Below are 56,319 nucleotides of genomic sequence, written 5' to 3'. Positions count from 1 at the left end.
AGCAGACCCGCATAAAAGCCGCCCTCGCGCCCCGCCAGTTCGTCATGGCTACCGGACTCGATGATCTGGCCGTGCTCCATGGCAATGATGCGATCGCTACGGCGTACCGCGCTCAACCGGTGCGCAATAATGATGACCGTGCGCCCGCGCGCAATGTGCTGCATGTTCTGCTGAATGAGCCGCTCCGACTCGTAGTCCAGCGCGCTCGTGGCCTCGTCGAAGATCAGGATGCGGGGATCGTTCATCAGCGCCCGGGCGATCGCAATGCGCTGGCGCTGCCCGCCGGAGAGGCTGGAGCCGTGCTCACCCACGGTTGTGTCATATCCCTCGGGCGTTTCCAGGATGAAGTCATGCGCGCCCGCCTGGCGGGCGGCGGTCATCACCTGCTCCAGCGATGCGCCCGGACTGGCCAGGGCGATGTTCTCGCGAATCGACCGGTTGAAGAGCATGTTCTCCTGTTGCACGACCCCGATCTGGCGGCGCAGCGAGCTGATCTCGGCCACCGCCAGGTCGGTCCCGTCCACCAGCACGCGCCCGCGTTCGGGGACGTACATCCGCGCCATCAGTTTGGCGAGCGTGCTCTTGCCCGAGCCCGAGCGACCCACCACGCCCAGCACTTGGCCGGGCGGGATCTCCAGGCTGAGCCCGCGCAGCACCTCGGGGCCGTCGGGCCGGTAACGGAAATGCACCTGATCGAACTCGATGCGCCCCTCCAGACGCGGCAGGTTGCTGCGGTTGGCGAACGAGGACTCGGTCGGCGCGTTGAGGATGTCGCCAAGACGCTGCATGGAGATCCCCACCTGCTGGAAGTCGGTCCACATATTGGCTAGCCGCATGATGGGTTGTGCCACGCGGGCCGCCAGCATGTTGAAGGCGATCAGCTGGCCGACGGTCAGGTCCCCCTCGATGACCAGGCGGGCCCCGAGCCACAACGTACCCACCGTGACCAGCTTGCCCACCAGCGAGATCAACTCGCGGGCGATGGTCGACAGACGTGTGGTGTGCAGCCCGGCCGAGACATAGCCCGCCAGCTGCTCGTCCCATTTCTTGGTGGTCTGCGGCTCCACCGCCATGGTCTTGAGGGTGTCGATGCCGTTGATGCTCTCGACCAGGAAGGCCTGGTTCTCGGCCCCGCGGTTGAACTTCTCGTGCAGGCGCGCCCGCAGCGGTGGCGTGATCAGCACCGAGATCAGTACGTACAGCGGGAGCGAGGCGATCACGATCAGCGTCAGCCACCCGCTGTAGAGCAGCATCACGGCGATGAAGACGACCGAAAACAACAGGTCCAGCACCAGCGTCAGCGCATTGCCGGTCAGGAATTCGCGGATGTTTTCAAGCTCCCGCACGCGGGCCACCGAGTCCCCGACTCGACGTGACTCGAAATAGCCCATGGGCAGGTGGATCAGGTGGCGAAACAGGCTCGCCCCGAGCTCGACATCGATGCGGCTGGCGGTGTGCGCCAGGATATAACTGCGCAACCCGGACAGCACCACCTCGAAGACCATCACCGCCAGCAGGCCGATCGCCAACACATCCAGCGTGGTCAGGCTGCGATGGACCAGCACCTTGTCCATCACCACCTGGAAGAACAGCGGCGTGACCAGGGCAAAGATCTGGAGGAAAAACGAGGCGAGCATCACCTCGCCCAGCAGCTTGCGGTGCTTGACCAGCGCCGGGACGAACCAGGTGAAGTCGAACTTGCCCAGTTCCGCCCTGAGCAAGGCCCGGGAGGTGAGCAGGACCAGCTCGCCGGACCACAGCTCTTCTAGCGCCTCCCAGGACATTCGCTCCGCCTGTCCCCGGCCAGGGTGCTGCACCAATACGCCCTGCTCGCCGACGCGCGCCAACACGAAAAAGCGCCCGTCGGTAGCCTGAGCGATCGCGGGCAGGGGCGTGTGCTCGAGCCGCGCTAGTTTCGTCCGGACCCGCTTGGCCTTGAGCCCCAGATGCCGTGCACCGTGCAGGATGCGATCGAAATCGAATGGCTGACCATCCGGGGCAAACTCATGGCGCAGCTGCGCCGGGTTGGCCGGCACCCCGTGATACTGCGCCAGCATCGCCAGCGCGGTCAGTCCTGTGTCGAGGGCCCCGTTCTCGTCGTGCGGGTCCGGGGCGGCCTTCCCTGGCGAATCCATGCTGCCTCGCTTGATCCGTCACCGGCATCCGTGCCGGGGACATGCAAAAGCCGGCGGCCCGCTTAATCGGGCCGCCGGAGTTGAACTGGAAAAGCGGGGCGGCCGCGAAGAACCGGCCCCGCGGGTGGCTACCGCTTCATTGCCACGCGGAAGCGACCACGGGCTGGAGCTGCTCCCGGTACGCCTCGGGGATGCGGGTCTCGTCCGCACTCGGCGGGTCGAACGCGGCCATAGCCTGCACCAGCTTGTTGACCTCGGACGCCGCCAATACCTCACCGCTTGAGAGTTCCACCTGATCCAGGGTCTCGCCCTGCGGACCAAACCACGCATCCACCGTGACGCGGTCATCCGTGCCGATCACCTCCACGGCCAGGTCGCGACCGTCCTGGCGGAACCAGAGCTGGTCCGCCGCGATATCCTCGCCCAGGAGCAGGGTGTCCTCTCCCGGGTCGCGGGCGCGCTCGACGATCCGGTCGTGCCCGTCTCCGCGCTCGAAGAAATAGGTATCGCTGCCCGCGCCACCGTACAGGACATTGCTACCGCGACCGCCGTGGATGAAGTTGTCACCACCCTCGCCGCGCAGGACATTGTCGCCGTCGTTGCCGATCAGGGTGTTGTCGAGCTCGTTGCCCCGGCCCCAATAGTCACCGTCCCCGGTCAGGGTAAGGTTCTCCACGTGATCGGGCAGCCGGAAGTGGGTCTCCGCCTTCACGGTATCCGTGCCACCACCTTCCTGCGCGATCACCTTCGTGCCCGGGTTGCTGACCACGTACGTGTTGTCCCCGTCACCCCCGTACAGGAAGTTGGCGGAGCGGCTGCCGCCCACCAGCACGTTGTTGCCGCTGACGCCGTAGAGGTGATTGGGGCGTTCCGTGCCGATGATGATGTTGTCCTCGTCGTTGCCGCGCCCGACCCGGGCATCGCCCACTAGCGTCAGGTTCTCCACGTTGTCCGGCAGGGTGTAGTCGAAGGGGCTGATCACCGTGTCGTTGCCCTGGTTCGGCTTTTCGATGACCACGTCCTCCTCGCTGTTGAGGATGTAGGTGTTGTCGCCCCGGCCACCGGCCATCACGTTCGCGCCGGCCACGCCGTTGAGAACGTTGTCGCCATTGTTGCCCTGGATGTAGTTGTCCAGCTCGTTGCCGGTCCCGTCGATATCGGCCCAACCGGTGAGGATCAGATCCTCCACATTGTCGGGAAGGGCGTAGGTCACCGAGGACCGGATGGTGTCGTGGCCCTCGCCGGACTGTTCGATCACCACGTCGTCCTCGCTGTTGACCACGTAGATGTCGTCGCCCGCGCCGCCGATCATGATATTGGCACCGGCGCGGCCGTCGATGTAGTTGTCGCCCTCCACGCCATTCAGCACGTTGTCGCCGGTGTTGCCGGTGATCACGTTGTCCAGCGTGTTGCCCGTGCCATCCAGATCCGCGCCGCCCATCAGTGTCAGGTTGTTCACGCTGTCCGGCAGGACATAATCGATGTACGAGTGCACGGTGTCGTTGCCCTCGCCGGGCTGTTCGATCACCAGGTCGTCGTCGCTGCGCACCACATAGGTGTCGTCGCCGGCACCGCCAATCATGACGTTGGCGCCGCCACGACCATCGATGTAGTTGTTGCCCGCCACGCCGTGCAGCACGTTGTCGCCGGTGTTGCCGATGAGCTCGTTGTTCAGCTCGTTGCCCGTGCCATTAAGATCCTCGCTGCCCAGCAGGTGCAGGTTCTCCACGTTGTCGGGCAGGACGTAGTCGATGTGGGACTGGACGGTGTCGTTCCCCTCGCCCGGCTGCTCGATCACCACGTCGTCGGTGCTGTGCACCACGTAGGTGTTGTTGCCGCGGCCACCGATCATGGTGTTGGCACCCGCGACCCCGTCGAGCCGGTTGCTGCCGGAGTTCCCGATCAGGACGTTGTCCAGTTCGTTGCCGGTGGCGTTGACCCCGCTACGGCCCAGCAGCGTCAGGTTGTGGAGGTTGTCGGACAGGGTGAACGACACGTGCGACTGCACGGTGTTGATGCCATCCGCCGATTCCGCGATCACCTGATCATCCCGGTGCCGGACCACGAACAGGTTGTCGCCTTCGCCACCCACCAGCACGTCAGCATCCCGACCGCCGTGCAACCAGTTGTCGCCGGAGCCACCGGTCAGGGTGTTTTCGCCTTCATTGCCCACCAGGATGGCGTTCTCCGTCCCGCCGGTCAGCTCGTCGCCCTGGGTCGAGCCGAGCTGTAGCAGGGACAGGTCGAAGCTGTGGCCATCCGCGAAGCGCAGGGTGTTGATACGGTGGCGCTCGGCATCGGCACTGCCGAACCAGTTTTCGATGGTGATGCTGTCACGACCGTTGCTGTGCGCCAGCACCAGCGAACTGCCCTCGGCGCGGATGTCCAGATCGCCGGCGCGAATCTCCGGGCCGAACTCCAGCACGCTGTGGCCGCTGTCGCCGTGCATCTCGATAATCGTGTTGTGGCCCTGGCCGACATCGAAACGGTAGGTGTTGTTGCCGGCACCGCCATACAGGATGTCGTTGCCCGAGCCGGCCTGCAGCACGTCATCGCCATCACCGCCCAGCAGCCAGTCGCCGCCGGAACCGGCGGTAAGCTCCGCACCGTCGTTGCCCCCAAACACGATCTCGGAGGCGGCCGTACCTTCACCGTCGGCGCGCACCCCGTCCCAGCCGAAGTCGGCCAGGGCATCCTGCACCGCCGGATCATCACCTGCCTGCGCGAGCCAGTCGCGCAGCACGCCATGGCTGTCGAAGCCCATGGGCGAGAGCTGTTCGCCGGTCGCGCGCTGCAGTTCCAGAAGGTCCGCCACGCCACGGGCCGGGTCCGCATCGAACTGCTGCTGCAGGGCCTCCGTGGTGCCCGCGAAGTCGATGCGGATACCGTCTTCATCGAAGACCAGGTCCATCCCTTCCAGATAGGGCGCCAGATGGGTCTGGCGCATCATCTGCCCGTACATGGTCGTCTGCAGAATGTCGAAGCCGGCGCGCAGCTCACCCGAAGCCATGACCCTCGGGTCGGGGCTGCCATGCTGGCGGAACTCCCGCCCCAGAAACGCCTCCAGGGTGGCGACCTTGCGCCCGTCGATATGGGAGCCCCGGCCCTCCGGGTCCACGTCACTGACGCCCGCCCACTCGTACAGCAGGTTCTCCATGCGGGCTTCACGAGCCTTCACGTCCGTCTCGGCCATAAAGGCCTCGACCTGCTCGCGGAGCTGGCCGCTGTCGTCCCGCACCAGCGCCTGATGCAGATCATGCACCTCGCCGTAGCCCATTAGGTCGGGCAGGGTGGCGATGTCTTCCGGCACGTCCAGGCGCTCGCGCGCCTCGGTCTGCGCGGTGTCCTGGATGAACCACACGTCCGTGGCCTCGCCTTCGCGGCCGTCCGCCCACTCGAACCGGCCGATCTGGCGATGTTCGTTGCCATGCTCATCCACGTAGGTGGAGTTGGTGTAGCCCAGATCGATGGAACCGATGCCGACTTCGTCCAGGGTCAACAGTTCACCGTCGTCGACCTCGCCGTTGCCGTTGGTGTCCTGCCACAGGCGCAGGTCGCCCCAGGCCTCGTCGCCCGGGTCGATGCGGCCATTGCCGTTGGTGTCGTGGATCGCCAGCGCCTCGAAGCCGTTCATGGCGGTCACGCCTTCCTCAATCTCGCTGGCATTGCCGAACAACTCGCTGCCGGTCTCGATCTCTTCGTTCCCGGTCAGGTCCATCGCCAGCAGCGCATCCGCAGGCCCCACCCAGCCGGTCGCCTGCGCAAACCCGTCGCCGTTGTGATCGAACTGCACCCCGGCCTCCAGACCGAGCGTGGAGATACCGTTGCCGTCCAGGTCCAGGATGATGGGGGAGGCGTGGGATTCGCCGCGGTTGAAGAAGTCTCGCACGTCATTGATGAAGTTATTGGTCCAGAAGCCCCAAGCAGACCGCACCATATCCCGAACCGCATCGGCCGCTGCCTGGGCCCAATCCACCGAATCGTCCCACGTATCCGCCACCGCCTCTTTGGTCCTCTCAAAGACGTCTGCAACGCCTTCCGTCACGCGATCCCATTGATCCCCGAACCATTCGGTCGCAGCATCAATCTTATCATTGATCGAATTCAGATTATCTCGCAGCCAATCGGTAACCCGCTCATCTTTCAACCATTCCGCTGCAAAATGCCCAGCAACGGCACCTACCGTAGCCGCGATGGCAGCTGTAGCAGCCACAGGGAATACCCCGGCTAACACAACACCCGTCCCGGCGGAGACAGCCACCCCAACCGCAATGCTCGTCGCAACCTTAGCGACTTTTGACGAGTCGCCTTCCGCTGCAGCTATGCCAAGATGTATAATGTTCAAAACACCGGCCCGCGTGTACGAAAACGCTCTGAATGATTTCAGATCGTCGTTTGACATCCCCCCAAATTTCTTCCCAACGTCCTGAAGGGAACTAAGAAATATATCGCTTGCCGAGGATATAACACTAACGACGTCGGTTCCGCTTGGCGAAGAATCATCAGACTCATCAGGTGGATTCGGGGTAACAACAATGTTCAACACCCCCTCATCGTCATAATACCAAAGCCTATCATCATGATCGGACATGCTCTTTACCTCCCTGTAAAGTATGTAGCCTAGCCACGCAGCGTGCGGACCAGGACGTCACGAAAAAACACCAGATGCTGACCCAGTATTGCACCAATTAAACCGTACATTGGGACCCAATAAATCATCACCGCAAAAGACCACTCCTGCATACTCGATAGGCCAATCTTTTCAGCGGAATGAGTCACGTCAGAAGAAAACGCATATAGCCCGAAATAGACGATCAATACCATCGGAACCCATCCAAAAAGCAAACCAAATGCTATCTTAGGAGAGACACCCTCACCAATAATCCTTACTACTCCTAAAACCACCATGCGGCGGCGGTTGAAGAATAAAAAAGACGCCGCAACCAAGATCGAATAAAAAAATGCGATCGCGAATATGTAAGGCATCTGATCTCTGAGATTATAAGCGAAATTGGTACGTCCCTGAGCGGCCGGCACGTTGGCGAGTAACCACTCGGTCGGGACACTCAGCCAAGTGGGTGGGTTATTCACGTCCATGTAATACAGGACGTACCACAACAAAACCTTCGCCAACACAGCGACACCCACCAACCCCCATCGCACCCGACGCCAGCGTCGATCTTGGTCTTCAGTAGGGCCGGGCACGCCCTCAAACCAGTCGATTACGCCTTGCTTCATGCCCATCTCACACTCAGTGTGGCCGAAGACGCCGCGACGAAACCTTGCCAAAGGTTCAGGGGGATGCCGGACGTGTAGCGCGGGCCATCGCGGCACGGTCTTACCTTTCGCGCTACGGGCAGCATTTGTGAAGAATGCAGAACCTCGCCCCTTGCGCTTGGCCGAACAGTCCGGCGATAGCTTCCGGCGCCCCCAAGTGTTGGGGGATCTGCGAGCAAATCAGGCAGCATCGGTCTGATAGAAACTGTGCGGCTGGTATGTTGCGACACGCTATTCACGGTTACGGTCTTACGGCGGAAAATGCCTCGGGGAGATCGATGATCTCTCCGTCGGCGAGGCGAACGGCGTACAGACGGTGGCGTTCCGGGTTGATGGAGCCGAACCAGTTCTGGATGCGGACGCTGTCCTTGGCATTTCGGTGGGCGATCACCAGCTCGTGGTCCTCGACGTGAACATCGACATCTTCGGGGCGGATGTCCGGGCCCAGCTCGAGTACGCTACGGCCGCGGTCTCCGTGCATCTCCACCAGGATGTTATGGCCGGTACCGACGTCAAAGCGGTAGGTATTGTCGCCAGCGCCGCCATACAACAGATCGTCACTGGGCCCGGGCTGCAGGACATTGTCGCCATCGCCCCCGAGCAGCCAGTCACCGCCGGATCCGGCCTTCAGCGTTGCGGCATCATTGCGGGCCACGACAATCTCGCGCTCCACCGTGCCTTGGCCACCCATGCGCACGCCGTCCCAGCCCAGGGCCGATAGCGCCGCCTGCACACTCGGGTCGCCCCCAGCCTCGACCAGCCAGTCGCGCATCAGGCGGTAGGGATCGAAGCCCATTGCGCGCAGGCGCTCGCCACCCGCCCGCTCGAATTCGAACAAATCGGTCAGCCCTCGGGCCGGGTCGCGCTCGAAGCTCTCCTTCAGGGCGCTCGTGGTATCGGAGAAATCGAAGCCGGGACCGGATTCGTTCAGGGCAAAGCTGATCGCATCGAAGTAGGGCGCCAGGTGCGTCTGCCGCATGAGCTCGCCGTACATCGCCGTTTTCAAGATCGCGAAGGCCTTGTGCAACTCCGATGCTCCTCCCGGGCGAGGGTCGGGGCTGCCCTGCTGGCGGAAATCCCTGTCCAGGAAGGCCTCCAGGGTGACAAGCTTGCGGCCATCGATGTTCGGCCCCCGGTCTTCCGGATCGACGTCGGCGGCTCCGGCCCATTCAAACAGCAACGCTTTCATGCGGGCGGCACGCGCCTGCACGTCGGTCTCGTTTCGAAAGGCCTCGACATGCTCGCGCAAACGGCCGCTGTCGTCGCGCTCCAGGGCCACGCGCAGGTTCGGCACGTTGCCGTAGCCCTTCAGGTCAACGTCAGCGCCAGAACCAGCCGGAATACTCGGGTCCCGGATATCGCCCAGGGAACGCGGCTCCGAACCACCCCGCCCGGTCGAAACCTCGGATGAAAGCTCTGACGAGTGATCCGGAGACCACCCCGGAAGAGGGACGCCACCTGCGGTCGAGGAAAACCCTTGCTTGAACCCCCGAGCGAACTCGGCCGCGAAGAGGTTCACGCCATGCCGGACCTCGGGTAGCAACGTATACACCGCACCCAGGCAGGCCAGCACGAATACAACGGTGACCAGGGCAGACCTCATGAGGCCACCCTCCCGAACGGCCGGAAAGAAGCGGCCTCGGCGATGCGAGCAGGAGACCCTGGGGCTGAACACCAGGCAAAACGGCGGTCCTGCGACTCTGCGCGGCGATCGTCCGCAAGGCGCGGGAGAGCACGACGGCCTATCCAGGCACCTGGCGCAAGGAATTCGTCGTCCGACTCTTGTCGAGATGGGGGCACGCCAATCCGTGGCGAAGTCATGGACATTCCCTTTCCATGAATAAGGCTGCGGACTCTGACGCGCCACCCAAAGGGTGTCAAGATCCGCAGACCTGCGGTGCGCGGGGAGATGCCACGCTGGCCCGCAGGGCTGGTATCCTCGCAGTCCATTGATGGCCGCCGTTTGGCGGTCCGCTGATTCGGTTCGGGCGGCGCCCGGACTGTGGATTCTGGAGGCCGCATGAGCAGTACCCACCGACCCACCGATATCCAGCTGCATCAGAAGTCGCGCATCCTGGAGCTGACATATTCGGACGGCTCGCATTTCGAGTTGCCCTGCGAGTTCCTGCGCGTGTATTCGCCCTCGGCCGAGGTGCGCGGGCACGGCAAGGGCCAGGAGGTGCTGCAGGTCGGCAAGGAAGACGTGAACATCACCGGGATCGAGCCGGTCGGAAACTATGCGGTGAAGCTCGTGTTCTCCGACGGGCACGACACCGGCATCTATGACTGGGACTACCTGCACGAACTCGGCACGAACCAGGAGCGACTGTGGCAGGATTACCTGGATCGGCTGAAAGAGGCCGGACACGAGCGCAAGACGCACTGACAACGGCACTTTGATGAAAGAAGAATCCGGCAAGACCCACTTCGGCTACCAGAGCGTCCCCGAGTCCGAGAAGGCCTCGCGGGTCGGCGAGGTGTTCCATTCGGTCGCCTCGCGCTACGACGTCATGAACGACCTGATGTCCATGGGCGTCCATCGCATCTGGAAGCGCTACACCCTGGAGCGCACGGGCGTGCGCCCAGGCATGAAGATCCTGGACCTGGCCGGCGGCACCGGGGACCTCGCCGGGGCCTTTGCCCCACGGGTCGGACCGAAGGGTCAGATCGTGGTCTGCGACATCAATGCCTCGATGCTGGAGGCCGGGCGCGACCGCATGCTGGACGAGGGCCATGTGGGTAACCTCGACTTCGTGCAGGCGGACGCCGAACAGCTCCCCTATCCGGACGACTACTTCGACCGCGTGACCATCGCCTTCGGCCTGCGCAACGTGACCCGCAAGGAGCGCGCGCTGGCCGAGATGCGCCGGGTGATCAAGCCGGGCGGGCGCGTGCTGGTGCTGGAGTTCTCGCAACCGATGGCGCCGCTGCGCCCGATCTACGATGTCTATTCGTTCAAGATGCTCCCCCTGATGGGCAAGCTGGTCGCGAACGACGCTGACAGCTACCGCTATCTGGCCGAATCCATCCGCATGCACCCGGACCAGGAAACCCTGGCCGGCATGATGCGCGACGCCGGACTGGAACGGGTCGAATACGACAACCTGACCGGCGGCATCGTCGCCCTGCACCGCGGCACCAAGCTCTAGCATTTTCATGGCCGAACCCTTCGCCCTGCCCAGTCCGTTCGCGGCCCTGATCGAGGCCACACTGAACGAACACCTGGCCAGCGCTCCGGAGAAGGACCGGGCGCGGCTGGCCGGGCGTGCGATCGCCATCGTGATCGAGCCACCGGGGCTCGCGCTGTCGCTGGTCGGGGCCGCCGACCGGCTGCAGGTTACAGGCGGCGTCGAGGAGCCAGTGGACGTGCAGCTGAAGGGCTCGCCGCTGTCGCTGGCCGCGGCGATGGCACGTGACGACCGCTCCGGGTTGAGCATTACCGGGGATGCGACCGTGCTCTCCGACCTGCAACATGCACTGCGCGATGCCGGTATCGACTGGGAAGATCTGTTCGAACGCTTTGCCGGCGCCGGAGCGGCCGGGCCGCTGCGGCATCTGCTGGACCAGGCGCGCGACAGCCTGCGGCACCTGGGCCGGCGCTCCGCCGAGGACACGGCCGACTACCTGCGCGACGAGCTCGAGTGGCTACCGGCCGGCGGCGCGTTCGAGGCCTTCGCCGAAGACGTAGCCACGCTGCGCGACGACGTCGCCCGGCTGGATGCGCGGCTGCGTCGTCTGGAGGCATCGGCCTCCGCACCTGACGACCGGCAGGCCTGATGCGCCGCGCGCTGTACCGGGGCCTGCGGCTGTGGACCATTGCGCGGGTCCTGGTGCGCTATCGCCTGGACGTCATCCTGTTCACGCTGAAGCCGCTGCGCCCGCTCAGCTTCCTGCTCTATCTCGCCCCCTGGAACTGGTTCCGCCGCACCGAGGGCACGCGCGGCGAGCGCATCCGCCGCGCACTGGAGGACCTGGGCCCGATCTTCATCAAGTTCGGGCAGATGCTCTCCACCCGGCGCGACCTGCTGCCGGACGACATCGCGATCGAGCTTGCGCGCCTGCAGGACCGGGTGCCGCCGTTCCCCAGTGACCAGGCGCGCGCCGTGATCGAGGCCGAGCTGGAACGCCCGATCGAGATCGCCTTCGCCGCCTTCGAGGACACGCCGATCGCCTCGGCCTCCATCGCCCAGGTGCACGCGGCCACGCTGCAGGACGGGCGCGAGGTGGTCGTGAAGGTGGTGCGCCCCGGCATCCTCAAGACCATCCGTGCGGATCTCGAGGTCATGCACCTGATCGCGGACCTGGCGGACCGCTACTGGTCCGAGGCCAAGCGCCTGCGCCCGCGCGAGGTGGTGGACGAATACGAAAAGACCATCACCGACGAACTGGACCTGATCCGCGAGGGCGCGAACGCCGCCGCGATCCACCGCAACTTCGAGGACAGCCACCTCCTCTACATCCCGGAGATCATCTGGGATTACACCCGCCGCAGCGTACTGGTGATGGAGCGCATCGGCGGCCTCCCGGTGGCCGATGTGGCCGCCCTGCGCGAACGCAACGTGGACCTGAAGCTGCTGGCCGAACGCGGGGTGGAGATCTTCTTCACCCAGGTGTTCCAGCACAACTTCTTCCACGCCGACATGCACCCGGGCAACATCTTCGTCGATGCCACCCACCCGGACGACCCGACCTACCTGGCCGTGGACTTCGGCATCGTCGGCTCGCTGCTGGACTCCGACCAGCGCTATCTGGCCGAGAACTTCCACGCCTTCTTCAACCGCGATTACCGCCGCGTGGCCGAACTGCACGTGGAATCCGGCTGGGTCCCGAAGGACACCCGCGTCGACGAGTTCGAGGCGGCGATCCGCACCGTGTGCGAACCGATCTTCCAGCGTCCGCTGGACGAGATCTCCTTCGGTCAGGTCCTGTTGCGCCTGTTCCAGACCGCTCGGCGGTTCAACATGGAGGTCCAGCCGCAGCTGGTGCTGCTGCAGAAGACCCTGCTGAACATCGAGGGCCTGGGCCGCCAGCTCTACCCCCAGTTGGACCTGTGGACCACCGCCAAGCCGTTCATCGAAAAATGGATGCACGAACGCATGGGCGTGCGCGCATTCATCCGCAACGCGCAGCAACACCTGCCGCGCCTGCTGGCGCACCTGCCGGAACTGCCGATGCACCTGGAGAAGGCCCTGACCGTGGAGGAACAGCGGGCCGAGCGCGACGCCGCGCTACGCCGCCAGATCCTCGAGCTGGAAAACGGGCTGAGGCGCCAGTCCCGCCGCCGCAACGAGGGCTGGGCGGGTGTGGCCCTGCTGGCCCTCGCGGGGCTGGCCACGCAGCTGGAGGTCACCGCCTGGCAGGGGCTTGCCTGGCCGGCCTGGCCGCTCGCGCTGATCGGCGCCGGCGTGCTGCTGTTCAGCCTGCGCCCCGGCCCCCGGCGCCGTCCCGTCACGGACGACTGAGCCAGCCGTCACGTGGGATGCGGCTTGAGTCGCAGCCCTGACGCCACCACTCCACCTCACAGGGTCAAACGTCGAGCAGCAACCGTGCCGGGTCCTCGATGGCTTCCTTGATGGCGACCAGGAACTGCACCGCCTCGGCACCGTCGACCAGGCGGTGGTCGTAGGACAGGGCGACGTACATCATCGGCCGGACGACGACCTCGCCGTCCACCGCGACCGGGCGTTCCTTGATCGCGTGCATGCCGAGGATCGCGCTCTGCGGCGGATTCAGGATCGGCGTGGAGAACAACGAACCGAACACGCCCCCGTTGGTGATGGTGAAGGTGCCACCGCGCAGCTCGTCGATATCCAGCTTGCCGTCGCGGGCACGCTCGGCGTAGTCGCGGATACGCCGCTCGATCTCGGCGATGGAGGCGTTTCCGGTATCGCGCAGGACCGGCACCACCAGTCCGCGCGAGGAGGAGACTGCAATGCCGATGTCGCTGTAGTGGTGATAAACGATCTCTTCGCCATCCAGTGCGGCATTGACGACCGGGAAGCGCTCGAGCGCGCGGCTGGCCGCGGCCACGAACAGGCCCATGAAGCCGAGCTTGATGGAATGGCGCTTCTCGAAGGGCTCCTTGTAGCGGCTACGCAGGGCCATCGCCGCGGACATGTCGACCTCGTTGAAGGTGGTCAGCATCGCGGTGGTCTGCTTCGCCTCCAGCAGCCGTTCCGCGATGCGCGCCCGCAGGCGGGTCATCGGCACACGCTCGATGCGCTCGGCGCGGTCTCCGGGGTCGGCCGCATGCCCCTGGGGTCGCGCCGCCCCGACGGAACCCGATGGCTTCGAAGAAGCCGCGGGCGCGCTGCGATCGCTGCACGCACGCTCCACATCGGCACGCTGGATGCGCCCGTCGTCGCCGGTGCCCTCGACATCCTCCGGACGCAGGCCGGCTTCCTGCAGCAGGCGCCGCACGGCCGGCGTGGGCGGCGGCGGGCTACCGGCCGCTCCGTTCTCGGCCCCGGACGGCGCGGGCTCGGGTGAGGAGGCAGCGACCGGTTTCCCTTCCCGATCCCCCGTTGCAACAGACGCTGGCTTGCCGCCCTCCGTGGCTGTCGATGCCCTGGAAGGCGCTGCCTCATCCTCGGTCTCTTCGTCCGGGTCCTCCGGGACGGCTTCGGCGGGACCCAGATAACCCAGGATCGCGTCGGCCTTGACCACATCACCCTCGTTGGCGGAGAGCTCGACCAGGGTGCCCGCACTGGGGGCCGACACCTCGAGGACCACCTTGTCGGTCTCCAGCTCGGCGATCAGCTCGTCGCGCTTGACGGCGTCACCAGCCTTTTTGTGCAGGGCGATCACAGTCGCATCGGCGACCGACTCGGGGAGTTCCGGGACCTGGATCGGGGTGCGATCGGATGCCATCTCGCTTCCTTGTTCTGTGCGTCTTTATCGAATGTTCAGGGCGTGGGGTGCGGCGTGTCACGCGAGCTGATCGGCCCGAACGCGCGCTCGAGCAGATCTTTCAGCTGCGCCTTGTGCACCTCGGGGTAACCGACGGCGGGCGCGGCGGCCGGGGGTCTCGCGACGGCGTGCAGGGTCTGGCCACGCACCGCCAGCAGCGGGTTGATACGCGGGGCGACAAACTCCAGGTAACCCTGGTTCTCCGGTTCATCCTGGACCCAGACGAATTCATCCGCCTCCGGATAACGCCCCAGCAATTCGGTCAGGCGCGCCTCGGGGAAGGGGTAACACTGCTCCAGGCGCAGGATCGCCGTATCCGCGTGCTCGCCCTCGGCCTGGCGCGCGGCCAGATCGTAGAAGATGCGCCCACTGGTCATCAGCACGCGCTTCACCTTGCCGGGATCCTCGATACGGGCGTCGTCGATGACCGTCTGGTACTGGCCCGTCGCCAGCGCATCGAGGTCGGAGACCGCGTCCTTGTGGCGCAAAAGGCTCTTCGGGGTCATCACGATCAGTGGCTTGCGATAGGGCCGCAGCATCTGCCGGCGCAGCAGGTGAAACATCTGCGCCGGCGTAGTGGGCACGCAGACCTGCATGTTCTCCTGCGCCGCCAGTTGCAGGAAGCGCTCCGGGCGGGCCGAGGAGTGCTCCGGCCCCTGCCCCTCGTAGCCGTGGGGCAGCAACAGGGTCAGGCCGGACAGGCGCCCCCACTTCTGCTCGCCGGAGGAGATGAACTGGTCGATCACCACCTGAGCGCCGTTCACGAAGTCGCCGAACTGCGCCTCCCAGACCACCAGAGCCTCGGGCGCGGCAGTGGCATAGCCGTATTCGAAGGCGAGCACGCCCTCCTCGGACAACAGCGAATCGATCACCAGGAAACGCGGGTGGTCCGGATCCAGGCGCCGCAGCGGGACGATGGCCTTGCCGGTCTCCTGGTCGTGCAGGACCGCATGGCGGTGGAAGAAGGTGCCCCGGCTGGAGTCCTGCCCGGACAGGCGAATGCGGTAGCCGTCCTGGATCAGCGCGCCGTAGGCCAGGGTCTCGGCCGCACCCCAGTCCAGCGGCTGCTCGCCGCGCGCCATGGCCACGCGGGCATCCAGGATCTTCTGCACGCGGTCGTTCAGTCGGAAACCCTCCGGCGGGGTGGAAAGCTGCTCGAGGGTGCGCGCCAGACGGTCGGCGGGGGCGCCGGTGTCCACATCCTGGTCCCAGGTCTGGTTCAGATAGGGGCCCCAGTTGGTCGAGGATCCGGCATGGCTGTTGCGCTCGCGCAGCAACGACAGCGCCACCGGCTGGCCGGCATCCAGTCGGCCGCGATAGTCCTCCAGCGCTTGCTCCTGTGCGTCTTCGGTCGTCAGGCCCTCGCGGATCAGGCGTCTGGCGTAACGCTCGCGGGTCGTCGGCAGGTCGCGGATACGACGATACATATGCGGCTGCGTCGCGGCCGGCTCGTCGGCCTCGTTGTGGCCCTGGCGGCGGTAGCAGACGAGATCGATGACCACGTCCTTGCCGAAGCGCATGCGGTAGTCCAGCGCGATCTGGGTGATGAACACCACGGCCTCGGGATCATCGCCATTCACATGCAGGATGGGCGCGTTCACCATCTTGGCGACATCCGTGGCGTAATGCGTCGAACGAGCGTCCTTCAGGGTCGAAGTCGTGAAACCGATCTGGTTGTTCACCACCACATGCACGGTGCCCTTGGTGGAGAAGCCCCGGGTCTGGGACATGTTCAGGGTCTCCATGACCACGCCCTGCCCGGCAAAGGCGGCATCGCCATGGATCACCACCGGCATCACCCGGTTGCCCTTGCGATCGCCGATACGCACCTGGCGCGCCCGCACCGAACCCTCCACCACCGGGGTGACGATCTCCAGGTGCGAGGGATTGAAGGCCAGCGCCAGATGCACCCGACCGCCCGGGGTATCCAGGTCCGAGGAGAAACCCATGTGGTATTTCACGTCGCCGGTGCCACGGTCGTCGCGCGGACGCCCCTCGAACTCGTTGGCCAGCTCCTCCGGGGACTTGCCGAACAGGTTGACCAGCACGTTGAGGCGTCCGCGGTGTGCCATGCCGACCACGAACTCCTGCAGCCCGCGCGCGCCGCCCCGCTGGATCAGGGCATTCAGCAGCGGGATCAGGCTCTCCGCGCCTTCCAGCGAGAAGCGCTTCTGCCCGACATAGCGCCGATGCAGATAGCGCTCCAGACCCTCGGCCGCGGTCAGACGCTCGAGGATCGCCAGGCGGGTGTCGTCATCGAAACCGAAGTGGCCATGGGCCGATTCCAGACGCTCCTGCAGCCAGCGCTTCTCGTCGGTGGCCATCAGGTGCATGTATTCCGCGCCGATGCCGGCGCAGTAGGTCTCCTTCAGCACCCGTTCGATCGTATCCAGCGAAACCCGCCCGTCGATGAACAGCGAGCCCGGATCAAAGGTGACATCGGGGCCGACCTGGTCGAGGCCGTGATGCTCGCGGCTCAGCTCGCGCGGTGGCTCCGGCGGTTCGCGCTCCAGAGGATCCAGACGGGCGCCAAAGTGACCGAGGTAGCGGTAGGCATTGATGAACTGCAGCACGCGGATCTGCAGCTGTTCATGGGCCAGATCCGGACGATCGGTGGAGCGCCGGCGGCGTTCCGGGCGCGGCGCCCCTTCCAGCGAGCGGAAGTAATCGGCCCAGGCCGGCGGGACGGAATCGGGCTCGTCCTGGTAGCGCTCCAGCAGATCCTCGGCGAAAGCGAGGTTATCCGGGTGCAGCTCCTGCCCGGATACGGGGCTGTCCAGCCGGTGCCGGGATGGCATCTCGTTCATTCGCGGTCTCTTCCCATTCCTGATGCGTCGGCCTTTGGGACCTGATCGGCGCGCGAGGTTCCCGCGCGGAGTCGATGAATCAGCGTCTTCTTGAAGGCTGCCTCCGAGGGTAGCGCGTTTGCGCGGGCGAAGGCACACGGCCCGCATGCGGAACGTGCGATTCCGGCCGGGTTTCCCTACCATTCGCGCATGGATGTCTCCCCCCTGCTCGATTCCCTCAACCCGGCCCAGCGCGAGGCCGTGGCCGCCCCGCCGCATCCGGTGCTGGTCCTGGCCGGCGCCGGCTCCGGCAAGACCCGCGTGCTGGTGCACCGCATCGCCTGGCTGATTGGCGTCGAGGGCGTGGCCCCGCACAGCCTGCTGGCGGTCACTTTCACCAACAAGGCGGCGGCCGAGATGCGCGGGCGCATCGAGTCGCTGCTGGGGCACCCGGCCACCGGGCTGTGGGTCGGGACCTTCCATGGCCTCGCCCACCGCCTGCTGCGCCAGCACTGGCAGGAGGCGAAGCTGCCGCAGGCCTTCCAGATCCTCGACTCCGATGACCAGCTGCGCATGGTCAAGCGCGTGCTGCGCGCCCTGGAGCTGGACGAGTCGCGCTGGCCGCCCAAGCAGGCGCAGTGGTACATCAACGCGCGCAAGGACGAGGGCTCGCGCCCGGAACACCTGCCGGATACCGGCGACCCGGTCGCCCGCCAGTGGGTACGCGTCTACACCACCTACCAGCAGGCCTGCGAGCGCGCCGGTGTGGTGGACTTCGCCGAGCTGATGCTGCGCTCGCTGGAATTGCTGCGCGACAACAAGGCCCTGCTGGAGCACTACCGCACGCGCTTTCGCCACGTGCTGGTCGACGAATTCCAGGACACCAACGACATCCAGTACGGCTGGCTGCGCCTGCTCGCCGGGGACAGCCCGGTATTCGCCGTGGGCGACGACGACCAGTCGATCTACGGCTGGCGCGGCGCGAAGATCGAGAACATCCAGCACTTCCAGAAGGACTACCCGGGCACCCAGGTCGTGCGCCTGGAGCAGAACTACCGCTCCAGCGCCAACATCCTGAACGCGGCCAACGCCCTGATCCGGCACAACTCGGGCCGTCTGGGCAAGGAGCTGTGGACCGAGGGCCACGAAGGCGCACCGGTCCGCCTGTACACCGCGCTGAACGAGCAGGAAGAGGCGCGCTTCATCGCCGAGACCATCGCCCGCCACGTGGACCAGGGCGGGCTGTACCGCGAGTGCGCGGTGCTGTATCGCTCCAATGCCCAGTCACGCGTGCTGGAAGAGACCTTCATCGGCCGGCGCATGCCCTACCGGGTCTACGGCGGCCTGCGCTTCTTCGAGCGCCAGGAGATCCGCGATGCCCTGGCCTACCTGCGCCTGGCCGGCAACGGCGATGACGATGCCGCCTTCCTGCGCGTGGTCAACCAGCCCCCGCGCGGGATCGGCGAGAAGACCCTGGAGGGCCTGCGCCAGGCCGCCCAGGCAGCCGACACCAGCCTGCTGCAGGCCGCCACTCACGCGGTGGACGCCGACGCCCTGCCCGGACGCGCGCGCACCGCGGTCGCCGGGTTCGTGCAGCTGGTCCGCACCCTGCAGCAGGAGCTCCCGCGCCAGCCGCTGGCCGATCAGGTGGAACAGGCAATCGAGCGCGCGCAATTGCGCGAGCACTACAAAAAGGAAAAGGGCGAGCGTGGCGAGGCACGGCTGGAAAACCTGGACGAGCTGGTAGGGGCCGCGCGCGCCTTCGACATGAGCAGCACCGCCGAGAGCGAGGAAGGCGAGGGCAATCGCCTGACCGAATTCCTCGCCCACGCGGCACTGGAGGCCGGCGAGGGTGCGGCCGACCCGCACGAGGACGCGGTGCAGATGATGACCCTGCACTCGGCCAAGGGCCTGGAGTTTCCGCTGGTCTTCCTGACCGGCATGGAAGAGGGGCTGTTCCCCAACGCCCGCTCGCTGGAGGAGCCGGGGCGACTGGAGGAGGAGCGCCGCCTGGCCTATGTCGGCATGACCCGCGCCGAACAGGAGCTGTACCTGATCCATGCCGAGACGCGGCGGCTGTATGGACGCGAGTCCTACAACGTCGCCTCGCGCTTCATCAACGAGATCCCCGAGGGCGCGCTGGAAGTGCTGCGCCCGCAGGCCTCGCCGTATGGCGCGGGCCGCTTTGCCGCGGCCCGGAACAAGACGGCGGGCTTCGGGGCCATGGATGCGCAGGCCGCCGAGGCCTCCGCGGCGGGCCTGGCGATCGGCGCACGGGTGCACCACGCGAAGTTCGGCGAGGGGCTGATCACCCAGTTCGAGGGTTCCGGCAACTCGGCCCGGGTCCAGGTGAACTTCGCCCACGCCGGCTCCAAGTGGCTGGTGCTGAGCTTCGCCAAGCTCGAAGTCCTGTAATCCACGACTGAACGGGCACGCCCGACACGGCCTGCTTGCACCACGAAGGGCACGGAGAAAAAGGACTCGAGGGGGTATTGCGCAAGGCCGGCGCACCCTGTCCGCGATGCCCCAGTATCGCACCCACCCCTGGCCGTCTCCGGACCTTCGTGGAGACACGAAAAAGCCCCGCCGAGGCGGGGCTTCGGGTCAAGCATGCGGAAGACCCTTACTCGATCTTGATGTAGGCGAAGCCTTCCTCGTTCTGCAGCTCGGCCACGCGCACCACACCCGAGGGCACGAAGGTGACGTGGTCATAGATCAGGTCCTCGTCCAGTCCGATCTGCGAACGGGTGATCTCGCACAGCTCGAGCTTCACGCCGTGGGTGCTGGCGAGGCTCATCAGGCGCCCACGCAGGGTGTCGCGCTCTTCCTTGAGCTCCTCGTCGGCCTCGAACGGGGTATCAGCCAGGTCGTCATCGGTCAGGAAGCGGATGCCGTGCGCCACGAACACGATGCGCACGTCGGCATCGATAAACTCGTTCTGGTAATGCGTCATCATATTGTTGATGCTGGTCAGCATCGCGGAGAAGCGGCGCGGGTCGGCAAAGTCGGCGTGATAGACGACCTTGGCCTCCGGCTCGAAGGCCTTGGCCTGCGGCATGAAGGCAATGCTGGCCAGCAGGAGCGCCACGAACAGCAGGGCCATGCCCGATGCTGTCGCCGGTGCGGCCCGAAGGGTCTGGTTGAATCGATTCATCCTGTTCTCCTTTGAATGGCTTTCTTTCTTCTACAGTAGACGCATGGACGGCCCCAGGCCATCCCCATCACGCGCACGACCCGGTTGACGCTGGAGTGCTCCGGGGGTATGCTCTGCCGCCTTTCCAGAACCTAGCGATTTAACGCGAGGGAAGTACTTTGGCAAATATTGCTTCTGCCCGTAAGCGGGCCCGTCAGGCGGTCAAGAACCGCGCCCACAACATGGGGCTGCGCTCCCGTTTCCGCACGGCCATGAAGGCCGTGCTGAAGCCGCTGCACAAGGGCGATGCCCAGGCGGCCGCCGAGGCCTACAAAGAGGCCGTTCCGGTGATCGACAAGACCGTGAGCAAGGGCCTGATTCACCGCAACAAGGCGGCTCGCCACAAGAGCCGCCTGAACGCCCGCATCCGCGATCTGGCCCAGGGCTAAGCCCCCGGGTTCCGGGCCGGTACTGCCGGCCCGGCGGTTGCAGTGAATCGAAAAAGCCGCTCCCCGATCTCGGGGTGCGGCTTTTTGTGTGGGCGCAATTCGTGAAGGCCAGGGATACGCTGATTCATTCGCGCGCCCCCTGTGCGCGCGTCCACCAGCGCGTCTTCAGGGCTGGAACACCCGCGCCTCGCCCTCGCCGCGCGGATCGGAAGCCGCCTCCAGGCGACCCGCCCCGCGCTCCCACAGGATGGCGTTCATGTCACCGAACGGACGCACCTGCGGCACCAGCTGATGCCCTCGCGAGACCAGCTGGCCACGCAGTTCGGCATCGAACGCCCCGGTTTCGTGTTCCACCCGATCGGGCAAATACTGGTGGTGATAGCGAGGCGCCGCGACGACCTCCTCGATGGATTGCCCCTCGAGCACGCCGAACACGCCGTGCAGGACCATGGTAATGATGCGGCTGCCACCCGGCGTGCCCAGGATCGCCACGCGATCCTGGGTCTCGACGAAGGTCGGGCTCATGCTCGACAACGGGCGGCGCTGCGGCGCGATGGCATTGGCCTCGAAACCGACCAGGCCATAGGCGTTGGGCTCGCCCGGCTTGGCCGAGAAGTCGTCCATCTCGTTGTTCAGCAGCACGCCCGTCCCGGGCACCACGTAGCCGGACCCAAACGGGTAGTTCAGCGTCAGCGTGGCCGCGACCCGGTTGCCCTCGGCGTCGATCACGGAAAAGTGCGTCGTCTCGCGACTCTCGGCCGCGGCCGAGCCCGGAACCTCGGGCTGCGGCTCCACTGACAGCGGCAGGTAGCGGCTGGGGGTGGCCGTGTCGGGATGGATGGTAGCGCGCAGACCGGCCGCGTATTCGCGCGACAGCAGCCGCTTCAGCGGCATATCCACATGGTCCGGATCGCCCAGGTACTCGGCGCGATCACGATAGGCGCGGCGCATCGCCTCGATGGTCAGGTGGACGCGCATGTCCGGCGCCAGTGCCTCGAGGTCGTAGAACGCCAGGATGTTCAGGATCTGGCCGAGCGCGACCCCGCCGGAAGATGGCGGCGAGGCGGTGGTGATCGTGGCGCCAAGATAGTCCAGACGCACGGGGTCGCGCTCGACGACCGCGTACCCCGCCAGGTCGTCCAGAGTCCAGATACCGCCGGCCTCGCGCACGCCGGCGACCAGGCGCTCGGCCAGATCACCGGTATAGAAACCATCACGGCCTTCGTCCGCCAGGCGCCGAAGGGTCACGGCCAAGTCCGGCTGGCGCAGAATCGCGCCTTCGTCCGGCAGGCGACCCGCCTCAAGGTAAATGTCTCGTGCGTCAGCCCCGTCGCGCAGGGCCTGATGACGAAAGCCCGCCATCTGCAGGTAGCGGCCGCTGACCGGAACACCGTCCTCGGCCAGACGGATCGCCGGGGCCAGGCTGTCGGCCAGCGAAAGGCGTCCGTATTCCCGCGCCAGGTGATCCATGCCAGCGGGCATGCCGGGGATGCCGGCGCCAAGCACGCCATCCAGCGACAAGCCGTCGATCACCTCGCCGTCGGCATCCAGATACATGTCGCGGTCGGCCGCGGCCGGGGCGGTCTCGCGGGCATCGAGCATCACGCTGCGGTCGGAGGATGCCTCGTACAGCAGGAAGAACCCGCCGCCCCCGAGCCCGGAGCCGTAGGGCTCGGCTACACCCAGGGCGGCGGTAATCGCGACGGCGGCATCGAAGGCGTTGCCGCCGTCGCGCAGCACGGCCTCGCCCGCCTCGGTGGCGGCCGGATGCGCGCTCGCCACTGCGTGCTGCCCCGGCCCGGCCAGCGCCAGCGGCGCCGCCAGCGACAGGGTGACGAGGACCGTGCAGTGCAGGAGCGGGCGACGCCAATCCATGTCGCGGCCTACTTCGCGGCCATCAGGGCGTCGTACTTGGCCGTCAGCTGCTCGCGGGTCTCCTTGTGATCGGGATCCAGCGGGATGCAGTCCACCGGGCAGACCTGCTGGCACTGCGGCTCGTCGAAATGGCCGACACATTCGGTGCACAGGGCGGGGTCGATCTCGTAGATCTCGTCCCCCGGGTAGATGGCCTCATTCGGGCACTCGGGCTCGCAGACATCGCAGTTGATGCATTCGTCGGTGATCATCAGGGCCATGGGCCGTTCCTCGTATCCAGTGGCGGGGCCCGGCTAGCGTGCTGCGCCGTTTTGTTCGGCCAGCATGCGCGCCACACCGGGGCTAACGAATTTTGAGACGTCGCCGCCCAATCGGGCGATTTCCCGTACCAGACTGGAGGAGACGAAGCTGTACTCCTCCGCTGGCGTCAGAAACAGCGTTTCGACCTCCGGCGCAAGCTGTCGGTTCATCGCTGCGAGCTGGAATTCATGTTCAAAGTCGGACACCGCCCGCAATCCGCGCAGGATCACGTTGGCCTGCTGCGCATGAACAAAGTGCGCGAGCAGGACATCGAAGCCCTGCACCTCCACGCCGGGGATGTCACCTACCGCCTGCTCGGCCAGGGCCACGCGGGTCTCCAGCGGGAAGGCCGGGCCCTTGTTGGGACTGGCGGCCACCGCGACTACCACGCGATCGAACAACCGTGCCGCACGCCGCACGATGTCCGTGTGACCGTGGGTGATCGGGTCGAAGGTGCCAGGATAGATGGCAGTAACGGACATGGGCGAAAGGCCGGTCAGGAAAGCCCCCATTAGACCGCAAGCACCGCGAACAGACAAAATGCCTTTCGCGCACGCCGCGCCCGCACCAAACTAAGGACAGCCCGATGAGTGACGACTACCGCCCCCCGCTTGCCGACTACTGGGACCAGCTCGAGTCCCGCTACGGCGGCGGCTTCAACTTCCATCAGATCTCGCGCGACGAACTGGCGCAATTGGTGGAACACCTGCGTCAAGCGGTAAAGAATGACCCGCAGGTCACGGACGTGGAGAAGCAGAACCTGGGCCTGGTGCTCAAGCACGCCGAACAGGCCCTGGAAAAACGCTCGACCTAACGCAACAGGGACTGTCCCTGCGAGCGGTGCGCGGTCATCCACACCCTGCCGATCGCCGCGGGCTTCGCGACTCGCGATGACGGAAGCCGTGCGGTCTTACCGCGCGCGTGCCTCGGTCGCCACGGCACAGGGCGGCAGGGCTCGACACTCGGCGCCGCCGTCCGGAGCCTCCGCCGCAGCGCCCAGGGTGCGCGCATACGCTCCCGGTCCCGCCAGATCGGCCGCACAGCTCGCGGCCTCGCGTGCCTGCTCGCCGCACTCGCGAGCGATCAGCACGTGCGCGAGGTTGTTCCAGCCCTCGTGGCGGGCCGGATCGCGCTCGACCAGCGCCCGCAGGGCATTCTCCGCCGCCGGCAGATCGCCCTGGGCAAAGGCCACGTTGGCGCGACCCACGTAGGGGATCGGTTCATCGGGCCAGCGGTCCATGGCGGTTTCGTAGCCCGTGGCCGCCGCCGCAAAGCGCCCGGTCTGTTCCAGTTCGTTGACCGCACGCAGCCAGCGCAGCGGCTGGGCGGTGGCCGGCAGGGTATCGGGGGACATCACAAGGAAGGCCCAGCGCTCACCCCGCGCCCAGGTGCGCTCGAAGCGGGCGAAGGAATTCACGTGGCGCTGGATCGGGCCGCTGCGCAGGAAGATCTCCCGATCCTCCAGGTCGTATCCGATAACCACCGCAAAGTGCCATTCCGGGATCAGGGCCACCCCGAGGTTCTGAAACACCACTACCGGGTTGCCCGCCGCCACCTCGCGCAGGATCGCCTCCAGTTGGGGCTCGATACGGTAGGCCACCTGGTCGCGCGCGCGCACCGCCGCGCGCATCTCGGTCTGCAGGCTGCCCGCGCGGGCGGGGATGTAAACCTCCTCGATCAGATCATCCAGCGCGGCGTCGATCCCCCGGGCATTCAACGCCGTGGCCAGCGCGGCGGGGCCGCACTGGTATTGCTCCTGGGGAAAGAACGGCGTGTCAGCCAGTTCGACGCGCGCCGGCAGGTCCGTCGGACGCTCGCTCGCCAGACCCGCGCTCTGCGGCGCGGTGGCACAACCGGTCAGCCAGAGAAGCGCGGCGAGCGCGAGAAACCCCGTAACTCGCCGCGTCGAGATGGACCCCATGCAGGGCGTGGCTTAGCGGGACGGTCCGACAAACGAGAAGATGTCGGTCACACCCACCGCATCCAGGATCACGAACACCACGAACACGATGGCGACCACACCCAGGACGCTGGCCGCGCCGGCCGGGTCGGTCTCCATGTGCGCCTCCAGCTGCGCCAGTTCGTCGTCGGTCAGGCGGGCCACACGCTGCTCGGCGCGCTCGGGATCAACCCCCATCTCGATCAGCTGCGCGCGAACCTCGGCGTCATTGAGCTGTTCCAGCAACTGGGCGCGGGTGTCGTCCGCGCTGGCCTGCTGGATCATGCTGCCGGTATCCAGCATGCCGACATCGGCGAATGCCGGGGTGGCGGGCAGCAGGGTCAGGGCCAGCGCGACCAGCAGTGCCGCGGGTGCGGACAGAACTCGACGGAACGAATGAACGCTCATGGGCAGACTCCTTGAAATCGGTGAACGGTTGTTAGAAGTGTAGCCCGCCAGAACCGCGAATTGACCGGCCGCAAACGAAAATCGCGGCCGGTTTCACACGTCTGTCAGCTTTCGTCGGGGGCGTCGACCACCTTGATCTCGTACTCCAGGACCTCGACACCACGCGCCCAGGCCCCGCCGCACACGGAGTTGTCGCGCGTGCGCTCCTGGGTCTCGCCCGGACCCAGCGTGCGCCACAGGCGGGTCGTCGTGCGCACGTCGTCTTCCAGCTCTCCGGGGCAGTTGTAGGCGGTCTTGGTGACCCGGACTTCCAGCCAGTCATCCGTGTTGTTGGTCGCGCGCCACTGTCCGCGCACATTGGCGCAGCCGTATTCGTGCATGCGGTATTCGAAGGCGACCTCGTCCGGCGAACCGTCCGCCGGGGCAAAGTAGGCGCCCTGGGCCGCGACCTGGCCGGGCGCGACAAACGCGGCGGCCAGCACACTGGCAGCGGTCAGGGCGAGGGTGCGATTGAGAATGCGCGAGTACATGATTTCCTCCATCCGGGATCCGGTTGTGGGCCCGTCTTGCGCGGGCTTGGCAGAGAATAGACGCTGGCCAGACGGCGTTTGTGCCGATTCCGGTTGTCTGGCGGGGTTTTTCCCGCCAGCCCCGGTCGTTGGCTCCCATCCTCGCAAACCGAGCTGAAACGCATATGAACGAGATCGTGCCCGATTCGACCCTGACCTGCCCGGAATGCGGGCACCAGAAGACGGAAACGATGCCCACCGACGCCTGCCAGTGGTTCTACGAATGCACCGGCTGCGGGGCCCTGCTCCGGCCGATTCCAGGAGACTGCTGCGTGTTCTGCTCCTACGGCACCGTGCCCTGTCCGCCCATTCAGCAGGAGGGCCCGGGCGGCTGCTGCGCCTCGTCATGAGGCCGGCGCACGTGACCGCCGCCCTGGGACGCCTGCGCGGCGACTTCCCGCTGGAACAGCGCCTGCGGGATGCCCCCGAAGCCGTGCGCGCCGCCTATCTCGAAGTCCTGGAACACTGGCGCCAGCGCGGACGGCCACCAGAGGCCCGGGAGCTGGATATCCGCGCGCTGGAGCGACTGGCCGCGCTGGATGCCGTGGCCCATCAGGCCCAGGGTCTGGGCTGCTACCCGTACAGCGCCGCACCGGGGCGGATCACGGTCAGCGTCGCCGGGCGCGGTCCAGTCGCCGCGATGTGCGCCGTCGACGCGCTGGCCATCCCGATGCTGAGCGGCGCGCATAGCCGGCTCGAGGCGGCTTGCAGCCACTGCGGTGCGGCGCTCAGCCTGGAATCCGGGCCCACCGCGGTTGCGGATACGGCCTCCGTGTGGGTGCATTACCGGCCGCGCCGCACGGACAACACCCCGTGCTGCACCAGCCTTTGTGAGGGCATCACCTTCGTCTGTGCGCGTTGTGCATCGGCCGAACACGCGGACTATCTGCGCGTCGACGAGGCGGACAGAGTCGCCCGGCAGTTTTTCGCCTTCCAGCGGGCCTGGCTGGACGCCGACGCCCACTCGCCCGGAAACGACTAGTCGGTCTTGACCTCGAACGGAGGGCAACGCTTGGGCAGCAATTCGCCCCGGATGCGCGGGTAGCAGGGCAGGCCCTGGTCGAACGGCGGGGCGTCCTCGCCCTGGATCAGCGGGCGCAGGTAATCGCGCGCGGCCTGGGTGATGCCGTAGCCGTCCGGGGTGATGTACTCGCGCGGCATGCCCTGCTCGACGTCGGCCACGGTCTCCAGCGGGGTAAAACCGATACTCCAGCGGTAGGGATCGTTGGAATCGCGGCGGATGATCGGCATGAAGGCATCCTCGCCGGCCACCACGCCCTCCACCGCCGCACGGCCACAGGCATAGGCCTGCTCCACGTCCACCTTCGACGCGATATGCCGCGCGGAGCGCTGGATATAGTCGACCACCGCCCAGTGCAGCTTGTGTCCGGTCTGTTCGCGGATCAGCTCGGCCAGGCGCGGGGCGGCGCCGCCCAGCTGGGTGTAGGCATACACATCATGGCTTTGTGCCACCGAGAACAGGGTGCCATCCGGATTCTTCAGACCCTCGGAGACCACCACCACACAGTAGCCGTGACGCTCGATGGTCCGGTTCAGGTGCTCGAGAAAGTCGTCCTGGTCAAACGGGGTCTCGGCGAACAGGATCAGCATCGGCGGCTGGCCGTCGAACTCCTGTGCCAGCGCGGCGGCGGCCGCCAGCCAGCCCGCATGCCGACCCATTACCTCGAGCACGAACACCTTGGTGGAACTGGTGTGCATGGACTCGACATCCAGACTGGCCTCGCGCACGACCGTGGCGATGAACTTGGCGGCGGAGCCGAACCCGGGGCTGGAGTCGGTCACGGCGAGATCGTTGTCGATCGTCTTGGGCACGCCGATCGCCTTGATCGGGAAGCCCATGCGATCCCCCATCCTGGCGATCTTCAGCGCGGTATCCATGGAACCGCCGCCGCCGTTGTAGAAGAAGGTGCCGATGTCATGGGCGCGGAAGACCTCGACCAGGCGTTCGTACTGTTCCGGATCCTTGTCGGGATCGCCCAGGTCGAAACGGCAGGAGCCGAACGCCCCGCCGGGGGTATGACGCAGGGCCGCGAGGGTCAGCGGGTCCTCCTGATCCAGATCGATGATCTCCTCGCGCAGGACACCGAGGATGCCGTCGCGCGCCGCATAGATCTTGCCGAAATGGGCCGGATGGGCGCGCACCGCCTCGATCACCCCCCAGGCGCTGGCGTTGATGACGGCGGTAACCCCGCCGGACTGGGCGTACAGCGCGTTTTGCGGCATGCGAATCTCCCTTGTGGATACAGCCCCGGATGCCATGCACGACAAGTGCCAGCCCGCTCAAGCCATGAACTACCCGTCGGATCGGCCCATCCGGGTGCTTTTGCTACACTATGCCGGTTAAGACACTCGGCGCACCGGGGCCGTTCGCCCCGTCATGGTGCTCACGCACCTCGATTGCGCGGTGTCACCCGATTCACAACACCATCAGGATTGCATCATGCATATCGGCACGACTTTGACCAACTACATTATCGAGACCCAGCGCGGTATCCAGGGCGCGACCGGCGAATTCACCGGCCTGCTGAACGATATCTCGGTGGCCTGCAAGAAGATCTCCGACCTCGTCGACAAGGGTGACCTGGTCGGCGTTCTCGGCTCCGCCGGCTCCGAGAACGTGCAGGGCGAGACGCAGAAGAAGCTCGACATCATCACCAACGAGGTGTTCATCGAGGCCCTGGGCCACAACGGCCACGCCGCCGGCCTCGCCTCCGAGGAGATGGACGAGATCTGCGAGATGCCGGCCGGCGCCCCGCGCGGTCATTACCTGGTCCTGTTCGACCCGCTGGACGGCTCCTCCAACATCGACGTGAACGTCTCCGTCGGCACGATCTTCTCCATCCTGAAGGCGCCGGAAGGCGTCTCCGATCCGAAGACCGAGGACTTCCTGCAGCCGGGCACCAAGCAGATCGCCGCCGGCTACTGCCTGTACGGCCCGTCCACCATGATGGTGCTGACCACCGGCAAGGGCGTGCAGATGTTCACCCTGGACAAGGACTTCGGCGAGTTCCTGCTGACCAAGGACAGCGTGCAGATCCCGGAAGACACCGAGGAATTCGCGATCAACATGTCCAACAGCCGCTTCTGGGAGGCCCCGGTCAAGCGCTACATCGACGAATGCCTGGCCGGCAAGGAAGGCGCCCGCGACAAGGACTTCAACATGCGCTGGGTGGCCTCCATGGTCGCCGAGGTGCACCGCATCCTGTCGCGCGGCGGCGTGTTCATGTACCCGATGGACTCCAAGATGCAGGCCAAGGGCACCGCCGGCAAGCTGCGCCTGATGTACGAGGCCAACCCGATGAGCTTCATCATCGAGCAGGCCGGCGGCGCCTCCACCACCGGTCGCGAGCGCATCATGGATATCAGCCCCACGGGCATTCACCAGCGCGTGCCGGTGGTCCTGGGCGCGAAAAGCGAAGTGGAGCGGATCACCCGCTACCACAACGAGGGCTAAGAACCCCTCGCGCCTCGGGCACCCCGATGCGCTCCCCAAGGCCCGGCCCCGCAAGGCGCCGGGCCTTTTTGTTGCAATCAAGGACAACGCGGATGGGCTCGGACAAGCGCTGCCCAATCCGAACGGACGTGACGGATGACAGAGCCCTCGGATAAACGACCAGACGCCCCGACCCGGGGCGAAGCCTTTCGCTACTGGCTCAAGCTCGGCTTCATCTCGTTCGGGGGTGCCGCCGGGCAAATCGGGATGATGCACGAGGAGCTGGTGGAACGGCGTCGCTGGGTCTCCGAGAACCGCTTCCTGCATGCGCTGAACTACGCGATGGTCCTGCCCGGCCCGGAGGCGCAACAGCTGGCGACCTATCTCGGCTGGCTCCTGCACGGCACCTTCGGCGGCCTGATGGCGGGGCTGCTGTTCATCCTGCCCTCGCTGGTCCTGATCACCGGGCTGTCCTGGGTGTACCTGGCCTTTGGCGACGTGCCCACGGTGGAGGCCGTGTTCTACGGCATCAAGCCGGCGGTGATCGCAATCATCGTCTATGCCGGCTGGCGCATCGGCGGACGCGTGTTGAACAACGGCCTGCTATGGCTGATGGCCGTTGCGGCGTTCCTGGCGATCTTTGTGCTCAACATCCCGTTCCCGTACATCATCATCGCCGCGGGGCTGCTCGGCTGGCTGGGCAGCCGGGTCTGGCCGGAACGCTTCCGGAGCGGCGAATCGCACAGCGCCGGCAGCCACAAGGCCACGGGGCCGGCCGTGGTGGACGACGACACCCCACCCGCGCCCTGGATGCAGTTTCGCTGGTCGCGGGTGTTCCGCTTCCTCTTGGTCGGCCTGGGCCTGTGGGCCGCCGTCTTCGGCATGCTGCTCGCGGTATTTGGGTGGGACGCCACGCTGACCCGCATGGGCCAGTTCTTCACCCAGACCGCGTTGGTGACCTTCGGCGGGGCCTACGCGGTGCTGCCGTATGTCTATCAAGGCGGAGTGGAGACGTACGGCTGGCTGAGCCCGACCCAGATGATCGACGGGCTGGCGCTGGGCGAGGCCACGCCGGGGCCGCTGATCATGGTGGTCACCTTCGTCGGCTTCATCGGCGGCTGGACCCAGGCGTTTCTCGGCCCGGATCAGGTACTGCTGGCCGCCTTGCTCGGGGCGCTGGTCGCGACCTTCTTCACCTTCCTGCCGTCGTTCCTGTTCATCCTGGTGGGCGCGCCCCTGGTCGAACGCACCCGGGGCGATCTGCACTTCACCGGCCCGCTGACCGGCATTACCGCCGCCGTGGTCGGGGTGATCGTGAACCTGGCCGTGTTCTTCACCTGGCACGTCCTGTGGCCCGCCGGCTTCGAGGGCACCTTCGAGTGGTTCTCGGCCCTGCTCGGGATCGCCGCCTTTATGGCCCTGGCCCGTTTCCGGGTGGGCATCATCCCGCTAATCCTCATCTGCGCCGCGCTCGGTGCGGGGTATCGGCTCCTGCTGTAGGCACCCTGGCCTGCTGGGCCAGGCGAAAGGCACCGATCAAACCACTCGGCCCTCCAGGGTAGCCGCAGCCTCGGTATTGGCCGCCAGCACCTGCAGGTTGGTCACCGTGTGGTCCGCGATGTTGGTCAGCGCCTCGCGAGTCAGGAAGGCCTGGTGGCCGGTGACCAGCACGTCGTCGCGCTGCATCAGCCGCGCCAGGCGGCGATCGGGCAGCCCGGCCAGCGACCAGTCGCGGAAGAACAGCGAGGCCTCGTTCTCGTACACATCCATCGCCAGCCCGCCGAGCTGACCGGACTCCAACGCGGCCTCGGCCGCATCCGTGTCGACCAGCGCCCCGCGGGCGGTGTTGATCAGGAAGGCCCCGCGCGGCAGCCGCGCCAGGGTCTCGGCATTGATCATGTGGCGGTTCTCGCGGGTCAGTGGACAGCTGAGGCTGAGCACCTCGGACTGCGCCAGCAGCGCATCCAGCTCGAGGTACTGGACGCCCGCGGCCTGCAGCTCGGCGTTCGGATACGGGTCGTGCGCCGCCACCCGGCAGCCGAAGCCCAGCATGATGCGCGCAAAGGCCTGGCCGATGCGGCCGGTGCCGACGATGCCCACCGAGCGGCCAACGAGATCGAATCCGGTCAGGTGATCGAGGCGAAAATCACCTCGCCGCGTGCGGTCCCAGGCGAGGTGAACGCGCCGGTTCAGCGTCATCAGCAGGGCGACGGCGTGCTCCGCAATCGCGTTCGGGGAATAGGCCGGCACCCGGGCCACGCGCACGCCACGCTCGCGGGCGCGGTCGATATCCAGGTTGTCGTAGCCGGAACAGCGCAGCGCCACCACATGCACCCCGTGATCGGCGAGCCCGTCGATCACGCGCCGGTGCAAGTCATCGTTGGTAAAGACGCAGACCGCATCCGACCCTGTGGCAAGGTGCACCGTCTCTGCGGTCAGGCGTTCGGCATGCAGGAGAGGCTTCATGTCCGCCGCTTGAAAAGCAGGGAGCAGAAACTCGCGATCGTGTTGCTGAACACTGAATACGGTGACCCGCATAACGTTCTCTCTAATCCATAGGTTGGATAGGGGTTCGCGTAGTACCTGCGCACGCTAGGTCCCCAAGGGGTTTCCCAACGATGCCTCGTTCCGGTGTTTGCGCATGAGGGAGGAACCGGCCCTGGGCAGCGACGATGCGCGTGCCCCATGGAACCGCCCCCGAGACCGGACGATGGCACCAGCGGGGGCCCAGCATAACGCAGGATCGGGCGCTGTCACGGGCAGACTCCAACCCCCTTGGTGGCTTTGTCAGACGAGGTCGCGGGGGATCTTCACGTCCCAGTTGCGGGCATAGACGCGACGCTCGCCCTCGTACGCATCCAGCTGGGCGTGGATCTCGAAATCGGTGGGGCTCGAGGTAAGCACCGTTCGGGTTACCGTGCGCACCGCCCAGTCGCCGCGTCGGAAGCCGCGTTCCCATAGGGTCTCCCCACGCACCGAGTTGAAGTCGTCACCCTGGTAGCTGTACCACTCCAGCGCCTTCCGCTGCATCTCCAGGTTCAGGTCGTCCAGCCGTACCGTCCCCGCATCGTTGGTCACCGCGAGAGTCGACTCGTCCTCCGCCAGGTCGCGAATGACCCGCCAGTTGTGCAGCTGCGGCGTTAGCTGATGGGTTTCCGTCGAGGGAGGCCCGCCCTCGGGGAGCGGGAAGGCGATTCGGGCATCCATGTCTTCGCGCGGCGCGCGACGGGGCAGAAGCAGACGGCTCGCGCCCGTCATGAGCCGCAGCCGCACCGGCCGCGGCGCCGGCCATGCCAGCGGGAAATACGAAGTCGACAGCGATAGCCGGATGCGATGGCCTACCGGGAAGCGCTGGGCCACGTCGTTGAACTTGACCCGGACGCGGTAGGTTTTCCCGGGCTCCAGGGGTTGCGGGGTCTCGGCGTCTTCGCGGTGGGTCAGGTTGAGCAGCCCGTAGGTGACGCGGGTCGCCTTGTCGTCAGCGGCAACATCGGACAACCGCGCCGCAACCATTGCGACGGGCTGGTCGACACTCAACTCCAGCTCCAGCATCGCGGCGCCGAGGACCTCCAAGGGCTCTTCCAGCGGGGCGCTGGTGAACACCAGGGCACCGCCATCCTCTTCGCGCTGGTCATGGGGCAGGTCCGGGGTCGCGGCATACGAGCACCACTTGCCAGCAAACAGGCCCACGCTCAGCGGCGACTGCAGGGTCATTTCGCGTTCCGGCGCGACAGCCGATGCCCTCTCCAGCCTCCCCGGCCAGGCCAGGGTCAACGGTTCGAACTCCACGTTCGCCGAGGGCCAGTGTGGTTCGCCTACCCAGCGCCCAGGGCGCTCCTCGTAGCGGGTGGTCGGCGGGACGCTGTCCTGCATCCAGACCCTCAGCATGGGTTCGTCCATGATCCCGTTCTGCTCACCCTTCAGCCAGCGGTCCCACCAGCGCAGACATTCCTGCAGGAAACCGATGGCCGGGCCCGGTACACCCTGATGCGGATACTTGTGGCTCCAGGGGCCGACCAGACCCAGTCGCGGCCCCTGGAGGTTGGCCAGCAGGCGAAAGACCGCATTGGAGTAGCCGTCGGCCCAGCCACTGACCGCCATCACCGGGGCTCGCACCGCGGACCAGTCTTCGCAGATCGAGCCATGCTTCCAGTAGTCGTCGCGGCGCTGGTGGCGCAACCACTTCTCGAGCCACAGCCCGCTGCCCTCCAGGCGCTGGAACCACATCTCGCGCCAGCGTTCGCCCACGATCTCCGGATCCGGCGGCAGGGAGTTGTAGGCAAACATGGTCGAGGCCCAGGACAGGTTGTCCCCCAGCAGGCAGCCGCCCATGTGATGGACGTCGTCGGCATAGCGGTCATCGGTGGAGCACACGCTGACCACCGCCTTTAGTTCCGGGGGCCGCAGCGCGGCGATCTGCAGGCCGTTGAAGCCGCCCCAGGAGATGCCGATCATGCCCACATTGCCGTTGCACCAGGGCTGTTCACCCATCCAGCGCAGAACCTCCACGCCGTCGTCCAGTTCCTGCTGCAGGTATTCGTCCTCCAGCACCCCCTCGGAGTCACCGGACCCGCGCAGGTCCACCCGCAAACAGGCGTAGCCGTGACCGGCAAAGTAGTGATGCATCGCGTCGTCGCGCAGCCGGGTGGAATCGCGCCGTCGGTACGGGATGTATTCCAGGATCGCGGGGACGGTTTGCTGTTCGGCGCCTTCGGGGCGCCACAACCGGGCGGCCAGGTGCGTGCCGTCAGCAAGCGGGATCGGGATGTATTCCTCGACCGTCACGGCGTAGGGAAAGTCGCGGACGATTTTCATGGCTGTGCCTCGTCGACGGGTTCGAACTCCATGGGCAGGTGCTCCATCACACGCGTATAGGTTCGCTCCAGCTCGGTGTTGTCCGCGGCCCCGACAAACAGGGTAGCGACCTCGTAGGAGTAGCTGTCCTGATAACAAAGCTGCGACAGCAGCATGCCCTCCTCGACTTCGATCTGTACGACCACACCGGGGAACTCGGCCTCGACGGCCGCGATGTCCGCCGGCGTGGGCATCCGCACGACCCGTGCATCCTGGTACCGGCGAACCATGAATTTGGCCGCACATCGGAAGGCCCCCTGGCGATGGGGCATCGTCGGCGCGCGCCCCAAGCCCAGATCAATCATCACCTGATGGTGATAGCAGCCATCCACCATCCGGAACAGCGGGGCATGAGACTTGGAGATGCGGGTGTTGATCTCCAGCAGCCAGATCCGGTCCGTGGCCTCGTCCCAGTAGAACTCCACGTTGAACGGGGCGCAGTCATAGCCCACCTGCCGGATCACGCGGTCCGCTATCTCCTCCATGCGTGCCTGTACCGTCTGCGGCAGGATGGACGGGTACTGGTAGCGGGAGAACGAGGAGCCGGCTGCACCCTCGCGCAGGGAGTCGATGGCACCGTAGATCCGGACCTCGCCCTGCCAGGCATACCCTTCCAGCGTGCACTGGCGACCCTCCGATATCAGCGCCTCGGCAATGCAGTGATTGCCGTCGATCGCGGCCACCTCCGGGGGCAGCGTCGCGTGTCCGAGGACATGGTTGAAGGGCTCGCCGAAGCGGTCGATCTCCCTGCGGATCCGCTCCATGGCACGCCGGAAGTCGTCCACATCGCCGATGCGAAAGCCGAGGTAGGAGAGCACCGATTTCACCGGTTTGATCCAGAACGGAAAATCCAGGGTGACCTCGCGCAGGGGATCGTCGGCAAACGGGTTGACCGCGCAGAAGGCCGGGATGTGTTCGGGTGCAACGCGGGCCTGTTCAAGCCGGCTCCAGTACTTGTGCTCGCACTTCAGCACGCTTTCCAGGGTCGGCCCCGGCAGGTCCCTGGCCTGGCGCAGGAGGGGCAGGATCGTGCTGACCGGAAAGTCCCAGAAACCGACCACGGCATCCACCGTGCCGGGAAACTGGCTCAACCGTTCGCGACCCTCGATCAGGATCCGACGCACCGGAAACCGGGCGCAGGGCTTGACCTCCTCGCGTGTGAACAGTGCGTGGAAGGCATAACCCTCCGCCCCGGGCAGGGTCTGGAGCTGGCCCAGATGGAAGTCGTCCAGACCGACCACGAAGATATTGTGCCTCGCCGGCGCATTCATAACTGGCATCGTTTTCCCCGGACAACGGGTCGCCAGGGCCGCACACCGCCCTCCATGGAGTGTGGCAGGTATCCGGGTGATTACCAGCCCGGGAGGTCGCTGGATCGCGCCACGCTCTTGCCGCACTATGGACGGGTGTGGGGCCTTGCCGTACCGAGCGGCTCGCCCGAGGCCCAGGAGCCGTCTGTGGAAGTGATCGCACCGCAAGCCGTGGACACGCTGATCCGCCTGCTGGCCGGGGAGGGCTACGAGGTCGTGGGGCCGACACGGCGCGATGGCGCGATCGTCTACGACCGAGTGGGCGGTCTCGAGGACCTGCCGGTGGGCTGGACCGACGAGCAGGCCCCCGGACACTACCGCCTGCGCGAACGCGACGACGACGCGCTGTTCGGCTATGTGGTCGGGCCGCATTCCTGGAAGAAGTACCTGTTCCCGCCCGAGGAGACCCTGTTCCGGCTGACCCGCCAGCCGGACGGCAGCTTCGTGACCGAGCCCGGCACCTCCGACGCGCCGCGCCGTGCCTTCATCGGCATGCGCGCCTGCGAGCTGGCGGCGATCGACGTGCAGGACCGGGTATTCCTCGGCCAGGCGGTGCAGGACCGCGGCTATGCCGCCCGCCGGCGGGACCTGTTCATGGTCGCGGTCAGCTGCGCCGAGCCGGGCGGAACCTGCTTCTGCGCTTCCATGGATACCGGCCCGCGCGCCCGCGAGGGATTCGACCTGGCGCTGACCGAGGTGATCGACGCCACCCAGCACTTTCTGGTCGCCGAGGCCGGGTCCGAGGCCGGGCGCGCGATGCTCGACCGGCTCGATCCGCGCCCGGCCAGCGATGCCGAGCAGGCCGCCACCGAGCGGGTGTGGGCCGAGGCACCGGAAAAGATGGGCCGGCAGATGCCGGCGGATGCCCGCGAGGTGCTCAACCGGGCCTTCGAGCACCCGCGCTGGGAGGAAACCGCCGAGCGCTGCCTGTCCTGCTCCAACTGCACCCTGGTCTGCCCTACCTGCTTCTGCTCGCAGGTCGAGGAGGTGCCGGACCTGGAAGGCCAGCGCACCGAACGCGTGCGGCGCTGGGATTCCTGCTTCAACCAGGAACACTCGCACCTGGTCGGCGGGCCACACCACGAGTCCGTGGCCGCGCGCTATCGCCAGTGGATCACCCACAAGCTGGCCACCTGGCATGACCAGTTCGGCACCTCCGGCTGTGTCGGCTGCGGGCGCTGCATCACCTGGTGCCCAGTGGGGATCGACATCACCGAGGAAGTCACCGCGGTGCGCCGCGATCCGGAGGGCCGGGGATGAACGAGCTGCTGGCCATCATCGAGAAAGAGCCCTTCTTCGAGGATATGGCGCCGGAGCACCGGCGCCTGCTGGCGGCCTGCGCGGCGAAGTGCAGCTATACGGCCGGCACCCGGCTGATGAGCGACCACGAGCCGACCGAGACCTTCTGGCTGATCCGCGAGGGCCAGGTCGCGCTGGAGAGCCCGCTGCGGGAAGGCAGCGTGGCATTCCAGACCCTCGGGACGGGAGACATCCTCGGCTGGTCCTGGCTGCTGCCGCCGTACCGCGCCAGCTACGATGCGCGGGCGGTGACCGACATCCATACCCTGCGCTTCGATGCCGGCGTGCTGCGCGAACGTATGGAGGCCGACCCGGCGTTCGGCTACGTACTGATGAAGCACTTCGCCGCGCTGATCGTCCAGCGCCTGCAGGCGGCGCGGTTGCAGGCGCTGGATATCTACAGCCACGGAGGGCCCGGCCATGGCGCCTGACGCGGTTGCAACCCTGCCGGATCAGGCGATGGCGCCAGAGCCCTGGCGCATCCACTCGGTGCGCCGCGACGTGGCCAGCAACGAGGTCTTCAGCTGGACGCTGTACCCCGAGCCGGGGGTGGAGCCCGGCGCCGCGCCGGCACCCGGGCAGTTCAACATGCTTTACCTGTTCGGCGTGGGCGAGGTGCCGATCTCGGTCTCCGCGATCACCGACGACGGCGGTATCGTGCACACCATCCGTGCGGTGGGCAGCGTGACCCGCGCGATGCAGGATCTGGAGGCCGGCACGGTGGTCGGCCTGCGCGGGCCGTTCGGCACGGCCTGGCCGCTGGAACAGGCGCGCGGGCGCGACCTGGTGCTGGTCGCCGGCGGCATCGGCCTGGCGCCGCTGCGGCCGGTGATCCACGCGGCGCTCCAGAGGCGTTCGGAGTTCGGGCGCGTGGTGGTCTGTTACGGCGCGCGCTCGCCCGGCGACATGATCTTTCGCGACGAGCTGGACGCCTGGGCCGAGCGGGATGATGTGGATCTGCGCATCACCGTGGACCGCGGCACCGCCGCCTGGCGCGGCGATGTCGGCGTGGTCACCCAGCTGGTCGATCGTGGCGGCTTCGACCGGCGCAACACCCTGGCGCTGACCTGCGGCCCGGAGGTGATGATGCGCTTCACCGCGTCCGCGCTGGAGCGCCGCGGCCTGAAGCCGGAGGACATCTATGTCTCCATGGAGCGCAACATGCGCTGCGCGGTGGGCTTTTGCGGCCACTGCCAGATCGGGGCGCATTTCGTCTGCCGCGACGGCCCCGTGTTCCCCTACCCGGTGATGGAACCGGCCTTCCGGGTACGCGAGCTATGAGTCGGGAAAAGCCTACCCTCGCAGTGTTCAAGTTCGCCTCCTGCGACGGCTGCCAGCTCAGCCTGCTGGACTGCGAGGACGAGCTCCTGGCGGTCACCGACCGCATCCGGATCGCGCACTTCCCCGAGGCCACGCGCACCCGCATCGACGGGCCGTGGGACCTGACACTGGTGGAGGGCTCGATCACCACGCCACAGGCGGCGGAGGAGATCCGCGAGATCCGCCGCGCATCGAAGTTCCTCGTGACCATCGGCGCCTGCGCGACCACCGGCGGCATCCAGGCCCTGCGCAACTTCGCGGATGTCGAGGCATTCACCCGCCAGGTCTACGCCCACCCGGAATACATCGAGACCCTGGCCACCTCGGATGCCATCAGCCAGCACGTGCCGGTGGACTTCGAGCTGCGCGGCTGCCCGATCGACAAGTACCAGTTGCTGGAGGTCATCAGCGCCTTCCTCTACGGTCGGCGCCCGCAGGTCTCCAGCGCCAGCGTCTGCGAGGAGTGCAAGCGGGCGGGACAGGTCTGCGTGATGGTCGCCCACGGCACGCCCTGTCTCGGCCCGGTCACCCACGCCGGCTGCGGCGCGTTGTGCCCTGGTTGCAACCGCGGCTGCTATGGCTGCTTCGGGCCCAAGGAGACGCCCAACGCGCCGGGCCTGTCCGGCCAGCTGGAGACCCTGGGGATGGATCGCGCCACGCGCGTGCGCTTCTACCGCACCTTCAACGCCGGCGCCGACGCCTTCCGCGAGGAGAGCGAACGTCAGGAGAGCGGCGCGGCACCGCCCGAAGAATCAGGAAACCGGCCATGAGCGAGACCCGCACCATCGAAGTCGACTACCTCGCCCGCGTGGAGGGCGAGGGCGCGATGTACGTGCGCACTGAGGGCGACCGCGTGGAGGAGGTGAAGCTGTCGATCTTCGAGGCGCCGCGCTTCTTCGAGGGCTTCCTGCGCGGGCGCGACTTCCGCGAGGCCCCGGACATCACCGCGCGCATCTGCGGCATCTGCCCGATCGCCTACCAGATGGGGGCCTCGCTGGCGATGGAGGACATCTGTGGCATCACCGTGGACGGCGTGCTGCAGGACCTGCGGCGGCTGGCCTACTGCGGCGAGTGGATCGAGAGCCACGCCCTGCATGTATTCATGCTCCACCTGCCGGACTTCCTCGGCTATCCGGATGCGGTCACCGCCGCGAAGGACCACCCGGATATGGTGCGCAACGGCCTGCGCATCAAGAAGATCGGCAACTCCATCCTGCGCCTGCTGGGCGGGCGCGAGATCCACCCGGTGAACCTGCGCGTCGGCGGCTTCTACCGCGCGCCGTCGCCGGCCGAGGTCGCGGGGCTGGGCGAGGACCTGTCCTGGGGCCTGGAGGCCTCCTGCGAGGTCGCCGAATTCCTCGCCACCCTCGACTACCCGAACCTCGAACGCGACTACGAGTTCGTGTCGCTCGTCCACCCGGACGAATACCCGATCACCCACGGGCGCCTCGGCTCCAGCAGCGGCCTGGACGCGGCCATCCGCGACTACGACGACATCTTCACCGAGGAACACGTCGCCCACTCCAACGCCCTGCACAGCCACCGCTCGGACTCCGGCGAACCGGTGTTCATGGGCCCGCTGGCGCGCTTCGCCCTGAACCGCGAACGCCTCACCCCGCGCGCCGCCGAGCTGGCCGAGCGCGCCGGCCTGGGCATCGCCTGCCGCAACCCGTTTCGCAGTATCCAGGTGCGCATGATCGAGATCGTGCTCGCCTTCGAGGAGGCCCTGCGCCTGGTCGACGGCTACCGCGCCGCACCGGCCGAACCCGCGCTGCCGGTCACCCCGCGCGCCGGCACCGGCTTCGGCGCCACCGAGGCCCCGCGCGGCATCTGCTACCACCGCTACAGCATCGACGACGCGGGCCTGATCACCGACGCCAAGATCGTCCCGCCCACCTCGGTCAACCAGCCCACCATCGAGGCCGACCTGCGCGAACTGGTCCAGACCCACCTCGACCTGCCGGACGACGAACTACGCCACCACTGCGAAGTCGCCATCCGCAACTACGACCCCTGCATCTCCTGCGCCACCCACTTCCTCGACCTGACCGTCGACCGAAAATGAACAGCGCCCAAAAGAAAGATGCGAGTTTCGGAAGGAACGCATGCGGAAGCCCACCAAACTGAATCAGGAAGAGCAGGAACTGCTCGATCCCTTTGAAGCAGGCGAGTTCGAATCGGACATGGACAACGAACGCAGGGCATCCATTGTCGAGGCCGCGGAAAATGGATCCCGCAAGACCCCTGAACAAACCCAAGAGGCCTCGGCCGACGATGGAAGATCGGCAGGCAAGGGGCCACTCGTCATCGGCATCGGGAACCCCTGGCGCGGCGACGACGGCATCGGCCACGCCGTGGTCGACGCACTCGCCGGCACGCCGGGCCTCACAACCGCCACCTGCAGCGGCGAGCCCGCCGAGCTCATGGACCTGTTGCAGGGCCACCACCCCGTCATCCTGGTCGACGCCATCGTCACCGGCGCCGCGCCCGGTACCCTCCATCGTCTAGACGCCCGCGAGCCGCTGCCGCGCGGCGCCCGCTACTCCTCCCACGGCATCGGCCTCGCCGAGGCCGTCGAACTCGCCCGTTCCCTAGGCGACCTCCCGGAGACGCTCATCGTCCACGGCATCGAATCCGCCCGGCTCGAAGACGGCGCCGGCCTCTCGCCGCAAGCCATCGACGCCGTCCCAAAAGTCGCCCGCCGAATCCTCGACGACCTCACACTCGCAATGCCCCCGGATCGCTGTGCCCGGTAACGGCTTCCACACATTCGCAGATTCGGGGTCGTAGCTCGCCTTTCCCGTTCAGCGAGGCGAGACGAAGAAGGTAAAAGCTGACCCCGTTCGCGCTTCGCGTGCCCCCTTTTTGCGATTGCCGATGGTCAGGTCTATATATTCCGAATAACCCATTTATTTATCGGCGTCACCGATCTCGGTGACGCGATGCCACACTCGGCTGTTCGAACCTGCTCCATCGATGGATGGTGGTGATGACTAAAAAAAGCAACTCGATGGTCATTGTCGTTGGGGCATCCGCTGGGGGGATGGCTGCATTAAAGACTCTGGTCGCGCAACTTCCGAAGGGTTTTGCGGCACCCATTTTCATAGTCAACCACATGAGCGCGGACAACTCCGGAGAAGCGCTGGTCAAAGCCCTGAGTGAAAGCGGCCCCCTTGCCTGTGTCCAGGCGCATGACGAACACGCTTTCAAACCTGGGGGGATTTATCTGGCACCCCCCGACCAACACATGTTGATTGAGAAGGGAAAGATCCTCATTACCAAAGGTGCCAGGGAAAACCGGTCACGGCCCGCTATTGACCCCTTGTTTCGCTCCGCAGCAGTGGCCTATGGCAACCGGGTGATAGGCATCATCCTGACGGGGTATCTGGATGATGGCACCAGCGGAATGATGGCCATCAAAAGATGCGGTGGAGTCTGCATCGCACAAGATCCCGAGGATGCGTCTTATCCGGATATGCCGCAATCGGTCATCGCGAATGTTGGGGCCGATCACTGTTTGCCGGTATCCGGGATGGGGGCACTGCTATCCGATCTTTTAAGGAGGGAACTACCGGAAAGCAAGGAGGTTCCGGAAGACATCATGATCGAGGCAGAGATCGCAAAGCGGGTACTGAGCGATTTGCCTTCGGTCGAGGCGCTCGGCGAGCAGGTGCCCTACAACTGTCCCGACTGTGGTGGGGTGTTATGGCAAATAGAGGAAGGAAGCATCCTGCGCTATCGCTGTCATACAGGCCATGCGTTTACCTCTTCGGTGCTGCTTGCACAACAAAATGAAAAGATCGAGGAAACGCTCTGGGTTGCGCTCAGAATGTTCGAGGAGCGCCAGAATCTGCTCGTAACTATGAGCAAGAATGAAAACAAAACGGCCGCTTCATCGGTCTCCCAGCGGGCAAAGGACTCGCAAGTCCACATTGACCGCATTCGTGCCATGTTGAAGGCGACCGACCATGATTCTCACGGCAAAGAGGCGAGATGAACGTTTCCGTCAATCTCGCCGCACGCACCTCGGGCCGGGTGTTGCCCCTCGCCTCGCCATAGTGGCAAATGGCAAACCGCTGATCCATTTGCACGTCCGCGTTGAGCGTCTCAGATGTGGCCCATCGCCTCCATGGCACGTGCGACCTTCACGAAGCCGGCGATGTTGGCGCCGACCGTGTAATTGCCAGGCGAGCCGTATTCCTCGGCCGTTTCGTGGCAGGTGCGATGGATGATGGCCATGATCTCCTGCAGGCGCGCCTCGGTGTATTCGAAGGTCCAGGAGTCCCGGCTCGCATTCTGCTGCATCTCCAACGCGCTGGTAGCCACGCCGCCGGCGTTGGCGGCCTTGCCGGGACCGAAGGCGGTGCCGGCATCGCGGAAGGTCCGGATGCCTTCCGGGGTCACGGGCATGTTGGCGCCCTCGGCGACCGCGATGCAGCCGTTCTCGACCAGCGCCTTGGCGTCCTTGCCGGTCAATTCGTTCTGCGTGGCACACGGCAGGGCGACGTCGCAGGGGATTTCCCAGATGCAGCCGTTTTCGCTGTATTTCGCCCCCTTCTTGCGCTCAGCGTAGGCGCTGATCGGGCCGCGCTCACGTTCCTTGATCTGGCGCACCAGGTCCAGGTCGAGACCGCCTTCATCGAGAATGACGCCGCGCGAGTCGGAGCAGGCGATCACCCGGGCGCCCAGTTGCTGGGCCTTCTGGGTGGCATAGATGGCGACGTTGCCGGCCCCGGAGACCACCACGCGCTTGCCCTCCAGCGAATCGTTGCGGGCCTTGAGCATCTCCTGGGTAAAGAAGACCGCGCCGTAGCCGGTGGCCTCGGTGCGTGCACGACTGCCGCCCCAGTCCAGCCCCTTGCCCGTGAACACGCCGGATTCGAAGCGGTTGGTCAGGCGCTTGTACTGGCCGAACAGGTAGCCGACCTCGCGCTGGCCCACGCCGATGTCGCCCGCGGGCACGTCAGTGTACTCGCCGATGTGGCGGTACATCTCGGTCATCAGGCTCTGGCAGAAGCGCATGATTTCGGAATCGGAGCGCCCCTTCGGGTCAAAGTCGCTACCGCCCTTGCCGCCCCCGATCGGCAGGCCGGTGAGGGCGTTCTTGAACACCTGCGAGAAGCCGAGGAACTTGATGATGCCCAGGTACACCGAGGGGTGAAAACGCATGCCCCCCTTGTAGGGGCCCAGCGCACTGTTGAACTGGACGCGGAAGGCCCGGTTGATGTGCAGCTCGCCCCTGTCGTCCTGCCAGGGGACGCGAAAGATGATCTGACGCTCGGGCTCGCAGATGCGCTGGATGATCTTGAGCTCGGCGAGCTCCGGGTACTTCACCAGCACCGGTCCCAGCGTCTCCAGCACGCCATGGACAGACTGATGGAATTCCGTCTCCCCGGCGTTGCGGTGCAGGACTTCCTGATAAATGGGTTCGAGCTTCTCGTCGAGGCTTCCGTTCATGGATCGCATCCTGATGGTCTGATTCGGACGCATTTAGGCATGCGGGTGCCGAGAAGACAATCCCGACCGCCCCATGATGGTGCATTCCGTCACCGACTTCGCAGCGCAGGAAGGGGGCCGGGTGCGGCGTCAGATCGCGCTATTGGCCGCGATCTATCGAAGGCGACAAAGACCTGGCCTGACGCCGAGAACCTGCGCGGCCGGCCGGTCCATCGGTCGCGGCTTCGGGGTCATGGACAGCCTGCGGGCTTCCGTGCGAACCGGCGTACTTGAGAAGCCGAAGATGAAGATGGCGCAGGACATACCCGCCAGCAGGCCCTCACCGGCGCCAATAAGGATCACGCCGCTCGCGCCAGTGTCATACGTCTGGGTCAGCATCACGATCCCGACCATTATCAGCGCGATCGCCACCAGCTTGAGCGTGTCGGGGCTTTCCAGCTTCAGGGCGAAGGAGACGATTAGACGAACACCGGAGCGGTGTACCTCAGTGTGCCCGCCACGGCCACGCTAGCGTTCGCGATACTCAGGAAGTAGAACGCGAAGTGGCCCGCCACACCCGGCGCGAAGCGGCGCCTCCGAAGGAATTACCATCATCCGGCAACGCTCTGGGCCCAAGCGTCCGGAACGAGGGCACTTTTACTCGCCGGTCGCGGTCTCATCTGCTATGAATAGGTGAGCATCTTCGCTCGCCCCGGTCGCCTGCAGGTCTCCACCATGTCCGAACGTGCCCCCCCGATTGCCTGGACGCCGGCAGTTTTCTTTGCACTGACCAACCTGGCCGCGGTCACGCTGGTGCCATGGTGGTGGCTCACCCAGGGCTTCAGCGGCGCGGCCTGGCTGTTTTTTGGCCTGTTCCTGGTGCTGAGCGGGCTGGGCATCACGGTGGGTTATCACCGGCTCTGGGCGCACCGCACCTTCAAGGCGCGGGGGCCATTGCGCGTCCTGCTGGCGCTGAGCGGTGCCCTGGCGCTGCAGAACAGCATCTACAACTGGGGCGCGCGGCATCGCGTGCATCATCGCTACGTGGATGATGTGGAACGCGACCCGCATTCCATCAAGCGCGGTTTCTGGCATGCCCACATGGGCTGGATGCTGCGCAACTGGCCCACCAGCGAGCCCGACTATTCGCGGGTGAAGGACCTGGCGAAGGACCCGGTGGTAATGTGGCAGCATCGGCATTACTGGACCCTGGCCTGGGGACTGAACCTGGGCCTGCCTCTGCTGCTGGGGCTGGCATTCGGGGATGTGATCGGCATGCTGCTGCTGGCCGGCATTCTGCGCATGGTGCTCAGCCACCACTTCACGTTCTTCATCAACTCCCTGGCGCATTGGTGGGGCCGTCGTCCCTACAGTGACGACAGCACCGCCGTGGACAACGGACTGGTCGCCCTGCTCACCTGGGGCGAGGGGTACCACAACTTCCACCACGCCTTTCAGGCGGACTACCGCAACGGGGTGCGCTGGTGGCAGTACGACCCCTCGAAGTGGCTGATCAACCTTTTTGCCTGGACCGGACTGGTGTATGACCGCCGCTGGACACCGCGCTTCAAGATCATGCGCGCACGGCTGCACACCGAGTTTCGCCGGCTGCTCAATGCCGACCAGGCCGAGCCGGCGCACGACTCCTGGCGCGCAACCGTGGAGCGGGAGTATCAGCGTTTCCGCGATACCGTGAACCAGTGGCAGGAGGTGCAGGCGCGCAAGATGCGGGCCGGGCGCGAGGCCATGAACGATCGCTGGGTGCGCACGGAACTGCGCACCCAGTTCAAGGAACTGGAGTATCGCCTCAAGATGCAGCGCCGCCGCCTGCGCGCCCTGTCGGCCTCTCGTCGCGCGACCACGGCGTGAACGCGGGCCCCGGATTGCGGGGCCGGAGCGCCTTCAGGCGCGATCACCCCCCAGCTTGGCTGCGACCCGGTCGGCCACCTTGCCACGGACCACGACCTCGTCGGCGCCCGCCTGGCGCGCCGCCTTGAGCATCGCCCCTTCCACGTGCGGGCCAAAGGCGAGGATCTTCGCGTCTGGGTAGCGCTCGCGCCAGGTCGACACCGCTTCCACGCCACGGCTGCCGAGGTCGACTACCACCAGGTCGGGCTGCTCCGGCGCCTGACTGCTGGTAACCGATGCGCCGGCCGAACGCCAACGCGACTCCAGCCGCACGCGGGTCATCAGGTCCGGGGTGTCCAGGTGGATCTGCATGAGCGCTCCTGATTGGGCCGGGCGATTGAAGGGGTGGCGCGCAGCGCGGCGACCTGACCGGATCGTGGGCAACCGTGCCCGGGCGGGTCGATTCCGCGCCTGCACGTAGTACAAACTCTAGACTACCGGGTACCGCCGGCATCATCGCGTTCGCGAAGGCCGGCTGGGAAGCCCCTCCTTGGCCCGGCTACAACCAGAGAACGGATAACAATGGCCCTGAGCGAACTCGAGCGCAAACGGATCGAAAAGCTGATGGAGGCGTTCGTGGAACGGCGGCGGCCGCCCGCCCATGTTCGAGACCGTCTGGACTTTGTCTGGCGCCTGGAGGGTCAAAGCGTGTCGCTGTACGAGGTGCGCCCGCTGATGGATGACGCTTCGAGGATCGTGGAAAACCCGGTATTCAAGGCCACGTTCGTGCGCAAGTCGGGCCGATGGAAACTCTACTGGCAACGGGCAGACCTGAAGTGGCATGGCTACGACCCACACCCGGAACTCGCCTCGCTGGAGGATGTGCTACAGGTGGTGGAGAAAGACGAATACGCCTGTTTTTTCGGATAGGGAACACGGATGCACGAGTTTTCGCTGATGGCCGATCTGATGCGCAAGATCGAGCAGGTGGCGGCCGACAACAACGCCCGGCGCGTGACCCGCGTACGGGTATGGCTGGGCGCGTTGTCGCATATCACGCCGGAGCATTTCCGCGAGCACTTCGAGGACGGCACCCGCGGCACCGTCGCCGAGGGGGCCGAGCTGGAGGTGGAGACCTCGGACGACGAGACCCACCCCGAGGCCCAGCAGATCCTGCTGCGGAGCCTGGACGTGGCGTGAGCGCCGCCGCGACACGCGCCCCGTCGCCTGCGCGCTGGCACCTGGTGGTCACCGGCCGGGTTCAGGGCGTTGGCTTCCGGCCGTTTGTCGCGGAGCGGGCCCGGCGGCTCGGCATCACCGGCTCGGTGGGCAACACGCCGTCCGGCGTGGTGATCCAGGCCGAGGGACGAGAGGCCGCGCTCGTCGCGCTGCGGGCTGCCCTGGAGCAGGAGGCCCCGCCGGCCGCGCGGGTCGATGCGATCACCGTGACGGCATCTCGCCCCGTCGGCGATACCACCTTCCGCGTGGTTCAGGGCCCCGGGCAGGGCGGTGCGCCGGCCCTGGCACCGGACCGTGCACCCTGCCCCGACTGCCTCGCCGAGATCCGTGACCCCGCGGCGCGGCGCCACCGCTACCCGTTTACCGCCTGTACGGCCTGCGGGCCGCGCTGGAGTATAGCGACGGCCCTGCCCTGGGACCGTTCGCAGACCACCCTGGACGGATTCCCGCTGTGCGCGGCCTGCCGGGCGGAGTTCGAGGCCCCGGGGGACCGGCGCTTTCACGCGGAGGCCATGGCCTGCCCGGACTGCGGGCCGCAGGTAACGCTGCGCGGCCCGGACGGAAGCGAACACACCACCGGCGATGCGGCCCTGCACGCGGCAGTCAACGCCCTGCGCGAGGGGCAGATCCTGGCGCTGAAGGGTCTGGGCGGGTTCCAGCTCCTGGTGGACGCGACCCGCCAGGATGCGGTGGCCCGCCTGCGCGCGCGCAAGCAGCGCCCGGACAAGCCGCTGGCGGTCATGCTGCCGGATGGCGACTGGCTGGACCAAGTGGCGCGCGCCACCGGCGCCGAACGTACGCTGCTGGATGCGCCGGAGGCACCGATCGTGCTGGTGGACCGCCGGCCCGGCGCCCCGCTGGCGGAGGGCGTGGCGCCGGGGTTCAACCGTCTGGGACTGATGCGGCCGGCGACGCCACTGCATCACCTGCTGCTGGAGGGCTTCGCCGGCCCGCTGGTCTGCACCTCGGGCAACCGCGGCAGCGAGCCCCTTTGTATCGACACCGCGGAGGCGGTGACCCGACTGGGCATGATCGCGGACGGGATCCTGGACCACGACCGGCCGATCGCGCGGGCACTGGACGATTCGGTGTTCCAGATCGCCGCGGGCCGGCCGCAATGCCTGCGCCTCGGCCGCGGGTATGCGCCGCTGCGAGTGCCCCTGCCAGACGCCGGGCCCGTCACCCTCGCACTGGGGGGCCACCTGAAGGCCGCCCCGGCCCTGGCCCTGGAGGACGAGGTGGTCGTCGGCGCCCACGTCGGCGACCTGGACAGCGATGCGGCCCTGCACCGGCTGGCTGGCGAGGCCCGCGCACTGGGCGAGCTCTGTGGCGTGGACATCGCGCGCGTCGCCTGCGACCGGCATCCCGACTACGCCTCCACGCCGCTGGCCGGGGCCTGGGGGCCTCCGGTCGTCGCCGTACAGCACCATCACGCCCATGCGGCGGCCTGCCTGGCGGAGCACGGGGTACGCGAACCGGCCGTGGCGCTGGTCTGGGACGGCATGGGCCTCGGCGAGGACGGCATGCTGTGGGGCGGCGAATGCCTGGCAGTGGACGCCGACGGGGGCTTTCAACGGCGGGGTCATCTGCGGCCCTTCCGCCTGCCCGGGGCCGAGGCCGCGATACGCGAACCCCGGCGCGCCCTGCTGGGCCTGCTGCATGCCCACTTCGACGGCGATCCGGCCGCGCTGGAGGCGAGCCCCGCGCGGGCCTTGTTTACCGCTGCGGAATGGCACCCGCTGCTCGCGGCACTGGAGCGAGGGATCCACGCCCCCTGGACGTCCAGCGTCGGGCGGCTGTTCGACGCGGTCGCGGCGCTGGGCGGGCTACGCACCGGTGCCGGCTTCGAGGGGCAGGCGGCCATGCTCGTGCAGCAGGCGGCGGAGGCCACGGGATACGGACTCGGCACCGCCGGCATTGCGCTGGATACAGCAACGGCACCCTGGCAGGCCGACTGGGGCCCGCTGGTCGCGACCCTGCTAGCCGACCATGCCGACGGCGCCGGGGCCAGCCGTATGGCCGTCCGCCTGCACGGGGCGCTGGCCGGGTTCGCCGTGGAGGCCGCCCGGGCCGGGCGCGAGGAAACCGTGGCGCTGACCGGCGGATGCTTCCAGAATCGGTGGTTGCTGCAACAATGCGTGGACGCGCTGCAGGCCGCCGGCTTCCGTCCGCTGTGGCCGCAACGCATCCCGCCCAATGACGGCGGGCTGGCGCTGGGCCAGGCGCTGATCGGGCGCCGGGCCGCGGTGCCCCCGAACGGAGACTGAGCCCATGTGCCTTGCCATCCCCGGTCGTATCGACAGCGTGGACGGTGTCGACCCGCTGTTCCGCCAGGCGCGCGTAGCCTTCGGTGGCGTCACGCGCATGGTCTCGCTGGCCTGCACCCCCGAGGCCGGGCCCGGCGACTACGTGCTGGTCCACGCCGGCATCGCGATCGCCACCCTCGACGAGGCCGCTGCCGAACGCACCCTGGCGGCCCTGCGCGAAATCCCCGCGCCCGCCCCGGAGGGCCCGTGAAGCACCTGGACGAATACCGCGACCCGGCGCTGATCCTGCGCCAGGTGGAAGCGATCCGCGCCACCTGCACCCGGCGCTGGACGCTGATGGAGGTCTGCGGCGGCCAGACCCACGCGATCCTGCGCCATGGCCTGGATGAACTGCTGGCGGACGCCGTCGAGCTGATCCACGGGCCCGGCTGCCCGGTCTGCGTGACCCCGGCCGAGACCCTGGACCAGGCGGTACTGCTGACCCGACGCCCGGAGGTAATGCTTTGCACCTTCGGCGACATGCTGCGCGTGCCCGGGGCGCTGGGCGACCTGAACGCGGCGCGCGCGGCCGGGGGCGAGGTGCGCGTGATCTACTCGCCGCTGGATGCGGTGGCGCTGGCGCGCGAACACCCGGAGCGCGAGGTCGTGCTGCTGGCGGTGGGCTTCGAGACCACCGCCCCGGCCGCCGCAATCGCCGTGCTGCAGGCCGAGGCCCTGGGCCTGGACAACCTGTCGCTGCTGGTCTCGCACTCGCTGGTACCGCCGGCGATGGAGGCCCTGCTGGCCGACCCGGACAACCGCATCCAGGGCTTCCTGGCCGCCGGCCATGTCTGCACGGTGGAGGGGGCGGCCGCCTATCACGCGATCGCCGAACGCTTCCGGGTCCCGATCGTGGTGACCGGCTTCGAGCCGGTGGACCTGCTGGCCGGGATCCACGCCTGCGTGGAGCAACTGGAACGCGGCGCGGCCCGGGTGGAGAACCGCTACGACCGGGCCGCGCCGGACGACGGCAACGCAGCCGCGCGCGCTGCGGTCTCTCGCGTCTTCGAGCCGGTCGAGCGCGAATGGCGTGGCATGGGACGCCTGCGCGCCAGCGGCCTCGGGCTGCGCCCGGAATACGCCCGGTTCGACGCCGTGGCCCGTTTCGGGCTCGTCCCACCCGAGGCGATCGGGGATGGCCCCTGCATCGCCGGCCAGGTGCTGCGCGGGCTGCGCCGCCCCACCGACTGCCCGGCCTTCGGCCGCGATTGCACGCCGGATACCCCGCTGGGCGCGCCCATGGTCTCCTCCGAGGGGGCCTGCGCGGCCTACCTGCACTATCGGGGCGAGGCATGACCACCGACGTCGTACGCCTCGCGCATGGCGGCGGGGGGCGGATGCAGGCGAAGCTGCTGGACGAGGTGATCCTGCCGGCGCTGGGCATCCCGGCCCTCGCCGCCCCCGATGCTGCCGTGCTCGACGCCCCGGGCGGGCGCCTGGCAATGACGACGGACAGCTTCGTGGTGCGGCCGCTGTTCTTCCCGGGTGGCGACATCGGCCGGCTCGCGGTGCACGGTACGATCAACGACTTGGCGATGGCCGGGGCGCGCCCCCTGTGGCTGACCCTCGGCCTGATCCTGGAGGAGGGGCTGCCGCTGGACGACCTGCGGCGCGTCCTCGCCTCGGTGCAGGCGGCCGCAGAGGAATGCGGCGTGCGGGTGGTCGCCGGCGACACCAAGGTGGTGGAGGCCGGGCGCGGCGACGGGGTCTACATCAGCACCAGCGGGGTGGGCGTCGTGCCCGAAGGCGTGCAGATCACGCCGGGCGCGATCCGGCCCGGTGATGTACTGCTCGCCAGTGGCGATCTTGGCCGCCATGGTGTCGCAATCCTCGCCGCCCGCGAAAACCTGGGCCTGGACCCGCCGATCCCCAGTGACAGCGCATCGGTCGCCGGGGCCGTGGCCGCACTACTGGCCGCCGGCGTGCCAGTCCGCGCGCTGCGCGACCCGACCCGCGGCGGTGCGATCGCCGCCCTGCAGGAGCTGGCCGATGCCTCCGCCTGCCGGCTGGTGCTGGAGGACGCCGCAATCCCCGTGCGCAACGACGTGCGCGGGGCCTGCGAGATCCTTGGTCTGGACCCGCTGCACTCCGCCTGCGAGGGCCGCTTCCTGGCCGCCGTTCCGGAACACGCGGCCGCTCAGGCCCTGAGGATTCTCCGGACCCGCGCGGAGACAGCCGGGGCCGTTGCCATCGGACGGGCGGAGGCGGGCGAACCGGCCGTCATCCGGCGCCTGGCGACCGGCGTGGAGCGCCGCGTCATCCTGCCGGCCGGCGAGCAACTGCCACGTATTTGCTGAAGCGGCCTGCGTGTCGCGCTATGGTGGGTCAGAACGACAGGAGGACCCCGAGATGAACTTGCGCACCCTCATGGGAACCGCTCTAGCATTGGCCACCACGCCCGTCCTGGCCCACCCCGGCCACGGACACGGGGACGCCTTCTCGCTGCTCCACTTCCTGAGTTCACCCGAGCATCTCTGGCCCCTCGGGCTGCTGATGCTGGCCATTGTCGGGGGCCTGTTCGGTGCCCGCTGGTGCCGCCACCGGGCGGGACGCTGACGTCAGCCGGCGACGGGCGAACCTTCCACCGCCCACCAGTAGCGCTGTTCGTAGTCGCGATCGCGCACCGGTACCGGGACGAAACCCATCGCCGCGAAGAAGCTGGCCGCCGAGGCCTGGGCCTTGACCAGCACCCCGGCCACCCCGGCCTCGTGCGCGGCGCTCCGGCAGGCCTCGACCAGTTGCCGGCCCACACCCTGCCCGCGGGCGGCTCGCCCCACGTAGAGGCCATGCAGCAACAGCCCATCGGCGGCACCCTCCGGCAGCTCGCGGGTCTCCGCCGTCTCCCAGGCGGCGGCGCCGACCACCTCGCCCGCACGCTCCAGCACCGTCACCTCGAGGAACATCAGATCGGCCTCGGTATAGCGGTAGGCCGGCAGGGCGAGCCGGCGCACGCGCCCGGGCAAGGGCCAGTCCTCGACCGCCTCGGCCACCAACCTATTGATAGCGTCGAGATCGCCGGGGCGGGCCGGGCGGAGGGATTCGGTAGATTTCGTCATGGGCATGTTCGCAGTATCGGGCACAGGCTGACTCGTCGTCGGCATGGTTCCTGCTCGGACCTGTTCGACGGGCCGAAGTGCCGGGACAAACGGCCCGCGCGGGCCGTCACGACAACGCCATCCCCGATCAGGGATAATCGTGGCGCACCGAAAGGAGACGACACCGCACCATGACGGAACTGAAAAAGGCGATCGAGCACCAGCGCGACTACCTCGAGGACAAACTGCATGAACCCCTGGCGGAGATCGCCAGCCGCTTGAGCGCGGCGTGGCCACGCCGCGAGGCGCTGGACTCGATCCTGGAGGAGGCGATCCGCCAGATCCCGGAGGCGACCTTCGTGTATGCGCTGAATACCGAGGGGGTCCAGCTTTCGGACAACATCTCGCGCACTGGCGTACTGCCGGAACACTTCGGGCGCGATCGCTCGCAGCGCCCGTACATGAAGGAGGCCGTGCCCGCGGACGGCTTCCTGCTGTCGGATGCCTACATCAGCCTGCTCGGACGCCGGCCATCCCTGACCTCATTGCAGCTGGTGCGCGACGACCAGGGCAATGCGCTGGGCTTTCTCGGCGCGGATTTCGACCTGCGCAACCTGCCCGACTTCTCCGAGGACCTGTACGAGGAGCCCAGCGAGTGGCGCCAGATCAAGGGCGATCCGTCGATTCGCGGGACACTGTTCCTGCAGAGCCGCACCGAGAGCCTGATGGACCAGAACATGGACACCGCCCTGGCCATTCTGGAAGAACTGTTCACCGAGCGCGGCGTGTTCCAGGGCGTGTTCCACTTCTCCAGTTCGCGCGCCACGCTGTGGACCACCGAGGACCCGTACCGCTACCGCATCCTGACGCACGAATCCCTGGGCGACCCGGACGTCTGCCTGGCGTTTCCGCACGAACCGTACCCCGCGGAGGCGCTGATCCCAAGGGAGGACGTCGGCCGCGTCCTGGAGGCACTGCGCGCGCTGCGCTATGCCGACGAGACCGTGTACCTGCGTTCCGCCTCGATCAACCTGTTCAACGGCATGATCAGCCTGACCTTCTCGTGCGACGGCTCGCATTACATGACCTGGGACGACTTCCTCGGCCGCTCCATCCAGTTCTGGATCGGCGCCACCGGCTAGGGAGACGCGGATCGATGCGCGGCTCCCCCCGGGGCTGTCGCGCGCCGATCAACTCGGTCATCATGGTCACGGGATCAGCGGGGCCACACGCACATGGAAACCGGATACGCCAGGGAGATGGGTGGCCGCGCCGAGCAACAGGACGCGGTGACCGTACTACAAAGCGCGGACGGGCAGAGCGCCCTGCTGCTGGTCGCGGACGGAATGGGCGGCCACGAGGGCGGGGCACGCGCCTCGCACGCCGCGATCGCGACCGCCGAACGCCTGTGGACCCGCTACGCGGGGCAGGCTGCCGATGCCCGTGCCCTGCTCCACGCTCTCTTCCACGAGACCCATGCAGCCTTGCTGGAGGCCGGGGGTACCGATCCGTCACAACGCCCCGGCACCACGCTGGTGGCACTGTATGTGACCCCGACCTCCGCCTGCTGGGCCCATTGCGGCGACAGCCGGCTGTACCACTTCGAGGGCGACACCCTTCAGCGGCGCACGCGCGATCACACCCGGGTCCAGCAGCTGGTCGACGAGGGAGTAATAAGCGAGGCGCAAATGGCAACGCACCCGGAGCAGAACCGGCTATTGCGAGGCCTCGGCGTGGTCGACCCGATCGAGGTGGACTACGCCGAGGCCCCCGTCACCCGTCACACGCGCTTCTTGTTGTGCTCGGACGGCTTCTGGGAACAGATCGGACCGATCGAGATCGCGGAACTGCTGGACAGCCCGGACCTCGACTCGGCCACCGCGAGCGCCGCCGTCGAAGCGGCGCGTCGCGGCGGACCCAAGGGTGACAACGTGGCCCTGGCAGCATGGCGGACCGGGCCGCCGCGCGGGCGTTTCTGGCGCCGGCACCTGAAGGCGCGCATCGGGCCCACACTGGGCCTTCTGGCGCTACTGGCTACGGCCCTTGCGATCCTGCTGTGGCCGCTGGACTGATGCCAACCGTATACTCGCGGACTCGCCGAGCCGAACCAGTCCTTGCCATGATGCCAGCCCACACCACGCTGATTCGCCTCGTCCTGCTTGTCGTACTCACAGCGTTCCTGTCCGGCTGTGCGCAGCTACAGGGCTTGTTCGACCCCGAGGCGGAATCCGCCGAGGACGTGGTCGCCGCGACCGACGAGGCCCCGTCCGACCCGATCGCCCGCGAGGAGCAGGACGAGCGCCTCAAGATCGCCGAGATCGTGCAGCTCCTGCAGGGCGGCGAGATGGACCGGGCACGCTCGGCACTGGACCGGATCCTCGCAGATGATCCGGGCAACCGCGCCGCCCGCGGCCTGCGTGAACAGCTCTCCGGGGATCCGCAGGCGACCCTGGGCGAGGCCTATTTCGTTCACACGGTGGAGCCGGGCGACAGCCTGGGCGGGCTGGCGCGTGAGCACCTCGGCGATGCCACCCGCTTTGTGATCCTCGCACGCTACAACGACATCGAACGCCCGGACCGACTGCTCGTCGGGCAACGGCTGCGCATCCCGCGGGATGTAGCGGGGCCGCAGCGTGGCGAGACCGATCTGGACGAACAGCTGATGGCTCTGGACCCCGACGCCGCGCCCGGCGTCAGCGAGGACGGTTTGCGCCGCGCAATCGAGGCCGACCTGGCAGCCGGGCGTTATGGCGCGGCGCTGGAGGTCGTGGAGCTGGCCCGCGAGCACCCCGAGGCGCAGAACGAATGGGCCAGCTGGCTGGACCCCCTTTCGCGCGACGCGGCGATCGGCTACTGGCACCAGCGGGGCGTGGAGGCGCGCTCTGCAGGCGCGACCGGAAACGCGCTGGAGGCCTTCGGCCGGGTGCTCGAACAGGACCCGCAACACGCGACCGCGCGCCAGCACCTTGACGAGCTGGAGCAACAGCGCAAGGAGGCCCTGCACGCGGAGGCCATCGTGCGCTACCGCAACCAGGACCTGGAGACCGCCATCGCATTGTGGGACGAGGCCCTGGCGATCGACCCCGGGTTCGAGGCGGCGCGCGGCTATCGCCTGCGAGCCCTGGAACTACAGCGCCGCCTGGATGCCCTGGACCGCGAGAACGACCGGAGTTAATCCGTAGCGGTACGTCTTGAGGTGGCTTCGATCGGCAACTCGTCGGATGCGAGCTCCTGGGTGCGGTCGCCGTCAGCAACCGGCCCGGCAGCGCTGCACTCGGGCGTCCCGGCGACCCGGCGCTTCATGCGCGCCTCCAGCGAGTCGGCCATCGCGTTGTAGGCACTGAAGACCCGCTCGAAGTCGTCGTGTCGACGGGCACGGATCCGGGTATCGAGCCGCCCCTGACCGATCTGGTCCAGCGCCCCGCGCAGGCGGTCCAGCGGCGCCTGAAGACGCCGGGCGAGCACGTAGGCCCCCAGGAGCACCGCGAGGAGGGTGACCAGCGTGAGCATCAGCAAGGCCATGAAGGTGGCCTCGTTCGCCGCGCGCAGCGACCCCGTGGACAGCCCGACCTGGAGTTGCCCAAGGTGATGATCCTGGTAGCGAACCGGGGCCTCGAACATGAACAGCTCTGCGCCATCCCGCCCGGTGACGGACCACACGGCCTGGCCGTCGCGACGCTGAAGCAGGCGGTCCTCGGAAGGCGGCTCGTAGGGCTGGCCCAGGACCTCCGGGTCGCTGCTGGCCACCACCTCGCCGCGGTGGTCCACGACGCTCAGCAGGGCGATCTCCCGGTTCGCCTGCATGTCGCGCAGGCGGCCCTGGACCGCGATGGTGTCCTCCAGCAACAGGTCCTCGGCACTCTCCACCGAGATGATCTGCGCCAGCGTGGCCCCATAGTCAAACGCCAGGTCGGTCATCACCTCATTCTGCTTCTGGTGTACCAGCGTACCGCCGACAACCAGGGTGACCGCCACCAGTGCCCCCATGACCGCGGCCCAGCGCAGACGCAGCGGGATGATCCGACGCCCGGCACCTGCCCGTTCGCGCTCGGCGCGTTGCTCGTCGATACGCTCGAGGTCCACCAGTAGCTCGCCGGCCGACTGGTAGCGCTCGTCCGGCTCCTTCGCCAGCAGGCGCAACACCAGCTCGATCAGTTCCTGCGGACAGTCGCGCACGATGACCCGCGGTGCGGGGACCGAATCCTTGACCACCCGGGTCAGCAGGGTCTCGACATCATGCCCGCGAAACGGGGTGGCCCCCGTCAGGAGCTCGTACAGCACCACGCCCACGGAATAGAGATCGGCACGAGCGTCGGTATCGCGGCCACGGACCTGCTCCGGCGCCATATAGTGCGGCGATCCTGCGATATAGCCGTCGTCGTCCTCGGCAAGCCAGTCGTCGTCGGCGCGCCAGTCGGGGTCCCTGAGGGTGCGGGCG

50 protein-coding genes and 1 pseudogene (2 of these 51 cut by a window edge) are annotated in these 56,319 nt (G+C 67.1%); 29 read left to right on the top strand and 22 right to left on the bottom strand.

Going from position 1 to position 56,319, the window contains the following annotated elements; translation table 11 throughout:
* From G335_RS0103790 to G335_RS0103775, 4 genes are all read right to left on the bottom strand, one after another.
* A protein-coding gene (locus tag G335_RS0103790; RefSeq protein WP_018175964.1) for a type I secretion system permease/ATPase crosses the window boundary here: on the bottom strand, window positions 1-2,135 show its 5' portion. Its footprint begins 19 nt before the window's first position; the window shows 2,135 of its 2,154 coding nt (coding positions 1-2,135); it begins with the start codon at window positions 2,133-2,135; its stop codon lies beyond the left edge, outside the window.
* A 136-nt stretch (window positions 2,136-2,271) separates the two neighbouring features.
* On the bottom strand, window positions 2,272-6,282 hold the full coding sequence (locus G335_RS0103785; RefSeq protein ID WP_018175963.1) for a calcium-binding protein: 4,011 nt from the start codon (window positions 6,280-6,282) through the stop codon (window positions 2,272-2,274).
* A gap of 473 nt (window positions 6,283-6,755) precedes the next feature.
* The gene (locus G335_RS0103780) at window positions 6,756-7,379 is read right to left on the bottom strand and encodes a hypothetical protein (protein ID WP_018175962.1); all 624 of its coding nucleotides are present in this window, start codon (window positions 7,377-7,379) and stop codon (window positions 6,756-6,758) included.
* Between the two features lie 274 nt (window positions 7,380-7,653).
* Window positions 7,654-9,015 (bottom strand): calcium-binding protein, encoded by a 1,362-nt coding sequence (locus tag G335_RS0103775; RefSeq protein ID WP_026304758.1) that lies wholly within the window; start codon window positions 9,013-9,015, stop codon window positions 7,654-7,656.
* A 417-nt stretch (window positions 9,016-9,432) separates the two neighbouring features.
* Between G335_RS0103775 and G335_RS0103770 the strand changes: the two genes are divergently transcribed.
* Genes G335_RS0103770 through ubiB form a run of 4 tightly spaced genes read left to right on the top strand, consistent with a single transcriptional unit; the run spans window position 9,433 to window position 12,874 of the window.
* Complete coding sequence (locus tag G335_RS0103770; protein WP_018145031.1) at window positions 9,433-9,798, top strand: gamma-butyrobetaine hydroxylase-like domain-containing protein; 366 nt, start codon at window positions 9,433-9,435, stop codon at window positions 9,796-9,798.
* Window positions 9,799-9,811: 13 nt separating this feature from the next.
* Window positions 9,812-10,561 carry a bifunctional demethylmenaquinone methyltransferase/2-methoxy-6-polyprenyl-1,4-benzoquinol methylase UbiE gene (gene ubiE / locus G335_RS0103765; protein WP_018168865.1) on the top strand — a complete coding sequence of 250 codons (750 nt, stop codon included), beginning with the start codon at window positions 9,812-9,814 and terminating at the stop codon, window positions 10,559-10,561.
* 7 nt (window positions 10,562-10,568) lie between these two features.
* Window positions 10,569-11,189, top strand: a complete 621-nt coding sequence (locus G335_RS0103760) for an SCP2 domain-containing protein (protein WP_018168864.1) — start codon at window positions 10,569-10,571, stop codon at window positions 11,187-11,189.
* Window positions 11,189-12,874: a ubiquinone biosynthesis regulatory protein kinase UbiB gene (gene ubiB / locus G335_RS0103755; protein WP_018168863.1), complete on the top strand. Its 1,686-nt coding sequence runs from the start codon at window positions 11,189-11,191 to the stop codon at window positions 12,872-12,874. Before G335_RS0103760 ends, ubiB begins: the two co-directional genes overlap by 1 nt.
* Window positions 12,875-12,938: 64 nt before the next feature.
* Here ubiB and odhB read toward each other — a convergent pair whose 3' ends face one another.
* Window positions 12,939-14,282 carry a 2-oxoglutarate dehydrogenase complex dihydrolipoyllysine-residue succinyltransferase gene (odhB, locus tag G335_RS0103750; RefSeq protein WP_018175960.1) on the bottom strand — a complete coding sequence of 448 codons (1,344 nt, stop codon included), beginning with the start codon at window positions 14,280-14,282 and terminating at the stop codon, window positions 12,939-12,941.
* Between the two features lie 35 nt (window positions 14,283-14,317).
* Complete coding sequence (locus G335_RS0103745) at window positions 14,318-17,128, bottom strand: 2-oxoglutarate dehydrogenase E1 component (protein WP_018168861.1); 2,811 nt, start codon at window positions 17,126-17,128, stop codon at window positions 14,318-14,320.
* 189 nt (window positions 17,129-17,317) lie between these two features.
* On the opposite strand from G335_RS0103745, the gene uvrD reads away from it, so the two are divergent.
* Window positions 17,318-19,522, top strand: a complete 2,205-nt coding sequence (uvrD, locus tag G335_RS0103740; RefSeq protein WP_038038012.1) for a DNA helicase II — start codon at window positions 17,318-17,320, stop codon at window positions 19,520-19,522.
* 208 nt (window positions 19,523-19,730) lie between these two features.
* Here the strand turns inward: uvrD and G335_RS0103735 are convergent, their stop codons facing one another.
* Window positions 19,731-20,261: a DsrE family protein gene (locus tag G335_RS0103735; protein ID WP_018168859.1), complete on the bottom strand. Its 531-nt coding sequence runs from the start codon at window positions 20,259-20,261 to the stop codon at window positions 19,731-19,733.
* A gap of 158 nt (window positions 20,262-20,419) precedes the next feature.
* On the opposite strand from G335_RS0103735, the gene rpsT reads away from it, so the two are divergent.
* Complete coding sequence (gene rpsT, locus G335_RS0103730) at window positions 20,420-20,689, top strand: 30S ribosomal protein S20 (protein WP_019612252.1); 270 nt, start codon at window positions 20,420-20,422, stop codon at window positions 20,687-20,689.
* Between the two features lie 165 nt (window positions 20,690-20,854).
* Here the strand turns inward: rpsT and ggt are convergent, their stop codons facing one another.
* Genes ggt through coaD form a run of 3 tightly spaced genes read right to left on the bottom strand, consistent with a single transcriptional unit; the run spans window position 20,855 to window position 23,346 of the window.
* Complete coding sequence (gene ggt / locus G335_RS0103725; protein WP_018175958.1) at window positions 20,855-22,564, bottom strand: gamma-glutamyltransferase; 1,710 nt, start codon at window positions 22,562-22,564, stop codon at window positions 20,855-20,857.
* Between the two features lie 8 nt (window positions 22,565-22,572).
* Window positions 22,573-22,824 (bottom strand): YfhL family 4Fe-4S dicluster ferredoxin, encoded by a 252-nt coding sequence (locus G335_RS0103720; RefSeq protein WP_018168857.1) that lies wholly within the window; start codon window positions 22,822-22,824, stop codon window positions 22,573-22,575.
* Window positions 22,825-22,857: 33 nt separating this feature from the next.
* Window positions 22,858-23,346: a pantetheine-phosphate adenylyltransferase gene (coaD, locus tag G335_RS0103715; protein ID WP_018145020.1), complete on the bottom strand. Its 489-nt coding sequence runs from the start codon at window positions 23,344-23,346 to the stop codon at window positions 22,858-22,860.
* 104 nt (window positions 23,347-23,450) lie between these two features.
* On the opposite strand from coaD, the gene G335_RS0103710 reads away from it, so the two are divergent.
* The gene (locus G335_RS0103710; RefSeq protein ID WP_018168855.1) at window positions 23,451-23,678 is read left to right on the top strand and encodes a hypothetical protein; all 228 of its coding nucleotides are present in this window, start codon (window positions 23,451-23,453) and stop codon (window positions 23,676-23,678) included.
* Window positions 23,679-23,774: 96 nt separating this feature from the next.
* Here the strand turns inward: G335_RS0103710 and G335_RS0103705 are convergent, their stop codons facing one another.
* The 3 genes from G335_RS0103705 to G335_RS0103695 form a co-directional block, all read right to left on the bottom strand.
* Entirely contained in the window at window positions 23,775-24,785 is a 1,011-nt protein-coding gene (locus G335_RS0103705) for a PA2778 family cysteine peptidase (RefSeq protein ID WP_018175957.1), read from the bottom strand.
* 12 nt (window positions 24,786-24,797) lie between these two features.
* The gene (locus G335_RS0103700; RefSeq protein ID WP_018145017.1) at window positions 24,798-25,211 is read right to left on the bottom strand and encodes a PA2779 family protein; all 414 of its coding nucleotides are present in this window, start codon (window positions 25,209-25,211) and stop codon (window positions 24,798-24,800) included.
* Window positions 25,212-25,315: 104 nt separating this feature from the next.
* Window positions 25,316-25,753, bottom strand: a complete 438-nt coding sequence (locus G335_RS0103695) for a hypothetical protein (RefSeq protein WP_018145016.1) — start codon at window positions 25,751-25,753, stop codon at window positions 25,316-25,318.
* 152 nt (window positions 25,754-25,905) lie between these two features.
* Between G335_RS0103695 and G335_RS0103690 the strand changes: the two genes are divergently transcribed.
* Both G335_RS0103690 and merB read left to right on the top strand, forming a co-directional pair.
* Entirely contained in the window at window positions 25,906-26,130 is a 225-nt protein-coding gene (locus tag G335_RS0103690; protein ID WP_018175956.1) for a GDCCVxC domain-containing (seleno)protein, read from the top strand.
* Window positions 26,127-26,762 carry an organomercurial lyase gene (gene merB, locus G335_RS0103685; protein WP_018175955.1) on the top strand — a complete coding sequence of 212 codons (636 nt, stop codon included), beginning with the start codon at window positions 26,127-26,129 and terminating at the stop codon, window positions 26,760-26,762. The genes G335_RS0103690 and merB overlap by 4 nt, the downstream gene beginning before the upstream one ends.
* On the opposite strand, the gene G335_RS0103680 is transcribed toward merB, so the two are convergent.
* The gene (locus tag G335_RS0103680; protein ID WP_018175954.1) at window positions 26,759-28,024 is read right to left on the bottom strand and encodes a 6-phosphofructokinase; all 1,266 of its coding nucleotides are present in this window, start codon (window positions 28,022-28,024) and stop codon (window positions 26,759-26,761) included. The two genes, merB and G335_RS0103680, sit on opposite strands and share 4 nt — an antisense overlap.
* A gap of 217 nt (window positions 28,025-28,241) precedes the next feature.
* On the opposite strand from G335_RS0103680, the gene G335_RS0103675 reads away from it, so the two are divergent.
* Together G335_RS0103675 and chrA are read left to right on the top strand one after the other, a co-directional pair.
* Complete coding sequence (locus G335_RS0103675; RefSeq protein WP_018175953.1) at window positions 28,242-29,255, top strand: class 1 fructose-bisphosphatase; 1,014 nt, start codon at window positions 28,242-28,244, stop codon at window positions 29,253-29,255.
* Between the two features lie 135 nt (window positions 29,256-29,390).
* Window positions 29,391-30,734, top strand: a complete 1,344-nt coding sequence (chrA, locus tag G335_RS0103670; RefSeq protein WP_018175952.1) for a chromate efflux transporter — start codon at window positions 29,391-29,393, stop codon at window positions 30,732-30,734.
* Between the two features lie 36 nt (window positions 30,735-30,770).
* Here the strand turns inward: chrA and G335_RS0103665 are convergent, their stop codons facing one another.
* From G335_RS0103665 to G335_RS0103655, 3 genes are all read right to left on the bottom strand, one after another.
* Window positions 30,771-31,772 (bottom strand): 2-hydroxyacid dehydrogenase, encoded by a 1,002-nt coding sequence (locus G335_RS0103665; RefSeq protein WP_018175951.1) that lies wholly within the window; start codon window positions 31,770-31,772, stop codon window positions 30,771-30,773.
* A gap of 249 nt (window positions 31,773-32,021) precedes the next feature.
* The gene (locus G335_RS0103660; RefSeq protein ID WP_018168844.1) at window positions 32,022-34,049 is read right to left on the bottom strand and encodes a CocE/NonD family hydrolase; all 2,028 of its coding nucleotides are present in this window, start codon (window positions 34,047-34,049) and stop codon (window positions 32,022-32,024) included.
* Window positions 34,046-35,359 carry an ATP-grasp domain-containing protein gene (locus G335_RS0103655; RefSeq protein ID WP_018175950.1) on the bottom strand — a complete coding sequence of 438 codons (1,314 nt, stop codon included), beginning with the start codon at window positions 35,357-35,359 and terminating at the stop codon, window positions 34,046-34,048. Before G335_RS0103655 ends, G335_RS0103660 begins: the two co-directional genes overlap by 4 nt.
* Before the next feature lie 186 nt (window positions 35,360-35,545).
* On the opposite strand from G335_RS0103655, the gene G335_RS0103650 reads away from it, so the two are divergent.
* From G335_RS0103650 to G335_RS0103620, 7 genes are all read left to right on the top strand, one after another.
* Window positions 35,546-36,658 (top strand): sulfite reductase subunit A, encoded by a 1,113-nt coding sequence (locus G335_RS0103650; RefSeq protein WP_018175949.1) that lies wholly within the window; start codon window positions 35,546-35,548, stop codon window positions 36,656-36,658.
* The gene (locus G335_RS0103645; protein ID WP_018175948.1) at window positions 36,655-37,128 is read left to right on the top strand and encodes a cyclic nucleotide-binding domain-containing protein; all 474 of its coding nucleotides are present in this window, start codon (window positions 36,655-36,657) and stop codon (window positions 37,126-37,128) included. Before G335_RS0103650 ends, G335_RS0103645 begins: the two co-directional genes overlap by 4 nt.
* Window positions 37,118-37,978 carry an FAD/NAD(P)-binding protein gene (locus tag G335_RS0103640; protein WP_018175947.1) on the top strand — a complete coding sequence of 287 codons (861 nt, stop codon included), beginning with the start codon at window positions 37,118-37,120 and terminating at the stop codon, window positions 37,976-37,978. Before G335_RS0103645 ends, G335_RS0103640 begins: the two co-directional genes overlap by 11 nt.
* Window positions 37,975-38,787 carry an oxidoreductase gene (locus G335_RS0103635; protein ID WP_018168839.1) on the top strand — a complete coding sequence of 271 codons (813 nt, stop codon included), beginning with the start codon at window positions 37,975-37,977 and terminating at the stop codon, window positions 38,785-38,787. The genes G335_RS0103640 and G335_RS0103635 overlap by 4 nt, the downstream gene beginning before the upstream one ends.
* A complete protein-coding gene (locus tag G335_RS0103630) occupies window positions 38,784-40,082 on the top strand; it encodes a Ni/Fe hydrogenase subunit alpha (protein WP_018175945.1) in 1,299 nt (432 codons plus the stop codon). Before G335_RS0103635 ends, G335_RS0103630 begins: the two co-directional genes overlap by 4 nt.
* A gap of 40 nt (window positions 40,083-40,122) precedes the next feature.
* A complete protein-coding gene (locus G335_RS0103625; RefSeq protein WP_018175944.1) occupies window positions 40,123-40,773 on the top strand; it encodes a hydrogenase maturation protease in 651 nt (216 codons plus the stop codon).
* 233 nt (window positions 40,774-41,006) lie between these two features.
* The gene (locus tag G335_RS0103620) at window positions 41,007-42,014 is read left to right on the top strand and encodes a chemotaxis protein CheB (protein WP_018175943.1); all 1,008 of its coding nucleotides are present in this window, start codon (window positions 41,007-41,009) and stop codon (window positions 42,012-42,014) included.
* A 110-nt stretch (window positions 42,015-42,124) separates the two neighbouring features.
* On the opposite strand, the gene gdhA is transcribed toward G335_RS0103620, so the two are convergent.
* The gene (gene gdhA, locus G335_RS0103615) at window positions 42,125-43,474 is read right to left on the bottom strand and encodes an NADP-specific glutamate dehydrogenase (RefSeq protein ID WP_018175942.1); all 1,350 of its coding nucleotides are present in this window, start codon (window positions 43,472-43,474) and stop codon (window positions 42,125-42,127) included.
* 235 nt (window positions 43,475-43,709) lie between these two features.
* Window positions 43,710-44,031: pseudogene (locus G335_RS14240) on the bottom strand (EamA family transporter); the annotation flags it as partial.
* Between the two features lie 157 nt (window positions 44,032-44,188).
* On the opposite strand from G335_RS14240, the gene G335_RS0103605 reads away from it, so the two are divergent.
* The gene (locus G335_RS0103605) at window positions 44,189-45,322 is read left to right on the top strand and encodes an acyl-CoA desaturase (protein ID WP_018168834.1); all 1,134 of its coding nucleotides are present in this window, start codon (window positions 44,189-44,191) and stop codon (window positions 45,320-45,322) included.
* Between the two features lie 33 nt (window positions 45,323-45,355).
* On the opposite strand, the gene G335_RS0103600 is transcribed toward G335_RS0103605, so the two are convergent.
* Window positions 45,356-45,673, bottom strand: coding sequence for a response regulator transcription factor (locus tag G335_RS0103600; RefSeq protein ID WP_018144999.1), 318 nt, complete (start codon window positions 45,671-45,673; stop codon window positions 45,356-45,358).
* Between the two features lie 210 nt (window positions 45,674-45,883).
* Between G335_RS0103600 and G335_RS0103595 the strand changes: the two genes are divergently transcribed.
* From G335_RS0103595 to G335_RS0103565, 7 genes are read left to right on the top strand one after another with little or no spacing between them, the layout of a single operon-like run.
* A complete protein-coding gene (locus G335_RS0103595) occupies window positions 45,884-46,231 on the top strand; it encodes a DUF3024 domain-containing protein (protein WP_018175939.1) in 348 nt (115 codons plus the stop codon).
* Window positions 46,232-46,240: 9 nt separating this feature from the next.
* On the top strand, window positions 46,241-46,501 hold the full coding sequence (locus tag G335_RS0103590) for a hydrogenase maturation nickel metallochaperone HypA (RefSeq protein ID WP_018168831.1): 261 nt from the start codon (window positions 46,241-46,243) through the stop codon (window positions 46,499-46,501).
* Window positions 46,498-48,807, top strand: coding sequence for a carbamoyltransferase HypF (gene hypF / locus G335_RS0103585; RefSeq protein ID WP_018175938.1), 2,310 nt, complete (start codon window positions 46,498-46,500; stop codon window positions 48,805-48,807). Before G335_RS0103590 ends, hypF begins: the two co-directional genes overlap by 4 nt.
* A 4-nt stretch (window positions 48,808-48,811) precedes the next feature.
* Entirely contained in the window at window positions 48,812-49,057 is a 246-nt protein-coding gene (locus G335_RS0103580) for a HypC/HybG/HupF family hydrogenase formation chaperone (RefSeq protein ID WP_018175937.1), read from the top strand.
* Complete coding sequence (hypD, locus tag G335_RS0103575) at window positions 49,054-50,142, top strand: hydrogenase formation protein HypD (protein ID WP_018175936.1); 1,089 nt, start codon at window positions 49,054-49,056, stop codon at window positions 50,140-50,142. Before G335_RS0103580 ends, hypD begins: the two co-directional genes overlap by 4 nt.
* Window positions 50,139-51,143, top strand: a complete 1,005-nt coding sequence (gene hypE / locus G335_RS0103570) for a hydrogenase expression/formation protein HypE (protein ID WP_018168827.1) — start codon at window positions 50,139-50,141, stop codon at window positions 51,141-51,143. The genes hypD and hypE overlap by 4 nt, the downstream gene beginning before the upstream one ends.
* A 52-nt stretch (window positions 51,144-51,195) precedes the next feature.
* Window positions 51,196-51,402 carry a hypothetical protein gene (locus G335_RS0103565; RefSeq protein ID WP_018175935.1) on the top strand — a complete coding sequence of 69 codons (207 nt, stop codon included), beginning with the start codon at window positions 51,196-51,198 and terminating at the stop codon, window positions 51,400-51,402.
* 2 nt (window positions 51,403-51,404) lie between these two features.
* On the opposite strand, the gene G335_RS0103560 is transcribed toward G335_RS0103565, so the two are convergent.
* The gene (locus G335_RS0103560) at window positions 51,405-51,902 is read right to left on the bottom strand and encodes a GNAT family N-acetyltransferase (RefSeq protein ID WP_196802240.1); all 498 of its coding nucleotides are present in this window, start codon (window positions 51,900-51,902) and stop codon (window positions 51,405-51,407) included.
* A 170-nt stretch (window positions 51,903-52,072) separates the two neighbouring features.
* On the opposite strand from G335_RS0103560, the gene G335_RS0103555 reads away from it, so the two are divergent.
* The 3 genes from G335_RS0103555 (at window position 52,073) to G335_RS0103545 (ending at window position 55,056) form a co-directional block, all read left to right on the top strand.
* The gene (locus G335_RS0103555) at window positions 52,073-53,023 is read left to right on the top strand and encodes a PDC sensor domain-containing protein (protein ID WP_018168824.1); all 951 of its coding nucleotides are present in this window, start codon (window positions 52,073-52,075) and stop codon (window positions 53,021-53,023) included.
* Window positions 53,024-53,116: 93 nt separating this feature from the next.
* The gene (locus G335_RS0103550) at window positions 53,117-53,953 is read left to right on the top strand and encodes a PP2C family serine/threonine-protein phosphatase (protein WP_026304756.1); all 837 of its coding nucleotides are present in this window, start codon (window positions 53,117-53,119) and stop codon (window positions 53,951-53,953) included.
* Window positions 53,954-54,000: 47 nt separating this feature from the next.
* Window positions 54,001-55,056, top strand: a complete 1,056-nt coding sequence (locus tag G335_RS0103545) for a LysM domain-containing protein (protein ID WP_018175932.1) — start codon at window positions 54,001-54,003, stop codon at window positions 55,054-55,056.
* Here G335_RS0103545 and G335_RS0103540 read toward each other — a convergent pair.
* Window positions 55,053-56,319: the 3' portion of a serine/threonine-protein kinase gene (locus G335_RS0103540; RefSeq protein WP_018168821.1), read on the bottom strand. Its footprint extends 455 nt past the window's final position; the window shows 1,267 of its 1,722 coding nt (coding positions 456-1,722); its start codon lies beyond the right edge, outside the window; the stop codon is at window positions 55,053-55,055. The genes G335_RS0103545 and G335_RS0103540 overlap by 4 nt on opposite strands.

The organism is Thioalkalivibrio sp. AKL8, assembly GCF_000380525.1.
GTDB lineage: Bacteria > Pseudomonadota > Gammaproteobacteria > Ectothiorhodospirales > Ectothiorhodospiraceae > Thioalkalivibrio > Thioalkalivibrio versutus.
This window is presented reverse-complemented; position numbering and strand designations above follow the sequence as displayed.

What these genes read in the sequence shown, in the direction of transcription:
- ubiE (WP_018168865.1), top strand. Translation starts at nt 9,812, where the DNA reads ATGAAAGAAGAATCCGGCAAGACCCACTTCGGCTACCAGAGCGTCCCC.
- gdhA (WP_018175942.1), bottom strand. Translation starts at nt 43,474, where the DNA reads ATGAACGGAAGCCTCGACGAGAAGCTCGAACCCATTTATCAGGAAGTC.
- G335_RS0103695 (WP_018145016.1), bottom strand. Translation starts at nt 25,753, where the DNA reads ATGGAGGAAATCATGTACTCGCGCATTCTCAATCGCACCCTCGCCCTG.
- G335_RS0103545 (WP_018175932.1), top strand. Translation starts at nt 54,001, where the DNA reads ATGATGCCAGCCCACACCACGCTGATTCGCCTCGTCCTGCTTGTCGTA.
- G335_RS0103640 (WP_018175947.1), top strand. Translation starts at nt 37,118, where the DNA reads ATGGCGCCTGACGCGGTTGCAACCCTGCCGGATCAGGCGATGGCGCCA.
- uvrD (WP_038038012.1), top strand. Translation starts at nt 17,318, where the DNA reads ATGGATGTCTCCCCCCTGCTCGATTCCCTCAACCCGGCCCAGCGCGAG.
- G335_RS0103710 (WP_018168855.1), top strand. Translation starts at nt 23,451, where the DNA reads ATGAGTGACGACTACCGCCCCCCGCTTGCCGACTACTGGGACCAGCTC.
- hypE (WP_018168827.1), top strand. Translation starts at nt 50,139, where the DNA reads ATGACCACCGACGTCGTACGCCTCGCGCATGGCGGCGGGGGGCGGATG.
- odhB (WP_018175960.1), bottom strand. Translation starts at nt 14,282, where the DNA reads ATGGCATCCGATCGCACCCCGATCCAGGTCCCGGAACTCCCCGAGTCG.
- G335_RS0103595 (WP_018175939.1), top strand. Translation starts at nt 45,884, where the DNA reads ATGGCCCTGAGCGAACTCGAGCGCAAACGGATCGAAAAGCTGATGGAG.
- G335_RS0103635 (WP_018168839.1), top strand. Translation starts at nt 37,975, where the DNA reads ATGAGTCGGGAAAAGCCTACCCTCGCAGTGTTCAAGTTCGCCTCCTGC.
- G335_RS0103745 (WP_018168861.1), bottom strand. Translation starts at nt 17,128, where the DNA reads ATGAACGAGATGCCATCCCGGCACCGGCTGGACAGCCCCGTATCCGGG.
- G335_RS0103720 (WP_018168857.1), bottom strand. Translation starts at nt 22,824, where the DNA reads ATGGCCCTGATGATCACCGACGAATGCATCAACTGCGATGTCTGCGAG.
- G335_RS0103665 (WP_018175951.1), bottom strand. Translation starts at nt 31,772, where the DNA reads ATGCGGGTCACCGTATTCAGTGTTCAGCAACACGATCGCGAGTTTCTG.
- G335_RS0103770 (WP_018145031.1), top strand. Translation starts at nt 9,433, where the DNA reads ATGAGCAGTACCCACCGACCCACCGATATCCAGCTGCATCAGAAGTCG.
- G335_RS0103780 (WP_018175962.1), bottom strand. Translation starts at nt 7,379, where the DNA reads ATGGGCATGAAGCAAGGCGTAATCGACTGGTTTGAGGGCGTGCCCGGC.
- chrA (WP_018175952.1), top strand. Translation starts at nt 29,391, where the DNA reads ATGACAGAGCCCTCGGATAAACGACCAGACGCCCCGACCCGGGGCGAA.
- G335_RS0103660 (WP_018168844.1), bottom strand. Translation starts at nt 34,049, where the DNA reads ATGAAAATCGTCCGCGACTTTCCCTACGCCGTGACGGTCGAGGAATAC.
- G335_RS0103550 (WP_026304756.1), top strand. Translation starts at nt 53,117, where the DNA reads ATGGAAACCGGATACGCCAGGGAGATGGGTGGCCGCGCCGAGCAACAG.
- G335_RS0103600 (WP_018144999.1), bottom strand. Translation starts at nt 45,673, where the DNA reads ATGCAGATCCACCTGGACACCCCGGACCTGATGACCCGCGTGCGGCTG.
- G335_RS0103620 (WP_018175943.1), top strand. Translation starts at nt 41,007, where the DNA reads ATGACTAAAAAAAGCAACTCGATGGTCATTGTCGTTGGGGCATCCGCT.
- G335_RS0103690 (WP_018175956.1), top strand. Translation starts at nt 25,906, where the DNA reads ATGAACGAGATCGTGCCCGATTCGACCCTGACCTGCCCGGAATGCGGG.
- G335_RS0103655 (WP_018175950.1), bottom strand. Translation starts at nt 35,359, where the DNA reads ATGAATGCGCCGGCGAGGCACAATATCTTCGTGGTCGGTCTGGACGAC.
- G335_RS0103580 (WP_018175937.1), top strand. Translation starts at nt 48,812, where the DNA reads ATGTGCCTTGCCATCCCCGGTCGTATCGACAGCGTGGACGGTGTCGAC.
- G335_RS0103555 (WP_018168824.1), top strand. Translation starts at nt 52,073, where the DNA reads ATGACGGAACTGAAAAAGGCGATCGAGCACCAGCGCGACTACCTCGAG.
- G335_RS0103565 (WP_018175935.1), top strand. Translation starts at nt 51,196, where the DNA reads ATGAACTTGCGCACCCTCATGGGAACCGCTCTAGCATTGGCCACCACG.
- G335_RS0103630 (WP_018175945.1), top strand. Translation starts at nt 38,784, where the DNA reads ATGAGCGAGACCCGCACCATCGAAGTCGACTACCTCGCCCGCGTGGAG.
- G335_RS0103590 (WP_018168831.1), top strand. Translation starts at nt 46,241, where the DNA reads ATGCACGAGTTTTCGCTGATGGCCGATCTGATGCGCAAGATCGAGCAG.
- G335_RS0103675 (WP_018175953.1), top strand. Translation starts at nt 28,242, where the DNA reads ATGCATATCGGCACGACTTTGACCAACTACATTATCGAGACCCAGCGC.
- G335_RS0103680 (WP_018175954.1), bottom strand. Translation starts at nt 28,024, where the DNA reads ATGCCGCAAAACGCGCTGTACGCCCAGTCCGGCGGGGTTACCGCCGTC.
- G335_RS0103560 (WP_196802240.1), bottom strand. Translation starts at nt 51,902, where the DNA reads ATGACGAAATCTACCGAATCCCTCCGCCCGGCCCGCCCCGGCGATCTC.
- G335_RS0103705 (WP_018175957.1), bottom strand. Translation starts at nt 24,785, where the DNA reads ATGGGGTCCATCTCGACGCGGCGAGTTACGGGGTTTCTCGCGCTCGCC.
- merB (WP_018175955.1), top strand. Translation starts at nt 26,127, where the DNA reads ATGAGGCCGGCGCACGTGACCGCCGCCCTGGGACGCCTGCGCGGCGAC.
- G335_RS0103625 (WP_018175944.1), top strand. Translation starts at nt 40,123, where the DNA reads ATGCGGAAGCCCACCAAACTGAATCAGGAAGAGCAGGAACTGCTCGAT.
- coaD (WP_018145020.1), bottom strand. Translation starts at nt 23,346, where the DNA reads ATGTCCGTTACTGCCATCTATCCTGGCACCTTCGACCCGATCACCCAC.
- G335_RS0103605 (WP_018168834.1), top strand. Translation starts at nt 44,189, where the DNA reads ATGTCCGAACGTGCCCCCCCGATTGCCTGGACGCCGGCAGTTTTCTTT.
- G335_RS0103735 (WP_018168859.1), bottom strand. Translation starts at nt 20,261, where the DNA reads ATGAATCGATTCAACCAGACCCTTCGGGCCGCACCGGCGACAGCATCG.
- G335_RS0103645 (WP_018175948.1), top strand. Translation starts at nt 36,655, where the DNA reads ATGAACGAGCTGCTGGCCATCATCGAGAAAGAGCCCTTCTTCGAGGAT.
- G335_RS0103775 (WP_026304758.1), bottom strand. Translation starts at nt 9,015, where the DNA reads ATGAGGTCTGCCCTGGTCACCGTTGTATTCGTGCTGGCCTGCCTGGGT.
- ubiB (WP_018168863.1), top strand. Translation starts at nt 11,189, where the DNA reads ATGCGCCGCGCGCTGTACCGGGGCCTGCGGCTGTGGACCATTGCGCGG.
- ggt (WP_018175958.1), bottom strand. Translation starts at nt 22,564, where the DNA reads ATGGATTGGCGTCGCCCGCTCCTGCACTGCACGGTCCTCGTCACCCTG.
- G335_RS0103700 (WP_018145017.1), bottom strand. Translation starts at nt 25,211, where the DNA reads ATGAGCGTTCATTCGTTCCGTCGAGTTCTGTCCGCACCCGCGGCACTG.
- G335_RS0103760 (WP_018168864.1), top strand. Translation starts at nt 10,569, where the DNA reads ATGGCCGAACCCTTCGCCCTGCCCAGTCCGTTCGCGGCCCTGATCGAG.